This window comes from Barnesiella sp. An22 (genome assembly GCF_002159975.1).
Lineage (GTDB): Bacteria > Bacteroidota > Bacteroidia > Bacteroidales > Barnesiellaceae > Barnesiella > Barnesiella merdigallinarum.
Genome location: NZ_NFJR01000007.1, coordinates 57,026 through 114,696, shown reverse-complemented (window position 1 = coordinate 114,696; position 57,671 = coordinate 57,026). Strand labels below are relative to the sequence as shown.

The 57,671-nt window shown below is 52.9% G+C and carries 49 protein-coding genes and 2 tRNA genes (2 of these 51 running past the window's edge); 27 read left to right on the top strand and 24 right to left on the bottom strand.

All coding sequences use genetic code 11. The features are described from left to right. The 3 genes in view from B5F38_RS08855 to B5F38_RS08845 are tightly spaced (at most 2 nt apart) and all read left to right on the top strand, a layout consistent with a single transcriptional unit that may run on beyond the window. Positions 1–288 carry the 3' portion of a hypothetical protein gene (locus B5F38_RS08855; protein ID WP_087408930.1) on the top strand. 63 nt of this gene lie to the left of the window's left edge, so 288 of the gene's 351 nt are visible here — the last part of the coding sequence; the start codon falls outside the window, past its left edge; the stop codon is at positions 286–288. Between the two features lie 2 nt (positions 289–290). Beyond that, on the top strand, positions 291–1,181 hold the full coding sequence (locus B5F38_RS08850; RefSeq protein ID WP_087408929.1) for a hypothetical protein: 891 nt from the start codon (positions 291–293) through the stop codon (positions 1,179–1,181). Continuing rightward, complete coding sequence (locus B5F38_RS08845) at positions 1,171–1,668, top strand: hypothetical protein (protein WP_087408928.1); 498 nt, start codon at positions 1,171–1,173, stop codon at positions 1,666–1,668. Before B5F38_RS08850 ends, B5F38_RS08845 begins: the two co-directional genes overlap by 11 nt. A 239-nt stretch (positions 1,669–1,907) precedes the next feature. Here the strand turns inward: B5F38_RS08845 and B5F38_RS08840 are convergent. Then, a tRNA-Phe gene (locus tag B5F38_RS08840) sits at positions 1,908–1,980 on the bottom strand. 164 nt (positions 1,981–2,144) lie between these two features. On the opposite strand from B5F38_RS08840, the gene B5F38_RS08835 reads away from it, so the two are divergent. The 3 genes from B5F38_RS08835 (at position 2,145) to rpmA (ending at position 3,066) form a co-directional block, all read left to right on the top strand. After that, positions 2,145–2,218 (top strand) — tRNA-Pro (locus B5F38_RS08835). Between the two features lie 227 nt (positions 2,219–2,445). Next, positions 2,446–2,781, top strand: coding sequence for a 50S ribosomal protein L21 (gene rplU / locus B5F38_RS08830; RefSeq protein ID WP_087408927.1), 336 nt, complete (start codon positions 2,446–2,448; stop codon positions 2,779–2,781). Between the two features lie 21 nt (positions 2,782–2,802). Further along, on the top strand, positions 2,803–3,066 hold the full coding sequence (rpmA, locus tag B5F38_RS08825; RefSeq protein WP_025278985.1) for a 50S ribosomal protein L27: 264 nt from the start codon (positions 2,803–2,805) through the stop codon (positions 3,064–3,066). A 293-nt stretch (positions 3,067–3,359) separates the two neighbouring features. On the opposite strand, the gene B5F38_RS08820 is transcribed toward rpmA, so the two are convergent. Continuing rightward, positions 3,360–3,527: a 4Fe-4S binding protein gene (locus tag B5F38_RS08820; protein WP_087408926.1), complete on the bottom strand. Its 168-nt coding sequence runs from the start codon at positions 3,525–3,527 to the stop codon at positions 3,360–3,362. Between the two features lie 227 nt (positions 3,528–3,754). On the opposite strand from B5F38_RS08820, the gene B5F38_RS08815 reads away from it, so the two are divergent. Further along, a complete protein-coding gene (locus tag B5F38_RS08815) occupies positions 3,755–4,459 on the top strand; it encodes a porin family protein (RefSeq protein ID WP_241147837.1) in 705 nt (234 codons plus the stop codon). On the opposite strand, the gene B5F38_RS08810 is transcribed toward B5F38_RS08815, so the two are convergent. Genes B5F38_RS08810 through B5F38_RS08800 form a run of 3 tightly spaced genes read right to left on the bottom strand, consistent with a single transcriptional unit; the run spans position 4,447 to position 9,096 of the window. Beyond that, positions 4,447–7,425, bottom strand: coding sequence for a glycoside hydrolase family 3 N-terminal domain-containing protein (locus B5F38_RS08810; RefSeq protein WP_087408924.1), 2,979 nt, complete (start codon positions 7,423–7,425; stop codon positions 4,447–4,449). The genes B5F38_RS08815 and B5F38_RS08810 overlap by 13 nt on opposite strands. A 6-nt stretch (positions 7,426–7,431) precedes the next feature. Then, a complete protein-coding gene (locus tag B5F38_RS08805; RefSeq protein WP_087408923.1) occupies positions 7,432–8,202 on the bottom strand; it encodes a 5'-nucleotidase in 771 nt (256 codons plus the stop codon). Positions 8,203–8,217: 15 nt separating this feature from the next. Then, positions 8,218–9,096, bottom strand: a complete 879-nt coding sequence (locus tag B5F38_RS08800; protein ID WP_087408922.1) for a bifunctional UDP-sugar hydrolase/5'-nucleotidase — start codon at positions 9,094–9,096, stop codon at positions 8,218–8,220. A 268-nt stretch (positions 9,097–9,364) separates the two neighbouring features. On the opposite strand from B5F38_RS08800, the gene rplS reads away from it, so the two are divergent. From rplS to B5F38_RS08735, 12 genes are all read left to right on the top strand, one after another. Next, a complete protein-coding gene (gene rplS / locus B5F38_RS08795) occupies positions 9,365–9,712 on the top strand; it encodes a 50S ribosomal protein L19 (protein ID WP_025278994.1) in 348 nt (115 codons plus the stop codon). A gap of 188 nt (positions 9,713–9,900) precedes the next feature. Then, positions 9,901–12,771, top strand: a complete 2,871-nt coding sequence (locus tag B5F38_RS08790) for a leucine-rich repeat domain-containing protein (RefSeq protein ID WP_143240947.1) — start codon at positions 9,901–9,903, stop codon at positions 12,769–12,771. Between the two features lie 430 nt (positions 12,772–13,201). Further along, positions 13,202–14,716 (top strand): 2,3-bisphosphoglycerate-independent phosphoglycerate mutase, encoded by a 1,515-nt coding sequence (gene gpmI / locus B5F38_RS08785; RefSeq protein ID WP_087408920.1) that lies wholly within the window; start codon positions 13,202–13,204, stop codon positions 14,714–14,716. Positions 14,717–14,813: 97 nt separating this feature from the next. After that, complete coding sequence (locus tag B5F38_RS08780) at positions 14,814–15,395, top strand: DUF3109 family protein (RefSeq protein ID WP_087408919.1); 582 nt, start codon at positions 14,814–14,816, stop codon at positions 15,393–15,395. Next, positions 15,385–16,725: an MATE family efflux transporter gene (locus B5F38_RS08775; protein ID WP_087408918.1), complete on the top strand. Its 1,341-nt coding sequence runs from the start codon at positions 15,385–15,387 to the stop codon at positions 16,723–16,725. The genes B5F38_RS08780 and B5F38_RS08775 overlap by 11 nt, the downstream gene beginning before the upstream one ends. Before the next feature lie 177 nt (positions 16,726–16,902). Next, positions 16,903–17,802, top strand: a complete 900-nt coding sequence (locus tag B5F38_RS08770; RefSeq protein WP_087408917.1) for a DUF5106 domain-containing protein — start codon at positions 16,903–16,905, stop codon at positions 17,800–17,802. 572 nt (positions 17,803–18,374) lie between these two features. Next, positions 18,375–18,977, top strand: a complete 603-nt coding sequence (locus tag B5F38_RS08760; RefSeq protein WP_087408915.1) for a bifunctional nuclease family protein — start codon at positions 18,375–18,377, stop codon at positions 18,975–18,977. A gap of 85 nt (positions 18,978–19,062) precedes the next feature. Beyond that, positions 19,063–20,319, top strand: coding sequence for a nucleoside permease (locus B5F38_RS08755; RefSeq protein WP_087408914.1), 1,257 nt, complete (start codon positions 19,063–19,065; stop codon positions 20,317–20,319). A 15-nt stretch (positions 20,320–20,334) separates the two neighbouring features. Then, positions 20,335–21,048 carry a 16S rRNA (uracil(1498)-N(3))-methyltransferase gene (locus B5F38_RS08750; RefSeq protein WP_087408913.1) on the top strand — a complete coding sequence of 238 codons (714 nt, stop codon included), beginning with the start codon at positions 20,335–20,337 and terminating at the stop codon, positions 21,046–21,048. After that, positions 21,048–21,869, top strand: coding sequence for a 3-deoxy-8-phosphooctulonate synthase (kdsA, locus tag B5F38_RS08745; RefSeq protein ID WP_087408912.1), 822 nt, complete (start codon positions 21,048–21,050; stop codon positions 21,867–21,869). The genes B5F38_RS08750 and kdsA overlap by 1 nt, the downstream gene beginning before the upstream one ends. Before the next feature lie 121 nt (positions 21,870–21,990). Beyond that, the gene (locus tag B5F38_RS08740; protein WP_087408911.1) at positions 21,991–22,803 is read left to right on the top strand and encodes an MBL fold metallo-hydrolase; all 813 of its coding nucleotides are present in this window, start codon (positions 21,991–21,993) and stop codon (positions 22,801–22,803) included. Positions 22,804–23,036: 233 nt separating this feature from the next. After that, complete coding sequence (locus B5F38_RS08735; protein WP_158096861.1) at positions 23,037–24,632, top strand: tetratricopeptide repeat protein; 1,596 nt, start codon at positions 23,037–23,039, stop codon at positions 24,630–24,632. 358 nt (positions 24,633–24,990) lie between these two features. Here B5F38_RS08735 and B5F38_RS08730 read toward each other — a convergent pair whose 3' ends face one another. From B5F38_RS08730 to B5F38_RS08705, 6 genes are all read right to left on the bottom strand, one after another. After that, positions 24,991–25,935 (bottom strand): M23 family metallopeptidase, encoded by a 945-nt coding sequence (locus B5F38_RS08730; RefSeq protein WP_087408909.1) that lies wholly within the window; start codon positions 25,933–25,935, stop codon positions 24,991–24,993. Between the two features lie 260 nt (positions 25,936–26,195). Beyond that, positions 26,196–28,292 (bottom strand): ATP-dependent DNA helicase RecG, encoded by a 2,097-nt coding sequence (recG, locus tag B5F38_RS08725; protein WP_087408908.1) that lies wholly within the window; start codon positions 28,290–28,292, stop codon positions 26,196–26,198. Then, complete coding sequence (locus tag B5F38_RS08720) at positions 28,289–28,957, bottom strand: 2-C-methyl-D-erythritol 4-phosphate cytidylyltransferase (RefSeq protein ID WP_087408907.1); 669 nt, start codon at positions 28,955–28,957, stop codon at positions 28,289–28,291. Before B5F38_RS08720 ends, recG begins: the two co-directional genes overlap by 4 nt. Before the next feature lie 276 nt (positions 28,958–29,233). Beyond that, positions 29,234–34,006, bottom strand: a complete 4,773-nt coding sequence (locus B5F38_RS08715) for a choice-of-anchor D domain-containing protein (RefSeq protein ID WP_087408906.1) — start codon at positions 34,004–34,006, stop codon at positions 29,234–29,236. Positions 34,007–34,684: 678 nt separating this feature from the next. Further along, positions 34,685–35,434, bottom strand: a complete 750-nt coding sequence (locus B5F38_RS08710; RefSeq protein WP_087408905.1) for a UDP-2,3-diacylglucosamine diphosphatase — start codon at positions 35,432–35,434, stop codon at positions 34,685–34,687. 12 nt (positions 35,435–35,446) lie between these two features. After that, the gene (locus B5F38_RS08705) at positions 35,447–35,767 is read right to left on the bottom strand and encodes an iron-sulfur cluster assembly protein (protein ID WP_087408904.1); all 321 of its coding nucleotides are present in this window, start codon (positions 35,765–35,767) and stop codon (positions 35,447–35,449) included. 218 nt (positions 35,768–35,985) lie between these two features. Here B5F38_RS08705 and B5F38_RS08700 point away from each other — a divergent pair, with 218 nt between their 5' ends. The 3 genes from B5F38_RS08700 (at position 35,986) to B5F38_RS08690 (ending at position 40,425) form a co-directional block, all read left to right on the top strand. Then, positions 35,986–36,597: a porin family protein gene (locus tag B5F38_RS08700; RefSeq protein WP_087408903.1), complete on the top strand. Its 612-nt coding sequence runs from the start codon at positions 35,986–35,988 to the stop codon at positions 36,595–36,597. Positions 36,598–36,832: 235 nt separating this feature from the next. Then, the gene (priA, locus tag B5F38_RS08695) at positions 36,833–39,298 is read left to right on the top strand and encodes a primosomal protein N' (protein WP_087408902.1); all 2,466 of its coding nucleotides are present in this window, start codon (positions 36,833–36,835) and stop codon (positions 39,296–39,298) included. Positions 39,299–39,333: 35 nt separating this feature from the next. Continuing rightward, positions 39,334–40,425 (top strand): SGNH/GDSL hydrolase family protein, encoded by a 1,092-nt coding sequence (locus B5F38_RS08690; RefSeq protein ID WP_087408901.1) that lies wholly within the window; start codon positions 39,334–39,336, stop codon positions 40,423–40,425. Positions 40,426–40,509: 84 nt separating this feature from the next. Here B5F38_RS08690 and B5F38_RS08685 read toward each other — a convergent pair whose 3' ends face one another. From B5F38_RS08685 to pyrB, 7 genes are all read right to left on the bottom strand, one after another. Beyond that, a complete protein-coding gene (locus B5F38_RS08685; protein WP_087408900.1) occupies positions 40,510–41,223 on the bottom strand; it encodes an SGNH/GDSL hydrolase family protein in 714 nt (237 codons plus the stop codon). A 77-nt stretch (positions 41,224–41,300) separates the two neighbouring features. Beyond that, positions 41,301–42,011, bottom strand: a complete 711-nt coding sequence (locus B5F38_RS08680; RefSeq protein WP_087408899.1) for an SGNH/GDSL hydrolase family protein — start codon at positions 42,009–42,011, stop codon at positions 41,301–41,303. A 72-nt stretch (positions 42,012–42,083) separates the two neighbouring features. Next, entirely contained in the window at positions 42,084–43,364 is a 1,281-nt protein-coding gene (gene glyA / locus B5F38_RS08675) for a serine hydroxymethyltransferase (RefSeq protein WP_087408898.1), read from the bottom strand. A 23-nt stretch (positions 43,365–43,387) separates the two neighbouring features. Then, positions 43,388–44,077 carry a porin family protein gene (locus B5F38_RS08670; RefSeq protein ID WP_087408897.1) on the bottom strand — a complete coding sequence of 230 codons (690 nt, stop codon included), beginning with the start codon at positions 44,075–44,077 and terminating at the stop codon, positions 43,388–43,390. A 14-nt stretch (positions 44,078–44,091) separates the two neighbouring features. After that, on the bottom strand, positions 44,092–44,661 hold the full coding sequence (locus tag B5F38_RS08665) for a flavin reductase family protein (RefSeq protein WP_087408896.1): 570 nt from the start codon (positions 44,659–44,661) through the stop codon (positions 44,092–44,094). A gap of 13 nt (positions 44,662–44,674) precedes the next feature. Further along, positions 44,675–45,136, bottom strand: coding sequence for an aspartate carbamoyltransferase regulatory subunit (pyrI, locus tag B5F38_RS08660; protein WP_087408895.1), 462 nt, complete (start codon positions 45,134–45,136; stop codon positions 44,675–44,677). A gap of 21 nt (positions 45,137–45,157) precedes the next feature. After that, on the bottom strand, positions 45,158–46,072 hold the full coding sequence (gene pyrB / locus B5F38_RS08655; protein ID WP_087408894.1) for an aspartate carbamoyltransferase: 915 nt from the start codon (positions 46,070–46,072) through the stop codon (positions 45,158–45,160). 417 nt (positions 46,073–46,489) lie between these two features. Between pyrB and B5F38_RS08650 the strand changes: the two genes are divergently transcribed. Beyond that, complete coding sequence (locus B5F38_RS08650) at positions 46,490–48,799, top strand: transglycosylase domain-containing protein (protein ID WP_087408893.1); 2,310 nt, start codon at positions 46,490–46,492, stop codon at positions 48,797–48,799. Between the two features lie 73 nt (positions 48,800–48,872). On the opposite strand, the gene B5F38_RS08645 is transcribed toward B5F38_RS08650, so the two are convergent. Further along, entirely contained in the window at positions 48,873–49,604 is a 732-nt protein-coding gene (locus tag B5F38_RS08645; protein ID WP_087408892.1) for a CpsB/CapC family capsule biosynthesis tyrosine phosphatase, read from the bottom strand. Positions 49,605–49,739: 135 nt separating this feature from the next. Between B5F38_RS08645 and B5F38_RS08640 the strand changes: the two genes are divergently transcribed. The 4 genes from B5F38_RS08640 (at position 49,740) to B5F38_RS08625 (ending at position 53,166) form a co-directional block, all read left to right on the top strand. Next, positions 49,740–51,596 carry a biotin/lipoyl-containing protein gene (locus B5F38_RS08640; protein ID WP_087408891.1) on the top strand — a complete coding sequence of 619 codons (1,857 nt, stop codon included), beginning with the start codon at positions 49,740–49,742 and terminating at the stop codon, positions 51,594–51,596. A 174-nt stretch (positions 51,597–51,770) separates the two neighbouring features. After that, on the top strand, positions 51,771–52,022 hold the full coding sequence (locus B5F38_RS08635; protein WP_087408890.1) for a type B 50S ribosomal protein L31: 252 nt from the start codon (positions 51,771–51,773) through the stop codon (positions 52,020–52,022). Between the two features lie 206 nt (positions 52,023–52,228). Next, positions 52,229–52,609 (top strand): diacylglycerol kinase family protein, encoded by a 381-nt coding sequence (locus tag B5F38_RS08630; RefSeq protein WP_087408889.1) that lies wholly within the window; start codon positions 52,229–52,231, stop codon positions 52,607–52,609. Then, positions 52,609–53,166: a phosphatase PAP2 family protein gene (locus tag B5F38_RS08625; RefSeq protein ID WP_087408888.1), complete on the top strand. Its 558-nt coding sequence runs from the start codon at positions 52,609–52,611 to the stop codon at positions 53,164–53,166. Before B5F38_RS08630 ends, B5F38_RS08625 begins: the two co-directional genes overlap by 1 nt. 147 nt (positions 53,167–53,313) lie before the next feature. On the opposite strand, the gene nqrF is transcribed toward B5F38_RS08625, so the two are convergent. The 5 genes in view from nqrF to B5F38_RS08600 are tightly spaced (at most 34 nt apart) and all read right to left on the bottom strand, a layout consistent with a single transcriptional unit that may run on beyond the window. After that, positions 53,314–54,582: an NADH:ubiquinone reductase (Na(+)-transporting) subunit F gene (nqrF, locus tag B5F38_RS08620; RefSeq protein ID WP_087408887.1), complete on the bottom strand. Its 1,269-nt coding sequence runs from the start codon at positions 54,580–54,582 to the stop codon at positions 53,314–53,316. A 34-nt stretch (positions 54,583–54,616) separates the two neighbouring features. Next, on the bottom strand, positions 54,617–55,231 hold the full coding sequence (gene nqrE / locus B5F38_RS08615) for an NADH:ubiquinone reductase (Na(+)-transporting) subunit E (RefSeq protein ID WP_087408886.1): 615 nt from the start codon (positions 55,229–55,231) through the stop codon (positions 54,617–54,619). A 25-nt stretch (positions 55,232–55,256) separates the two neighbouring features. Then, complete coding sequence (locus B5F38_RS08610; RefSeq protein ID WP_025279031.1) at positions 55,257–55,877, bottom strand: NADH:ubiquinone reductase (Na(+)-transporting) subunit D; 621 nt, start codon at positions 55,875–55,877, stop codon at positions 55,257–55,259. A 3-nt stretch (positions 55,878–55,880) separates the two neighbouring features. Further along, the gene (gene nqrC, locus B5F38_RS08605; protein WP_087408885.1) at positions 55,881–56,591 is read right to left on the bottom strand and encodes an NADH:ubiquinone reductase (Na(+)-transporting) subunit C; all 711 of its coding nucleotides are present in this window, start codon (positions 56,589–56,591) and stop codon (positions 55,881–55,883) included. A gap of 10 nt (positions 56,592–56,601) precedes the next feature. Continuing rightward, on the bottom strand, positions 56,602–57,671 hold the 3' portion of the coding sequence (locus tag B5F38_RS08600) for an NADH:ubiquinone reductase (Na(+)-transporting) subunit B (RefSeq protein WP_087408884.1). It continues 151 nt past the right edge of the window; only the last 1,070 of its 1,221 coding nucleotides appear in the window; its start codon lies off the right edge, out of view — the gene reads right to left on this strand; the stop codon is at positions 56,602–56,604.

Genomic DNA, 57,671 nt, shown 5'->3' with positions numbered 1-57,671 from the left:
GCAGAAGCTAGAGAAGAAAGAATAGCTAATTTTATCAGTAGCTATAATAGTAAATATCATAGAAATATAAGTATATCAAGTCAAGGGATACGAAAACTTGGGGATGTTGATAAATGGGGAGTAGAACTTAGAGTCTACTTTAATAATAAAAATAATTTATCAGCATATTGGCAAGATAGAATGTATAAAAATAAGGTATATAGAGCTGATGAGTTTAAATATAGAATTGATGACAATAGTCTTGTGAATTTTTTGTTTGAACACGGATATATATTAGGTCATAATTAAGTATGAATATTGAGATGTCATATCTTTTAGGAATGATATGTGGTAACGGTGAAATTCAGAGAAATATGAATGATACCATTATCTCTATTACCATTCCTCATAAAAAGTTAGTAACAGAAGATTTTCATGATATAAAATTATATGTTAAAGCTAGTATTGCTGACATACGTAATATCATAGAACCATTAATTGGTAATAGCCTGAAGTTTATTCAATATCAACACTGTACAATAATTTCTTTTTCTAAGCCTAACAATGAATACTTAATAAGGGAAATTATACGTTATATTGGAAATGCAAATACTCATAATGAAATAAAGTTAGATAATGAAGTCTTAAATTTCTCTATTGATGAGAAAAAGTATTTCTTAAGAGGGTTTGCTGATGTAACTGGTTATATAAGAAGAAGTAATTGCTATTTTAATAAATATGAGCATAGAGTTTATTTAGAAATACCTAATAACTGGCAACTGGTTATTGATATCTGTAATTTATTAAAATCTATTGATATACCTGTTCAAAATATAGATTGGGCTCATCCTAATATGAGAGATGGATATTGTAAAAAATATAATGAAGGGAATTTTTCTTTTTGGAAAAAAGAGCATCAAATAAAAATATGGGCTAATGAGTTTTTACCAATTGGTTTTGGTGTATTACACAAACAACAGGCTTTGGAAATGTACTCAAATGAACTTATTGCTGGGTATAATAACGCTGGTAAAATTCCATCAGATATTACGCATAGATATTATTGGGATAGTAAAAAGAAATATTCTAAAAAGAAAATCCAGCATCCATGTGAGGGAGATGAGTTTATACCTGAAATAATAAGGGGAAAACATTTTAACTCATGGATTGAGATTGCAAGTGAATTAGGTTATGTTGAATAGAAAGAATGTCCGTTATGAAATAGAATTATATGAACCAATGAGGAATTGGTTGCATTATTATTTACAGGATAAATATAAGGGATGTAATGTTATTACATTGGATTCACATGCAGAAAGACTTGATAGAGTTCTTGCAAAGTATGGTATATGTATAGATCTTGCTATAGGTGTTGATATACAAATAGATGTTTTAGGCATAGTGCAAAAACAAAATGAAACAAAAATATTTTTTATTGAAGCTAAAAAAACGGCTCTTACTTTAAGAGATCTAGGTCAGTTATGGGCCTATTGTAAACTAATAGATCCGGAAGAAGCATTTTTGTTTACATCTATGAATTTGGGCAGTCTAGATAAATTATTGAATATCTTTCTTAGAGAAGATCTTTTAGATTTTGGAAAAGGAAAAGTTGTAAAGAAGATGAAAGTTGGTATTTGGAATATTTCATCAAAAGCTCCAGATATGTTTAGTTTAATTCCTAAATTATAATAATATAACATTAGATTTGTATGTGTGCTCTAACGCTATTTGATTAAATGAAACTAATTAGTACCATTCAGTAAATACTATAAAATTATCCAACTAATTCATATACAAAGTTTTTATCTCCACCTTTTGCTCTACCTCGAACGGTAATATTTTGCCGTTTTTTGCGTGCCGGGGGAAAACAAAAAATCCTGATTTCCAAGTGAAATCAGGATTTTACTTTCTTTTGCTTTTCTTCAAAGTGGTGCCACCAGGAATCGAACCGGGGACACAAGGATTTTCAGTCCTTTGCTCTACCATCTGAGCTATGGCACCTTGGTTTTGCGTGTGCAAAGATAGAACTATTTTTTATTATCCTCCTAATTTTTTGCCATAAAAATGAAAATGATGGAGATTTTGATAAGAAAAACGCGAAAATTTAGGGAATCATTTTTGCTTTTCTCAAACTTTATGTATCTTTGTCCCCGCAAAACAAAGTGCGGGGTGTAGCACAGTTGGTTAGCGCGCCACGTTCGGGACGTGGAGGTCGGACGTTCGAGTCGTCTCACCCCGACTTGCAATCGCAATCGCTTGAAATCGAAGCGGTTGCGATTGTTGTTTTAAAGCTCGACCGGCGGGGAGGGGGCGGCTGTTGCATTTCTTTTCGGAGAAAATGGGCCGAATGCTTGTGAGAGCCAAATATTTGTTGTACTTTTGTGGGCTGATTCTGATATGGGCTCAAAAAGAGGTGCCACGGTTGGCCCCGCCCGGCAGAGATAAACGTAAAAATAAAAAGTAAAAATGTACGTTATTGTTGAGATTCAAGGACAACAATTCAAAGTAGAAAACGGAAAGAAGTTGTTTGTCCACTATTTGGGAGCAGAGCATGGCGCCGTTCTCGAGTTTGACAGAGTATTGCTCGTTGACAAAGACGGAGCAGTAACCGTAGGCACTCCCACCGTAGAAGGTGCGAAGGTCGTATGTGAGGTTGTTTCGAACGACGGATACGGTAAGAAAGGCCTCGTAAAAGGTGAAAGAATTCTTGTTTTCAAGAAGAAAAGAAGAAAAGGTTATCGTCGCTTGAACGGTCACCGTCAGTATTTCACCGAAGTGTTAGTTAAAGAAATTGTTGCTTAACCCTATTAAACTTCTAAGAAAATGGCACATAAGAAAGGTGTTGGTAGTTCTAAGAACGGTCGTGAATCGGAAAGCAAACGATTGGGTATCAAAATTTTCGGCGGTCAATATGCCAAGGCCGGAAATATTCTGGTACGTCAAAGAGGTACAGTACATCACCCGGGTGAGAACGTAGGTATGGGTAAAGACCACACGTTGTTCGCTTTGGTAAACGGTACGGTAGTATTCCGCAAACGTCAAGAGAACCGTTCGTATGTATCGGTTGTACCGGCAGACAATAACTAATAAAGAGTTATAACCTATGTATAGAAAGCGTGACCGCTCGCAAGAGCAGTCACGTTTTTTATTTTTGTACGGGAGGGAATGCAGAGCGCGGGTTTCGTGGATGGAGTGTGGTATGGCAGTGGTGCTGTGCGTGTCGGTGATGTGCCTATGCCGGCGGTGGTGGCTGCTCTCGTATGTGGGGGGGGATGGGGAATGCAATAGTTGCTCCCTCTCCGATGCCGGCGGTGGATAAAACGAAAGGGCCCGCATCGGTGTGATGCAGACCCTTTTTTAATCTTTCACGTGTGTGCTTCTTATGCTTCGTGGATAGCGTCGTTAGGACAAACCTCGGCGCAAGTTCCGCAGCTCAAGCATTTTTCGGGATCAATTTTGTAGATATCGCCTTCCGAGATAGCTTCTACCGGGCACTCGCTAATGCAAGAACCGCAAGCAACACAGTTGTCATTAATTACGTAAGCCATTGTTTTTTAGTTTTTAGTTTGAAATAATTAGATCTAATTGCACCACAAATGTAGTACTTTTATTGCGATTGCAAAAAAAATGAGGAGAGATTTTCTGGCGTAAATAGAATTCTTGCGAAACAATAACCCCGTTGTTTTTCCGTTTGATAATTAGTTACCCGATGATGGAACGATGGTTACATAGAGGCTCTGTGGGGCGGCCGATATTTCGTGGGCGAAAGTCGGTCGTGCGTTGGTGCGTGGGGGTGGTAGCGCTCTTGTCGCTGGCTGGCGGCACGGTGTGGGCCCAACCTCGCAAGGTGCAGAATTTGCCTTATGCCGACTACAAGCTGCTGCATCTGGGCTTCTCCATCGGTACGCATGTGCAGGATATGACTTTTGTGCATTCGGGCTTCGTGACCGAGGGGGGAGAGAGTTGGTATATGGATATTCCCGATTTTTCGCCGGGTTTCAACGTGAACCTCATGGCCGACCTCTATCTGTGCCAATACCTCAACCTGCGGGTGTCGCCGGGCATATTCTTTGGCAACAAGGTGGTGAAATACCGCGAGTCGAACTCGCAGGCGACTCAGACTCAGGACTTGAAGTCGAACTATATCGTGCTGCCCGTCGAGCTGAAATTCAGTGCCGAACGGTGCAACAACTACCGGCCCTACCTGATTGGCGGGGTGATGGCTACGGCAGACGTGTCGAAGAAGCGGAACGACTTCCTCAAGCTGAACACCTTCGACGGCTACTTGACCATCGGTATCGGGTGTGACCTCTATCTTCCCTATTTCAAACTGATTCCCGAGCTGAAGTTCTGCTTCGGGCTGACTGATGTTATCAACCGGAAACGCAACGACCTGCGCGATCCGGCCGACATCAAGTATACTCAATCGCTGAAGAAGGCGACCTCAAACATGGTGGTCTTGTCGTTTTATTTCGAATAATCCTCGATAGAGTTGTAGATAACCGAGAAGAGTTCGGGCCGTATGTTGAGCTCGGACAGGGCGTTGTGCGACCGCGAGGGATAGACTCGGTTGCAGAGGAATATGTAGATGAGCTGTTGCTCGGGATCTATCCAGAAGCAGGTGCCGGTAAAGCCCAGGTGGCCGACGGTGGCAGGCGATGCCTCGAGTGCGGTGGGGCTTTTGTCGGGCTCTTTCGTGTCGGGTTTGTCAAATCCCAGTCCGCGGCGGCTGGTGGCGCTCTTTTCGGTCATGAAGCGGTGCACGGTCTCGGGCGACAATATCTGCTCGCCGCCGTAGCTGCCGTGGTTGAGCCACATCTGGCACAGCTTGGCCAGGTCGTTGGCCGAGGAGAAGAGTCCGGCATTGCCCTGCACACCGCCGAAGAAGGCGGCCGTCTCGTCGTGCACATAGCCGTCGAGCTGCTGGTGGCGGTAGAAGAGGTCGTTTTCGGTGGGGGCAATCCGCTCGATGGGGAATCGGGTGGCCGGGCAGTATCCTGTGGTGCCCATGCCCAGCGGTCCGTAAATATGCTTTTGCAGGTAGCGGTCCATGGCTATCCCGGTGGCACTCTCGACCGTCTCTTTCAACAGGATGAAGTTGAGGCAACTGTACAGATAGCGTTTCGTGGGACGTAGCTTGGTGTCGATGATGCGGGCGATGAGGGTGTCGGGGAGCGATGCGGAGCCGTAGAGGTCGTGTGCTATCTGGATGGGATATTGGGCCGACTGTCGGGTCGAGAGCAGGTCGGAACGCAACCGGGCGTTGCGGTTGCCGAAGGTGCAGCCGTCGATGGGTATCGAGTAGGTGGCATCTTTCCGGCGGTTGAACAGGGGCGGGGTGAAGCTCTGTGGGTCGATGAGTATTGCCGAGACTTGCAGCGAGGGGCGCATGCCGGTCTCGTGAAACAGGGCCTGGCGCAGGGTAATATCCTTTTTGTCGCTGTTTCGCAGCGGTGCAAAGTAGTGGCTCATGGGTCGCTCCAGCATAATGCGTCCGTCGTCATAGGCTTTCATCACGGCAGGCAGAGTGCCGGTGGCTTTCGATACCGAGGCCAGGTCGTAGAGGTCGTCGGTGGCGACGGGGTGGGCGTGAGTCTCGTAGTCGAAATAGCCGTAGGCCTTGTTCCAGACCACCTCGCCTTGACGGGCTACGACCAGTTGGCAGCCGGGGAAGGCCTCGTGAGCGATGCCCTCGGCAATAATCGAATCGACCTTCGACAGCACCCGGCTGTCCAGGCCTACCGACTCGGGCAGGGTGTAGCCCAGGCGGCACTTCTCGGTGCGCAGGCCATCGCCTTCGTCGAACGAGCCCTCGAGCTTGACGGGCAGTTTGCCCCGGATAGCACAGCCGCCGAAGAGGGCCTGTGCGGCATACTCCTGAGCCAGCGGCGTATCTTCATAGGCCAGCAGCAGGGCCCGGTTGTGGGCCAGCTCGTGGCTCAACCGGTTCATCTGGTAGGGCGAGAGGAAGCAGACGGCAATGGCTTTTCCGGTCTGGCAGAGGCGGCCGATGCGGGCTCGGTATTGCGTCTTGTCACTGTGGATGGCTACAATCACCCGGTCGTAGTGGCGCAGGGTGTCGAGCAGGACGGTCAGGTCGGTAGAGTCGTCGAACTGTCCCGGCTGTGGTGCATACAGTTTCGTGGTGGTTTGGAATACCGATTTTGTATCGCTACCCACCGATACGACCGCAATTCTCGATTTGTCCAGATGCGTGATGGGGAGGGTGTGGTGCCGGTTGTGCAGCAGGGTGAGCGCTTCGGCATTGAGCCGGCGGTTCAGCGCCTCGTATCGGGGAGCGTTCAAGTCGGCCGTCAGCCCCTCTAGGTCGACCGACTTTTGCCGGGCCAGCCCCAACGCATATTTGTAGCGCAGTACCTTTTTGCATTTCTCGTCGATGAGGCTTTGCGGGATTTTCCCCTGGTCGATGGCTTCGCGTATGGCTTTGAGTTGGGCCTCGGGCCGCAGCGGGTTGAGCACGATGTCGTTGCCGGCCTGGATGGCCAGCAAGGCGGTGTTGCCGAAGGTCGATGCCCCTTTCATCTTGAGGGCATCGGTGAAGACAAGCCCCTCGAATTGTAGCGAATCGCCCAGCAGGTCGTGGGTGATGGTCCGCGAGAGCGAGGCCGGTCGACCCGAATCGTCGAGTGCGGGAATATTCAGATGACCCACCATCAGCCCCGACAGGCCGCTGTCGATATACCGCTTGAAGGGGGCAATCTCGACCTGCATCAGCCGCTCGCGGCTGTGCGGTACGAGAGGTAGGGTCTTGTGCGAATCTTCCGAGGTGTCGCCGTGACCCGGGAAGTGTTTGGCTACGGCCATCACCCCCTCGGCCTCGAGTCCGCGGGCATAGGCGATGGCTTTGGTCGAGACGTTGTCGAGCCCTTGCCCGAACGACCGTTTGCCGATGACCGGGTTGCGGGGGTTGCTGTTGACGTCGAGCACCGGGGCAAAGTTGACCTGAATGCCCATGCGGCGGCACTGGCGGCCCACGGCGCGTCCATATTCATAGAGCAGGGAGTCGTTCTGGATAGCCCCCAGCATCATGTTCACCGGGAATCGGGGCGTGTCGGAGAGGCGCATGGCCAACCCCCACTCACCGTCGAGAGTGATGAGCAGCGGCACCCGGGCCAGCGATTGGCAGTAGTTGGTGAGTGTGGCCTGGTCGGTGGCGGTGCCGGCATCGAAGAGGAGGCCGCCAATTTTCAACTCCTGCACGAGCCGTTTCAACGACTGGCGGTTTTGCGGCGTATCGCTGTTGCGCACGGTGATGACGAACAGTTGGGCGATGCGCTCGTCGGGGGTGAGGGTGTTGAATACCGAGTCGGTCCATTGCTCCATTTTTTGCGGGTCGGCCTTTTGCAACAGATGAGGTTCGACCGCTTGGACAGGCAGGAGCCAGAGAACCAGGAGTATCGCCGTGCAGACAACAGAGTGTTTCATATCGCGTTATTGAGGTTTAGCCGGGGTGATGCGCGCTTCGTCCAGCGCCGAAATGGCGCGTTTGGCCTGAGTCGCTTTTTCGATGTAGTTGATGACCACGTCGCGCAGGAAGGCGGCGCTGTTTTTCCGCTCGGTAGCCTTCAGACACGGGGTCATGTGGTCGCCGCCGTTGGCTACGTAGTCGATGGTGGCTATCGAGTAGATGCGGTTGTCGTCGAGGGGGGCGCCGTCGATGGTGAGGTTGGCGGCTTTGTCGTCGGCTATGGTCATGCGCACCTCGTGGCTTACGGCCTCGCCGCCTCGCGAGGCGATGATGTCGAAGAGGTCGCGCAGGTCGCTCCCCTTCAGTTTAATGAGGCACAGCGTGTTGTCGAAGGGGAATATCGAGTAGATTTCGCCGAGGGTGATTTCGCCCTGCATCAACGGGTTGCGGATGCCGCCGATGTTGGTGATGGCCAGGTCGACCGGTTGCCCGAATACCGACGGAGCCTCGCTCTTGATGATGTCGGCCGAGAGGTTGGTCAGCAGCGAGCCGGGCCGTTTGGGCTCCATGTATTGGCTCGAGGTGCCTATGACGATGCGCATCACGCTGTCGACGCTCGTTTTGTATTTGCTCACGATAGCCTCCATTTGGGGCTCGGGAGTCTGGTTCCAGTGGGCATCGACGGGAATCAGTCGAGAGGTGATGTCAAATTCGGGTCGCGAAGCCGTGCAGGCCGAGAGAAGCCACAAGGCGGCCGCGAGTATGCAGCAGGTATGTTTGTAAGTCGTTTTCATGAGTGTGCAGCTTGATTATTTGTTTTTGGAATCTATGGTAATGCAGCCCAGGTAGGCTCCGCTCATGCCGGTTTGGGCAATGACCACGTCGCGCCCTTGGCTGTTCTTCACACGGTAGCGCAGTGTGGAGTCGGGGGTGGCGTCGATTTTCTCGGGGTTAATCTCGGTATGCGAGTGGCCGCCGATGATGATGTCGATGTCGGTGCTGGCCGCAGCCACCTGCGGGTCGGTCGTGTCGCTCTTCTCTTGAGCCGTATATCCCAGGTGCGAGAGCACCACCACGAGGTCGGCCCCCTTCTCACGGAGCAATCGGGCCGTGCGGTTGGCCGCTTCGATGGGGTCGTGGAATACCACCCCTTGGCACGACTCGGCCGGGATGAGGTTCTCGGGGTTGACGTTCAGCGCCAGGAATCCCACCTTGTAGCCGCCGATTTCGCGGATGACCCAAGGCTTCACCAGACCGGACAGCGGGGTAGTCGACAGGTCGTAGTTGGTCGAGATGAAATCGGCCGTCGAGCCCTTGATCAGTTGGGCCAACTTCTCCATGCCGGCGTCGAACTCGTGGTTGCCCAGCGTGCGCACGTCGTAGCCCATGGCATTCATCGCCTCAAACTCGGCATCGCCTTTGAACAAATTGAAGTAGGGAGTACCCTGAATGGCGTCGCCCGCATCGACCAGCAGCACGTTGGGCTCGGCGTTGCGTATGCTGTCGATGACCGCCATGCGGCGCACCACGCCGCCCAAGTCGCCATACGTCTTGTGCGAAGGGGCAAAAGGTTCTATCTGGCTGTGGGTATCGTTGGTGTGGAGAATGACGATACGCCCTTGCTGAGCCTCGGCACAGAAGGCCATCGAGAGGCAAATAGCCGCGATTCCAATAATTTTCTTTACCATAAATTGCGTGTATATTCTTGAATAATTTGTTGTTTCGATTGGACGAAATTACAAATTTAGAGAGGATATATCAAACGGGGAGTATGAAATTTATCGGTCTCGATTGTTTTTATCTTCAGCAGAAGCCTGTTGTCGAGTAAAAAAAGCGGGTATCTCTTGGCTATGTGCCGAAAAAGTTGTTACTTTGCACCGCTTTTCGTAATCTCTGGCAGGAAAAGTGGCCTGTTATATTACGTTTCAGTATGAACATTTTAAATAGCTATTAAAAATGGATTTAGTTAAGATTGCAGAAGAAGCATTCGCATGCGGTAAAGAGCACCCCGATTTTCGCAGTGGTGACACGATTACCGTATCGTACCGTATCAAAGAGGGAAACAAGGAGCGTATCCAGCAATTCCGCGGCGACGTTATCCGCATCTCGGGTCACGGTAACAAAAAGCGTTTCACGGTTCGTAAGATGTCGGGCAACGTGGGAGTAGAGAGAATCTTCCCCATCGAGTCGCCGTTCATCGAAGAGATCGTAATCAACCGTCGTGGTAAAGTGCGTCGCGCCAAATTGTATTATCTGCGTGCACTCACCGGTAAAAAAGCCCGTATCAAAGAGAAGAGAGTTTAATCTCTTTTTGGAGGCATATAAAAACCGCATCGAGCAATCGGTGCGGTTTTTATGTTTTAAAGTTACGAGGTGGGGAGGATGGCATAATGATAATATTACGAAATCCCCATAAATAGGGGCTTGTAGAGTTGTTAATTAAAGAAAAACGATTATCTTTGTATATAGATTCATTAACTGGAGGAATAGCTATGAAAAAGGTAGTGACACTGTTGCTTTTGTGGTTGAGTGTGTTCCCTGTCTTTGCCGAAGAGTATAAGACGGTTACATGCTATGAGGCGGGAGGTCTTGATAAAATCCTTTCTGAGGAAGAGCTCAAGACGATAACCCACTTGAAGCTGGTCGGGAATATCAATCATCTCGATTTGTATTATGTGGGGCAAGCGAATGTTGTTCAGTATTTGGATATTGAAGATGCGAAAGTTGGCATAATCAATGGTTGTTTTTGTAAAAACAGTTCGTTGAAGGAGATTCGTTTGCCGGAAACTTGTTATTCAATAGTCAATTCATTTAAAGAGTCGGCCATTCAGAAAATAAATCTGGATTGGGTGACGGCCGAGATATATTCCAGTTTTGTGTCGTGTCCTCAGCTAAAAGAAATAGGGAAAATTGCGGCCAAGACGACTTATGACTCTTTCAAGAATTGTGCGATTGAAACGTTGGAGATATCGGATAATGTGACGGTAATAGGTGCATATTCTTTCGTGGATTGTCCTTCGCTTTGTAGTTTGCAGTTCCCTGAGCAGGTAACGGAAATCGGGGAAAACTCTTTTACGAATTGTGCGTCGCTCCGTCGCGTGCAATTGCCCGATCGCTTGACAAAAATAGGGGAGAAATCGTTTTCCGGATGTGAGTCGCTGGACGAGATTTCCATGATGTCGAATGTCGTTCCTACGTTGGGAACCGAAGGAAACTGGGTGTCGTGCTTTGATAATGCTACGAGGGTTGCTTGCCGTTTATATGTGCCGATAGGATGCCGGGAGAAATACTCGGAGGCTTGGCGATTTGAACGTGTGGTAGAAATCGATAATTTGAGCTCTGGAGATACGTTGCGATGGGACATTGAATATACCGACCTTCATGTGGAAACACCGGGAACGTTGTCTTCGAAGTTGACCTCCGAGAGCCTGATTCAAGCAAAAGGCTTTCGGATAACCGGGACATTGAACAAGGATGATCTTACGGTTTTGAACAATTTGTCGAATACGGCTTCTCTTCATGTCCTCGATTTACGAGGGTGCCGTATGGAGGGCGATTCTATTCCAGCGTCTGCTTTTTACGGGTCTCAGATCAGTGAAATCTATTTGCCGGAGAGTATTACGAAGATAGGTAGTCGTGCGTTTGCCGCATCGGTATTGAAATGGTTGGATATTCCAGCTGATAATCATATTGACTATATTGGTGATAGAGCATTCAGTTCGTGCTCGCAACTTTGTTCCGTATTGTCTTTCCCGCAGGTGACGGCGATAGGCAACGAAGTATTTAATTATTGCCTGGCGTTGACCGAGGTGTCACTTCCCAAGGTGACGCGTGTGGGTGCGGGTAGCTTTTATAATTGCTGGAGGCTGAAAAAAGTGAAACTGGGTAATATAGAACCGGTCGATAATCAATTGGTTATTTCGGCTGCAATCGAGTCGGTCGGTGAGGGTGCTTTTGGCGGATGTAAGCAGCTCAAGTCGGTCGATATGTCGGCCTCTTCGTTGCAAAGCCTTCCCCGCAAACTCTTTTTCGACTGCGCCTATTTGGAACAGGTCTCTTTGCCCCAGTCGTTAACGCAAATGGGCGATTCGGTATTTGCTTGTACCCGATTGGCGTCGATAAATGTGCCGAGCGGGGTGACTCAAATTCCCGAGGGGTGCTTTGCCGGGTGTAGTAATTTGTCGCAGGTAAGACTCTCGCCGCAAACGGTTTCTGTTGGTGACTATGCATTCACTTCGTGTAGCTTTGCTTCTTTGTCACTTCCTGCTGCTGTGCAGAATCTGGGTGAGGGGTGTATACGCAATTGTGCCGAGTTGACCGACTTTCAATTCCCTGAAGAGATGACCGAAGTGAGTCGGGCATTTTTCGATGGTTGCCTTTCGTTGCGGCATGTGACTCTGTCGCCGGTTACGACCCGACTGTCGGCCGGGGCTTTTAGAGGTGTTGGCATAGAGTCCATAGAGCTCCCGGAAAGGTTGGAGTCGATAGGCGATTCCTGCTTTTTGGATTGCAGCCGGTTGACCGCTATCGTTCTTCCCGAAACGGTTTCGGAGATAGGAAAAGCGGCTTTTGGCGGTAGTGCTTTGAGCAGTATAGTGATTCCGGCGTCGATTGATACCATTCGGAGCAGTACATTCTCGGGATGTACGCATTTGTCTCAAGTTTCTTTACCCAAGGGTCTTAAACGGATAGATGATTCGGCTTTTGTTTCCTGTTCGTCGCTGCAGTATATTACTCTATCCGATTCAGTGGAACTGGGCGATTATGTATTTGCAGGAGCGGGCTTGAAGCTCTTTACGGTGCCAAGTGTGAATGAAAATGTACCGCGAGGTCTTTTGTCGGGCTGTGATAATCTTGAAGTGGTTTATCTCTTGAGTAGTGTGAAGAAGGTGGGATATTCGTTCTTGGAAGATTGTGTGAACCTCAAGAAGGTTTATTTGCAAGCCCCTGTACCTCCCGAAACAGAGGTATATGAAGATTATCGCTATGGCCGCTTTGGATATGAACTATATGCCACATATGCACCTTTTACCAATGTGCCTAAGAGTTGTATGTTGTATGTGCCGCAAGAAAATTATTACGACTATTGGAACAATGGAGGATTGTGGAAGGAGTCGTTTACCATGGAGGGTATGGATTTCTCGGGAATAGAACAGGCTGAAAACGGCTTCAGGATAATTACGGAGGATGGCAATGGACTTACTATTTGCTTGGATCGTGCCATGCCCGTAGTCGTGTATGACCTTCAAGGCCGGTTGGTTGCCCAGATGAGCGGCGTGGCTGGCGATAACAGATTACCGCTCGATAGAGGTGTCTACATTGTTTGTTGTGGTACGAATCGAGTAAAGGTATTGTGCCGATAATGTGAAACGGTAGTGACTTGGGTCAATCCGTTTCAATCCGATACGGGGGCTCTGCCGATGGTGTGCAGGGCCCCTGCTTTTTGTGCGATTGTCTCGAGGCTGAGCCTGCTCAAGGATGGTGAGTTTCAGGCAGGGTGTGCGATGTAGCTTCGGGCAAAGCGCAGAAAACAGGCTCTGTCCCTTAACGAATTGAAATAAATTTTGCGATGCCCGCGGTTTGCACTATCTTTGCACCGTCTATGCAAGGGGCCGGGTTGGCAGCATGGCCGGTGAGGCTGTGGCGGTGTAAGCCGGTGAGGTGCAGGACAATTTGACAGCCCCGGGTCGACAGCCTCGGGCCGAGCGGCGGGTGTGAGCCTGCCGGAGCTGTTTCGGCACTGTTTTTGCCGATGAGAGAATAGAAGATAAATAACTCTAAATAATAGAAGAGATGAGCAAAAAAGCACTTTTGATGATTCTCGATGGTTGGGGCATCGGCAATCATTCACACGCAGATGTAATCTACAATACCCCCACTCCTTATTGGGACTATCTGTTGAAAACCTATCCTCACTCGCAACTGCAGGCCAGTGGCGAAAATGTGGGTTTGCCCGACGGTCAGATGGGTAACTCGGAGGTAGGTCACCTCAATATCGGTGCCGGCCGCATCGTTTACCAAGACCTGGTAAAGATTAACAAGGCTTGTGCCGACAACTCTATCCTGCAGAACAAAGAGATTATCTCGGCCTTCTCGTATGCTCGCGACAACGGCAAGAACATGCACTTCATGGGCTTGACTTCGAACGGTGGCGTACACAGTTCGCTCGACCACTTGTTCAAACTGTGCGACATCGCCAAAGAGTATGGCTTGGAGAATACCTTCATCCACTGCTTCATGGACGGTCGTGATACCGACCCCCACAGCGGCAAGGGCTTCATCCAGGAACTGGAGGCTCACTGCGCCACGTCGGCCGGTAAGGTGGCTTCGATCGTGGGCCGCTACTACGCCATGGACCGTGACAAACGCTGGGAGCGTATCAAAGAGGCTTATGACCTGTTGGTAAACGGTATCGGCCGCAAGTCGGACAACATGGTACAGGCCATGCAGGAGTCGTACGATGCCGATGTAACCGACGAATTTATCAAACCTATCGTCAACTCGACCTGCGACGGTCGCATCAAAGAGGGCGATGTGGTTATCTTCTTCAACTATCGTAACGACCGTGCCAAAGAGCTCACCATCGTGCTCACGCAGCAAGACATGCCCGAGGCCGGCATGCACACCATTCCCGGTTTGCAATACTACTGCATGACTCCCTACGATGCTTCGTTCAAGGGCGTGCACATCCTCTTCGACAAGGAAAACGTGCACAACACGCTGGGCGAATATCTGTCGAAACAGCACAAGAGCCAGCTGCACATTGCCGAGACCGAGAAGTATGCCCACGTAACCTTCTTCTTCAACGGTGGTCGCGAGGCTCCGTTCGAGGGTGAGGACCGTATTCTGGTTCCGTCGCCCAAGGTAGCTACCTACGACCTGAAGCCCGAGATGAGCGCCTACGAAGTGAAGGATAAGCTGGTAGCCGCCATCAACGAAAACAAATACGACTTTATCGTTGTGAACTACGCCAACGGCGATATGGTAGGCCACACGGGCATCTACTCGGCTATCGAGAAAGCCGTGGTTGCTATCGACGCTTGCGTGCGCGATACGGTCGAGGCTGCCAAGGCCAACGGCTACGAGGTAATCATCATTGCCGACCATGGTAATGCCGACAATGCCGAGAACCCCGATGGTACGCCCAACACGGCACACTCGCTCAATCCCGTGCCGTTTGTCTATGTGACCGAGAACAAAGAGGCTCGTGTCGAGAACGGTATTCTGGCCGATGTGGCTCCCTCGATTTGCCACATCATGGGCTTGCCCCAGCCGGCCGAGATGACGGGTCACGACCTGTTGAAATAATAGAAATCAATGTTTGGAATATGCCGGAGTGCCAGTTGTGCACCCCGGCTTTTCTGCCTTATACTAACCGATGAAAACAACCGTAACCGAGGAGATTATGCTACAAGTAGGCCAAGCTCTGGTGAGCCTCGACGTCATAGAACGATTTTTTATTTGTAACCTCGAGAAGTGTCTGGGTGCTTGTTGCGTCGAAGGCGATGCCGGTGCCCCCATCACCGAGGAGGAGCGTTGTAAACTCAAGGAGATTCTCGATGTCGTGTGGGACGATTTGCTGCCCGAGGCCCGGCGGGTTATCGAGCAGCAGGGGGTAGCCTATGTCGATGAGGAGGGCGACCTGGTCACCTCGATTGTCAACGGCAAGGATTGTGTCTTTACCTGTTACGACAAGAACGGCATGTGCCAGTGTGCCATCGAGAAGGCCTATCGGGCCGGGAAAATCGATTTCTACAAACCCATCTCGTGCCACCTCTATCCCATACGGTTGAAGGAGTACCCCGACTTCTCGGCCGTGAATTACCACCGTTGGAAAATCTGCAAGGCCGGCGAGGTGCTGGGCCGCAGCGAGAAGGTGCGGGTATATGAATTTCTGAAAGAGCCGCTGATTCGTCGGTTTGGCGAGTCGTGGTATAATGAACTGTGTGAGGCTGCCGAAGCCTATTTGCAGCAGTATGGCGAGTAATCCGGTAAAATACAGCTATAAACAGATATGGCACATTGCCTATCCTATCCTCATCAGCCTGGTGATGGAGCAGCTCATCGGCATGACCGATACCGCTTTCATGGGCCGGGTAGGCGAGGTGGAACTGGGCGCGTCGGCCATTGCCGGGGTCTACTACATGACCTTCTTTATGATAGCCTTCGGCTTTAGTCTGGGGGCCCAGATTATCATGGGGCGTCGCAACGGCGAGGGCAACTACACCCGTATAGGACCCATTTTTTACAAGGGGACCCTCTTTCTGCTGGGAGTGGCGCTGGTGCTGTTTGTCTGTTCCTATTTCGTTTCGCCCATTCTGCTGGCCCCGTTCATCAAGTCGCCACACGTCTACGAGGCGGCCATGAGCTATATCCACTGGAGGGTCTACGGTTTCTTCTTTGCCTTTGTGGCCGTGATGTTCCGAGCCTTCTTTGTGGGGACTACACAGACCAAGACCTTGACTCTCAACTCGGTGGTGATGGTGCTGTCGAATGTGGTCTTCAACTATATCCTCGTGTTCGGCAAGCTGGGATTCCCGGCTATGGGCATTGCGGGTGCCGCCATCGGGTCGTCGCTGGCCGAGCTGGTTTCGCTCATCTTCTTTATCGTCTATACCCGCATGCGGGTCGATGTCCGCAAGTATGGCTTGGATGGTTTCAGTCTGCGTCGAGGCGACTCGTTGCGTCACATCCTGAATACCTCGGTATGGACCATGATTCAGAATTTCGTGTCGATGTCGACCTGGTTTCTCTTCTTCATTGCGGTCGAGCATCTGGGCGAACGGTCGTTGGCGATTACCAACATCATCCGCAACGTGTCGGCGCTGCCCTTTATGATAGTCATCACCTTTGCCTCGACCTGCAGCACGCTCATCAGCAACCTGATAGGGGCGGGCGATGCCCGGTATGTGCGGGGTACGATGGGGCAGTGCATACGCATGGCCTATCTCTTTGAGTTGCCGCTCATCCTGTTTTTCGTCTTTTTCCCCACCCTTATCCTGCGTATCTATACCGATATGCCCGACCTTATATCGGCCTCGGTTCCCTCTCTTTTCGTACTCTGCTCGGCCTATCTGTTTATTGTTCCGGGCAATGTCTGTTTTCAGGCCGTCTCGGGCACGGGCAATACCCGCATGGCCTTTCTGCTGGAACTGGTCACGCTGCTCATCTATATCGTCTATGTGGTGGTGATGATTTTTTACCTGCGGGTCGATGTAGCCGTATGCTGGACCACCGAGCACGTGTATGCCATCGGCATTCTGCTGTTTTCGGCCGCCTACATGAAGTGGGGTAAGTGGATTGATAAAAAGATATGAGAATAAGGCTGTTCCCTCTCCAAGACAATCCTTTTGTGTGCAGTCGCCTTTTTTTCTTACGGAAATAAAAATGATAGAATGGTTGAAGGTTTAGATAATTTTAGTATCTTTGTTGCATAGATGTAATGTAAGGGGATGTGGTTGATGGAGTTTAAAATTGATAATTGAGATTTTTTTATGGTAAGAAAAGTGCTGATAGTGTGTGCGTTTGTTTGCACCTTCTTTTTGTCGAAGGCGCAGGATACGACTGTGGCACCTTACCAGTTGCCCGATATTCCCGACAGTCTCACTACTCCCGATGTAAGGAGTGAATATCTGATAGAACATTATTGGGATAATTTTGCAGTAGAGGATAGGGCCTATTTAGAGGCACCGTTGGTGGTCGAGCAGGCATTTGTCGATTTTACTTCAATCATGCGCATCACTTCGCGAGAAAGTACGATGAAAGCGATTGCAATTTTGCTGAAGCGGGCTTCGAGCGATGGTGACATCTTGTTGATGTATGCCGACATAGCTGACAAGTATCTGTACAGCGGTGGGGGAACCTTTGTGAGTGACGAGGCCTATTTGCCTTTTGCCGAGGCTGTGGCCGAGTCGAAGAAGGTCGACGAGTTGCGAAAGTTGCGTTATATCTATCAATACGATGTGCTGACGAAAAATCAGGTAGGTATGACGGTTACCGACTTTGAGTACAAGTTGCCCGGTAAAGATAAGAAGTACCGCATCAAAAAGTTGAAGTCGCCTTATATTCTGCTATACATCAACGACCCCGAGTGTGAAGATTGCTCGTTGGCTACCTTGCGGCTGAGTGTGTCGCAGGCCTTGCTGCAAGAGATACGCGAGGGGCGGCTTACGATATTGTCGCTTTATCCCGATGGCGAGACCGAAGAGTGGCTGGCCGGTGTGGCCGACTATCCCAAAGAGTGGGTGGTCGCTTCGATGGAGAATGGCGAACGCTGTTTCGATTTGCGAGTTATGCCGGCACTCTATTTGCTGGATAAAGATAAAAAAATAATTTTGCGCAATACTTCGCTCGAAGAGGTGGAACAGACCCTGAAAGCGACGAAAGAGAAATAAAGAAATAGACTTTGTGGTTTTGATTCATTTTATTGTAGGACGATGTGAATCGTCATATTTTGAGATCCCCTCTGTGCGTGAGCATAGTTTTTGACCCAATAACACCTGAAAAGGAAGAATCGGCCACAAAGTCTTTTTTTATTTTTCTGTTCGAGGGTGCATATTTCTTGCCTCGTAAAATCCAATGGTACGATATTTTCTTTATCTTTGAATGAGATAGGAGTCGGTTCGGGGTAAAAAGTATCTGAAACCAGTTTCAATATTTTATTCTCCCCCTCACCTTTCACTATCTTTTCAGAAGATAGGAGTCGGTTCGGCAGAGCCAAATATTGAAAACTACGTTTCCTGTTTGTCTCTGCTCTCACCTTTCACTATCTTTTCAGAAGATAGGAGTCGGTTCGGCAGAGCCAAATATTGAAAACTACGTTTCCTATTTGTCTCTGCTCTCACCTTTCACTATCTTTTCAGAAGATAGGAGTCGGTTCGGCAGAGCCAAATATTGAAAACTACGTTTCCTGTTTGTCTCTGCTCTCACCTTTCACTATCTTTGTTTCTTATAAAACCAGTGAGCTGTGGAAAATCGTATCAAGTTAAAGGTATTGGGATTGACATATAGTCAAGTGAAGAAGGGAGCATACGCTCTGGTCCTTGCCGAGGAGGAGGGACCCCGTCGCATTCCCGTAGTAATAGGTGTATCCGAGGCCCAGTCGATAGCCATTTCACTCGAGGGCATCATTCCGCCTCGACCCATCACCCACGATCTGTTTGTAAGTTTTGCCCATGGTTTCGGCATACGGTTGAAAGAAGTTTGCATTTATAAATTGGAGAACGGAGTCTTCTACTCCGAGATGGTTTTCGACGATGGTACCCGCGAGATGCGGGTCGACGCTCGTACGTCCGACGCTATAGCCATTGCCTTGCGTACACGCTCCGATATTTTTGTCATGCCCGAGATTATCGAGGAGGCCGGTTTCGTTTATGAAGAGGAGGAGGCCGATGAGCATTCTCCCGAGCGTAGTCGCGAAAAGGAGGTCGTAAAAAAAGAGGAGCGGGACTTGTCGGCCTGTTCGCGTAAGGAGTTGAAGGAACGGCTCGAAAAGGCTATTGCCTCGGAGGCTTACGAAGAGGCAGCCCGTATACAGGAGGAACTGAATAAAAGAGACAATCGCTTGTAAAAACAGCGATATTTTGGTAGCTTTGCCTGCTAATCTAAGCCATGCAAGGGTATAGGATAAGGATCGTAATACAAAACACAATTATATGAAAAGTATCAAACTGCGACTCATAGTAATGAACTTTCTCCAATTTTTTATTTGGGGATCTTGGCTCTGTACATTGGGGCTCTATATGACTACGCCTACCGAAGAGGGGGGGCTTGCTTTCGACGGAGCTCTTGTAGGCAGCGTGTTTGCCTTGTCGGGTATCGCTTCGCTCATCATGCCGGCTCTTATCGGTATCGTCTCCGACAAGTGGATCAATGCCGAGCGCTTGATGGGCGGCTTGCACTTTGTGGGAGCCATCGCCCTTTTCAGTGCGGCATTCATTTCGGACTATGACTTTTTCAAGATAGCGATGCTGGTCAACATGCTTGCCTATATGCCTACGCTGTCGCTCTCCTATACGGTGGCCTACAACGCCATCGACAAGGCCGGCCTGGACCGTGTCAAAGACTATCCGCCGGTGCGGGTGTGGGGTACGGTCGGCTTTATCGTAGCCATGTGGATCGACAACTTCACCGGCTTCAGCGCCAACAACGGACAGTTGCTCATGGCCGGGGTTGCTTCGGTGGTGATGGGTTTCTACTGCTTTACTCTGCCCGCCTGTCCGCCGGCCAAGGCGATGAAGAACAACGGCCTCCTGTCGATGCTGGGGTTGGATGCTCTGGTGCTTTTCAAGAACTACCGCACGGCTGTGTTCCTGCTCTTCTCGTTCCTGCTGGGTGCCGCCTTGCAGGTGACCAACATGTACGGTGTGCCTTTCCTCGATAGCTTCAAAGCCACTTCGCCCGACTCTTGGGCCGTGAAATATTCGGTTATCCTTTCGTCGCTTTCGCAGGTATCCGAGACGCTGTTTATCTTGGCCATTCCCTTCTTCATGAGCCGATACGGCATCAAGCGGGTAATGATTATCAGCTTCACCGCCTGGGTGCTTCGGTTCGGGTTCTTTGCCATTGGCGGCCCCGAAGGCTTCTCGGTGCTCTTCCTCATCTTGTCGATGATTGTCTACGGCATGGCTTTCGACTTCTTCAATGTGTCGGGCTCGCTCTTTATTGCCGATGAGGCTTCCGAGTCGATCAAGGCTAGTGCACAGGGTATCTTTATGATGATGACCAACGGCTTGGGTTCTATCGTGGGCGGTTACGGTGCCGGATGGGTAATCAAGGCCCACACCACGGCTGGTGTGACCGACTGGACGGCCTGCTGGACCATCTTTGCCGCTTATGCTTTTGTAATCGGTGTGCTGTTTGCGCTCACCTTCCACTACAAACATCAACGCACGGCTCAGGCCAACGCTTAATCGACAGTTGATGCCATGCAGATATTCTATGCTCCCGATATAGAGACCGTGCACGAGTTGCCCGAAGGCGAGAGCCAGCATTGTGTGCGGGTGTTGCGCATGAAGGAGGGCGACGAGATTGGCATTATCGACGGGCGGGGTACCCGCTATCGGGCCGAGATTGTGTTGGCTCACCCCAAGCGATGCGGCGTGCGGCTGCTCGAGAGGGAGGCTGCTCCCAACCCTTGGACCGCCCGGGTGCATGTGGCCATTGCCCCCACCAAGAACCTCGACCGCATCGAATGGTTTGCCGAGAAAACCACCGAGATAGGCATCGATGCCATCACGTTGTTGCGTTGCCGTTTCTCGGAGCGGAAGGAGTTGAAGACCGAGCGCCTGAACAAGATTCTGGTTTCGGCCATGAAACAGTCGCTCAAGGCGGTGCTGCCGCAACTCTCCGAGATGACTCCCTTTGCCGAGTTTGTGGCCCGGCCGTTCGACGGCCAGAAGTTCATAGCCCACTGTTACGACGAGGGCGACCGCAAGGAGCTGACCGAGCTCTATCGGCCCGGTGAGAATGCCCTGATACTGATTGGCCCCGAAGGCGATTTCAGCCCCGAGGAGGTGGAGCAGGCCATCGCCTGCGGCTTCCGCCCCGTGATGCTGGGCCCGAGCCGCCTGCGCACCGAAACAGCCGGTCTGGTGGCTTGTCACACGATACAACTGATGAACCAATTAAACCCGAAATAATGAAACTCGAAAAACTGAAACATACCGACAGCGGCAACTTCTTCCTGCTGGCCGGCCCCTGTGTAATCGAGGGGGAGTCCATGGCCATGGAGATTGCCGAAAAGATTGTGCAGATAACCGATGCGTTGCAGATTCCCTATGTATTCAAGGGTTCGTATCGCAAGGCCAACCGCTCGCGTCTCGACTCCTTTACCGGTATCGGCGACGAGAAGGCTCTGAAGATTTTGCGCCGGGTGGGCGAAACCTACCAGATACCGGTGGTGACCGATATACACACGGCCGACGAGGCGCGCATGGCGGCTCAGTATGTCGATGTGTTGCAGATTCCCGCCTTCCTGTGCCGGCAGACCGACCTGCTGGTGGCCGCTGCTCAGACGGGTCGCGTGGTGAATATCAAGAAGGGGCAGTTCCTCTCGCCCGAGGCGATGAAGTTTGCCGCTCAAAAGGTGGTCGATGCCGGTAACGACCGGGTGATGATTACCGAGCGGGGTACCACCTTCGGCTATCAAGACCTGATTGTCGACTATCGCGGTATCCCGGTGATGCAGAAGTTCGGTTTCCCTGTGGTGCTCGACGCCACTCACTCGCTGCAAAAGCCCAATCAGGATTCGGGTGTGACCGGCGGCGTGCCCGAACTCATCGAGACGATAGCCCGTGCCGGGGTGGCCGTAGGGGTCGATGGCCTCTTCATGGAGACACACCCCAATCCCCGCGAGGCCAAGTCGGACGGCGCCAACATGTTGCCGCTCGACCGGCTCGAAGGACTGCTCACCCGGTTGGTGCGCATCAGACAGACCATTAATGCGTTTGACAAAAAATAGAGAAAAATAAAATCCGATTTCGGGAGGGGAGCGACGGTAACCGTCGACCTCTCCCTTTTTTCAAATATGCCGTATGAAACCGTCGTATACGGACGGTATCGTCGGTCCTGAAAATAGTGTTATGAGTCACAATACCCTTACCATGCTGGGCACGGGCAATGCCATCGTTACCCGTTGCTACAATACTTGTTTTGTGTTGAGTACCGAAACCTCGCGATGTCTGGTCGATGCCGGGGGAGGAAACGGGGTGCTTTCGCAGCTCGAGAAGGCGGGCATCGACCTGAGCTCCCTGCACGATATGTTTGTCACCCACGCCCACACCGACCACATACTGGGTGCCGTGTGGGTAGTGCGCATGATTATCAACCGCATGAAGAGCGGCCGGTACGAAGGAGCCTTCACCGTGTATGGCCACGACAAGGTGCTGACGGTACTCGACTGGATATGCCGTATGACCCTCTCGGCCAAAGACCGGGCCTATCTGGGTAATGGGGTACTCTTCCACGAGGTGAAGGACAAGGAGCGTTTCGAGGTGGGCGACATGCAGTTTCAGTGTTTCGACATCCTGTCGACCAAGGAGAAACAGTTTGGTTTCCAGGTAGCACTGCCCGGCGGGCAGCGGTTGGTATGCCTGGGCGACGAGCCCTACAACGAGGCCAACCGGTCGTATGTCGAGGGGGCCGACTGGATGCTGTGCGAGGCCTTCTGCCTCTATCGCGACCGCGACATCTTCAAGCCCTATGAGAAGCACCACAGCACGGCGCTCGAGGCAGGGAGCCTGGCCGAGCAGCTGCGGGTAAAGAACCTGTTGCTCTACCATACCGAAGACCGCAACCTGGCCACCCGCAAGGAGCTCTACCGGGCCGAGGCGTTGCTGCACTTTACCGGGCGGGTTTTCGTGCCCGACGATTTGGAGACGGTCGAGCTGTCGTAGCCACCGTACACAACCGCGTGTAAATGGCTATGCGACCGTTTGTTCATTCGGAGAAATGTTTGTATTTTTGCCCTGAAAAAGAGTTGCCGACAATGGGGTCGGCCGTTCGTCCCCGAAGGGTGAAACGAGGCCGGTGCCTGTCGAATATAGGCGGGCCGATTCTCCCGATGTGGAATTTGCCGGCAGGGCAGCTCGGAATAGTATAAATGCAAAAACAGAAAAGGGGGTTCACGATGGGTGTACGACGTAACTGTATATGGGGAGTTGTTTTATTGGGTCTGTCGGTCGTTTCGGCTCCGGCTTCGGCTGCCGACGACGATCTGGTGAAAGCCATGATGGAGGTTTATGCCGAAGAGCTGGCCGCCAATCCTCAAGACTACCGGACCTATTACAGCCGCTCCATGGCCTATTTCGGACAGGGCGAAATGGAGAAGGCTTTGTCGGATATAAACAATGCCATCAAATATTTTCCCCGCCGGGAGAAAGACGACTTGGCCCAGGCCTATCTGCTGCGGGCCAAGATTCTGACGGTGAAGGGGGAGAACAAGCCGGCCCTGACCGACCTGAACAGTGCCTTGCGTCTGGTTCCCAACCATCGGCTGGCCTTGAAAGACCGAGGCGACCTGCTTTGCAAGATGGGCCAATACGACTTGGCCAAAATCGATTACAGCCAGTTGTTGCGGATGGATACCCGCAGCCAGAGTGCCTACATGGGGCTGGCCCGGGTCGAAGCACACGTCGGGCAACCGGTGCGGGCCAAAGACCTTCTGGCTCAGGCGGTGAATCTTTCGCCCAAAGATCCCATGGTCTACCTGGAGCGTAGCGAAATCTACAAAGAGATGGGGCTGTTGCCCGAGGCGGTCGACGATCTGGTCTACGCCGTATCGCTCGACGACGGACGTTCGGGTGCCGTGCAGCAGTTGGTGGCTTACAGCAACGAGGCTTACAGCGAGGTGATTGCCGGGCTGAACCGGAACATCGAGCGATTCCCCCGTCAGGGCATGCTCTACTATGTGCGAGGTTCTATCTATAAAGACCATTACGACTTCAACTTGTCGTTGCGCGACTGGAATACGATTCTCTCCGAGAACTTCTTCAACTTCCACAGCATCTACTACAACCGGGCCTATTGCTTGTCGCGTCTGGGACGCTTCGACGATGCCCGCAACGATATTAAGCGGGCCCTCGAGAAAGATGGCCAGAATGCCGAATACTATCGGCTGCAGGCCGAAATCGAACGCGGTGCCGGCGATTTGGTGGCTGCCGACCAGGCTATCCGGCAGGCTGCCGTATACGATCCGTCGAATGTGCAGGTGTGTATCGAGCGGGGTATGATTGCTTACGACGAGGGGAATTACATCGATGCTATCGGTTACTACAACGAGGCTATCGCCGTAGCTCCTACGATGCCCTATCTCTATCTGCTGCGGGCCTACGTGCAGGAGTATGGATTTGAAAACCGGGCCGAAGCCGAGGCCGACTATCGCAAGGTGCTGAGCCTCGACGACCAGTCGACCTACTATGGCGACAACCTCAAGGGTATTGCCTTTGCCCGCCTGCATCAACCCCAGGAGATGGCTCGCTGGGAGAGTCGGCTGCTGCAGTCGGGTACGGTGCGCAATATCGACTATTTCTATTTGGCCTGCATGTATGCCATGACCGATGCCGACAAGGCAATCGGCTATCTCGAGAAGGCCTTGCAAAGCGGTTTCGGCGATTACAACCGGATAGCCATAGACCGCTATTCGTCGGTTTCGCTGTTGCCTGTCCGGCATCTGACCCCGTATAGCGAACTGCTGCAACGCTATCACTCTCTGTTTGGAAAATAGGTATAGCCTCTTTTCCCTTCCCCAATCACATCCTGAGGCTGTTTGTCCCTGAGGCTGTTTGCTCCATGGCCGGGACCTTCTGTCTTCTGTGTCGCCGGGTTCCGAATCGAGTCGTTCGGTCACACTCCTGTGTGCCGAGGTAGGTAGCCCTCTTCTTCTCCCGGGGAAGGGGCGACTCGTTCTCTGCCGGGGGGATGCCGTCTGCTTTTTGTCGGCAGGCAGCTCTTTGGGATGGACTGTACAGAGCGGAGAGGAATAAAAAAAAGCACCAACGCACGTTGATGCTTTTTATAGAATGAAGCAGTTTGTTTTAATGGAAATGATTCAATTTTTTGTTGTTGTTCTAATTTTGGGGTTATTATCTTATTCTCAGAACCTTCCCTTCACGCAGGATAGCGTTTCGTTTGATTCCGTTCAGTTTGCATAATTGGTTGATGGAGACACCGTATTTGCTGGCTATTCTCGACAGCGAGTCGCCTTTGCGTACGCGGTACGACACATATTTGGCACCGTTGTTGGTCCCTTTGTTTCTGCTGTTTTTGTATTTCCCGTATCCCAGACTGCTGGCCAACTCTTTGGGGTTGAAGGTGTAGGTATCGGTGTGGGGTACCTGGTTTACAAAGTCGAATATCTTGTTGGGGTTGATGTCCATACCCAGGTAGCGAGTCTCGAAGTGGAGGTGCGGACCGGTAGAGCGGCCGGTGTTTCCACCCAGGGCGATGGGGTCGCCCACTTTGACGATTTGGTCGGGCTCCACCAGGAATTTGGAGAGGTGACCGTAGATGGTCTCGAGACCGTTGTTGTGGCGGATGATGACGTAGTAGCCATAGCCGCGGCGCTCGTAGCGGGTGAGCCGTACCTTGCCCGAGAAGGCGGCACGCACCGTATCGCCGATATGGAGCGAGAGGTCTACGCCCCGGTGCATGCGACGGCGACGCCAGCCGTAGTTCGAGGTGATGTGGCTGATGATGGGCATGCAATATTCCGATACGTCGATGGTTTCGGTTTCGGGCAGTTTTTCGATAGGAACTTTATAGGGGTTTACCCACGTCTGATCCCAGTTGTCGCCATATACATCCGACCCGGGGAACTCCTCTTCCTCCTCTTCGAGCATCTCGAGCAGGGCAATCGAGTCGACCAGATTGATGGACTTGTGAATGTTCTGCTGACCGGCGATGAGGTCTTGATGCAGTTTGGAGTGTTGTTGAGTAGAGAGATTCCTATTGTGTTGGGCATTGAGTGTGCCTAACGAGAATGCAAGCAGCAGTGGGAGGATACAATGTTTTATTTTTCCGAAATACATTTTAATTTGTTTCTGGCCCGAGCCAAGTCCTAAAAAAATAGAGAGTCAAAAAAAGACTTCCAGTAATCTAAACTATGATATGGGTGTGCTTTTTTCAAACGCACTCTTCAAAGATAATGATTTTTGGGGAGAAGTGTTCTGGGTGGTTAACAAAATTTAGTCTCCCTCTATGGGGTGATGGTAGATTTTACGTATTATCTATTTGATTTATAATAAATTATGAATAATATGTTTTACAACATAAAACCCCTTATTTTACATTAGCTAATCAATCCCCAGTTTTTTTGTCTTTCGAAGATCCGGCTCAACTCTTTTCGTACGATATAATTTTCAGGATGTTCCAGTCGTTCGTCGCTGTCGAGCAGCGCGTTGGCTTCGTCGCGAGCCGCCTGCAAGATTTGGCCGTCTTTGGCCAGGTTGGCAATTTGCAGGTTGAAGGCGATGCCGCTCTGTTGGGTTCCCTCCATATCGCCGGGCCCGCGCATCTGCATGTCGGCTTCGGCAATGCGGAATCCGTCGTTGGTCTCGGTCATCAGTTCGAGCCGTTTGCGGGTATCCTGGTTTATTTTGTACGAGGTCATCAGTATGCAGTACGACTGCTCGGCTCCGCGGCCTACACGGCCTCGTAACTGGTGCAGCTGGGCCAGTCCGAACCGCTCGGCATTCTCGATAATCATGACCGAGGCGTTGGGTACATTCACCCCCACTTCGATGACGGTTGTGGCTACCATGATTTGCGCCTCGCCCGAGACGAACCGCTGCATCTGCTCCTCCTTCTCGGCTGCCTTCATCTTGCCGTGAACCATGCACACCCGGTACTCGGGGAACACCTCGCGTATGTGGTCGTAGCCCTCCTCGAGGTTTTTCAGGTCGCTCTTCTCGCTCTCCTGGATGAGGGGGTAGACGATATAGGCCTGCCGACCTATCTGCAACTGCTTGCGCAGGGCGGCATAGAGTTGGCCTCGCTTGCTGTCGTATTGGAGCAGGGTCTGTATGGGTTTGCGGCCGGGGGGCAGCTGGTCGATGACCGATACGTCGAGGTCGCCGTAGACCGTCATGGCCAGGGTGCGGGGGATAGGGGTGGCCGTCATCACCAGAATGTGGGGCGGCGTGGTGTTTTTGTGCCAGAGGCGGGAGCGCTGTTCTACGCCGAACCGGTGCTGCTCGTCGATGACGACAAAGCCCAGGTTGGCGAAGTGGACCGTATCTTCGAGCAGGGCATGGGTGCCGATGAGCAGGTTGACCTCGCCGGTGAGCAGCCCCTCGAGAATGGGGGCCCTCCGCTTCTTGGTGACCGACCCGGTGAGCAGCTCGATGCGCACCCCCAGAGGCTCGACCATCGTTCTCAACCCCTCGTAGTGCTGGGTGGCCAGTATCTCGGTGGGGGCCATCAGGCAAGCCTGGTAGCCGTTGTCGACGGCGATAAGCATGCTCATGAGGGCCACCAGGGTTTTGCCGCTGCCCACGTCGCCTTGCAGCAGCCGGTTCATCTGCCGGCCGCTGCCCATGTCGGCCCGTATCTCTTTGATGACCCGCTTTTGGGCTTGGGTGAGCTCAAAGGGAAGTATGTGGTGGTAGAAGTTGTTGAAGCAGTCGCCGATGTGGTCGAACCGGAATCCGCCCAGTTTCTGGTTGCGCAGCCGGGTGTATCGCAGGATGTGGAGCTGCAGATAGAAGAGCTCTTCGAATTTGAGCCGCATCTCGGCCCGGCGCAGGTGGCCGACCGATATGGGGAAATGGATGTTGCGCAGGGCATCGGTAATCCCCATCAGTTGCATGTGGGCGATGACGGGGGCGGGCAAGGTTTCGGGCAGTGGGGCCTGTATGCTGGTTAGCAGGGTGTAGACCATCTTTTGCAGCGCCTTGGAGTTGAGAAAGGCGTTCTTCATTTTCTCGGTCGTGTTGTAGTAGCCTTGCAGACCGGTGGTGTTGTCGATGCGGTCGTCGATGGGGTCGAGCTCGGGGTGGGCAATGTTGAATTTCCCGTTGAAAAGGGTAGGCCGTCCGAACAGGGTATACTCCGTGCCCGGCTTGTATCGCTCGGTGATGTAGCGGATGCCCTTGAACCATACCAGCTCGATTACCCCTGTGCCATCGGAAAACAGGGCGGTGAGACGCCGGCGGGCACCCTCGCCGTGGGTATTGTACGAGACGATGCGTCCCCGCAGTTGGATGTAGGGCATGGAGCCGTCGATCTCGCTTATCTTGTAGGTCTTGCTGCGGTCGATGTATTTGTAGGGGTAGTAGTGGAGCAGATCGAGATAGGTATGTATCTCCAGCTCCTTGTTGAGGAGGTCGGCCCGTTTGGGCCCGACTCCGGGCAGGTATTTTATATCGAGTTTGGCGAGGTCGGTCATCGGGCGAGCAGAATTTCGGCCAAAGCCAGGTCTATGGGTAGGGTTATCTTCAGATTCTCGCGGTTGCCCTCGACCAGGCGGGGAGCGTATCCAGCCGCCTCGTAGACCGAGGCATCGTCGGTGAAGGTCTCGCGATAGGGTTGGTCATAGGCCTCTTTGATTTCGTGGCAGCGGAAGGTCTGCGGGGTTTGTACGGCCACGAAGCGGCTGCGGTCCACCGCCAGGCTCGAACCGTCGGGGCCCAGTTGCCGCAGCGAGTCGGTGAGCGGTAGGGTAGGTATGGCACCGCCATACTCTTGTGCCGTAGCGAAGCAACGCTCGATAACGGTGTGGGCGACCAGCGGGCGCACTCCGTCGTGAATGGCCACGAGCCCCTCGTCGGGGAGCAGGGCCAACCCGTTGCGCACCGAGTGGAAGCGGGTTTCTCCACCCGAGGCGATGCGGTGGGGAATGTCGATATGGAACTCTTGACATAGCGCCTTCCAATATGCCTGCTGCGAGGCGGGGAGTACGACCACCAACTCTATCGTGGGGTCGAAGCGGTAGAAGTTGTCGAGCGTATGGGCCAATATGGGTTTCCCGGCCAGACGCAAAAACTGTTTGGGCAGCTCGCTGCCCATGCGAGTACCTTTGCCGCCGGCTACTATGATGGCATATCGTTTCATCGATGACACTGCTGGATGGTTCATGTTTACAAATATAGGGCTTTATTTTGGCTTGACGAAATAAAAAAAAGAGGCTGTCTCAAAATAGAAAATAGAGATAGGGTTACTTACAATCTATAAGCTACAACATAAAAATCTCCTGCTTTTAGTCCTATAATTGCAATAAACAAGGGCTAAAGCAGGAGATTTTTTACTTCTAGGTTTTAATCTATAAGATTTTTACTTTTGCAATTCTATTTTGAGACAGCCTCTTTATGGTTTGAGTGATAAGTCGTATCAGAGTCTTACCTTGGCACGCTTCACGCTGCCGGCCGTTTGAACCTCGACGATGTAAACGCCCTTGAGGTTGGCGGCATTGATTATGGCCGATTCGGTGGCAGGACTTTCGGTGATGCAGAGGCTACCGCTCATCGAGTATACCTTAACCAGCTCGATGGGACTGCCAGCCTCGATGCGGATATTGCCCGAGCGGTCGGTAAATATCTTGGTGGCAGCTTCGGCCGTGTGGTCGATACCGGTGATGATGGTCAGCTCGAAGTTCTGTTCGATGTCGTCGCCTTCATTTACGGTAACCGTTACTCCGTCTACGGCGGTGTATTGGTCTTTCGTCACACTCATTTCATACTCTTTGCCCGGTTGCAGTACGGAGATGCTGTAAGCACCGCTGGCATCGGTCGTGGCCGAGTAGATGACTTCGCCCGATTGCATGGTGACCGTAGCACCTTCGATAGGTTCGTCACTGTCGGCACGGGTAACGATACCGTGAACAACAGGAGCCTCGGCAGCCAGACCCAGTTTGATGGTCATAATGCTCTCTTTGTAGCCCGGTACGTATGAGCCATTTGTCCAGGCATCCATGTAGTCGGCCGATGTGTTACCGTCGAACGAGTAGGCCTTCATCGATCTGAGGTTGCCCTCCGACAGGAAGAACTGGGCATTGTCACGAGGAGCATAAGCCGTAGAGTCGACCGAAACAATGAGGCTAATGTTGCCACCATTGTAGGTAATGGGCGTTTCGGGACGCATCTCGAAGTAGAGAGGAGCCTCTTGAGTACCGCCGATTTCGAATCTCAGGTCTGCACCGATGTGAGAGAGGCCTTCGATGTCGGCAGCCGACATGGCTTCGGTGGTCAGTTCGGTCTTGTCGGTGTTGCCGAACCAGACGTTGATTCTATACCCTTGTACGGTAGAGTTGACGGCCAGATAGGGCAGGTTGATCGATTCGATTACATCGCCTTCGGTCAGACCGTCGAGCAAATCGGGCGTATAGAGCGTCTCGAAGAGGAGGTGCTTGTAGTACGTCGTCGATGTGGGGGAGTTCAAGTCGCCAATCATGATGGCCGAAATCAAGGTCTCTTCGGCTACATCTACCGTAATGGTATCGGTCGAAGTTACGGCGCCGTTGAGGGTCAACAGAGCGTAGATGTGGGCTTCGCCAACGGTATGAGGAGTCCACGAGCAAGTGTAGCTCTTGGTGTCGCCCAGCGTCATGTCTTCCACCTCGTAGTGGCCAATGGTTTCGTCGCCATTCATCAGGTCGATCGAGTAGCTGTCGGCCGTTTCATCTTCGATACCCAGGCAAGCGATTTCGATGGTAAAGTCTTGCGAGTAGTTGACCATACCCTTGGTCGAGCCTGTGAAATTCTTGATGTCGAGTCGGTGATCTTGATAAACTACTTGCGGGCCATAAACCAGATCGAGGTAGGTTCTCGTGCTGGCAAATGCCAGGTAGTAGTCACCCTCTGTAAAGTCGTCGGGCATGTAGACGGCCATGGGTTCCCAGTCGTTCCAATACGAAGCGTATACGTAAATCGATTTCAACGGATTCCAGTTCTTACCGTCGGCCGAGTAGTAGATCTCTGTTCCGTAGCCCGTTGAGCTTGCGGCTTTGAGCGAGAATGCGATGGAGTCGCCGGCTGCCAGGTGGAGCAGCGGGGTCACGAGTGTATCGGGTTCGGTGCTCGTAACGGCTGCACAAGCCTTCCCTTCGTAGGGCGAGCTGGTGCTCTTGCTCCATTGACCTTGTTTTACATCCCACAGGATGGGCGGGAATACATCGCCTTCGAACGACTCGAGCAAAGTGGTTGCGGCCAGCATGGTTCCCGATACGGCAAATTTCGTGTTGCCTATACCGTCGTGTTCTACGGTAATGCTGTCGGCGTAGTGTCCCGGGGTTGCATCGAAGGTGATCTGAATCGTATCGGAGCCGCTGCTGGGAATGACGATAGGCAATTCGGCCTGTACCGTGAATGCCGAGTTCTCAGGGGCCGTGAAGCTCGAGATGGTGAGGGCGCCGTTGTTGCTGCTGTTCTTGATGACGTAGTCGAGAGTCATGGCTTTGTTGGTCATGCCAAAGACCAGTTCAGGCAAAGAGGCTGAGCCCTTGTTGGGTCTGATGGTCAGGTTGTTTCCTGTTTGCATTACAACGAAGTGCGTGTTCTCTACACCGTTGGCGATTACATTGAACATGAGTTTGCTGATCTCGTCGTCGCATTCGATGAGCATGTAGCCGCTGATGGTCTTCTCTTCGTTGGTAGCAATGGCCGGGCCGGGTATTACGTTGTCCTCGTAGAGTGTATACTCGTCACCGTTCTGGATATAGGTCTTGTACGAAACACCTTCGACGGGAGCGTTGTTCTCATCGACCAGTTGGGTGGTGAAGTTGTAGCTTCCGGCTTCGATAGCCTGGGTACCGATATTCTTGAACGTAAACTGTATGGTATTGTCGGTAGCCTTTTCTTCACCGGCATACAGCGACATCCAACTGCTCGGACGGTTGAGCGAGTTTTTCTGCAGTTGTATACCTTTGGTAATCTCTTGGTGTGCGAATGCCATGAAATTGTCGAGATAAGAGTTGCTCATCAGGAAAGCGATACGCGAACCTTCGGGCACATCTTCGAGTATAATAGGTGTCCAATTGGTCGTGCTGGCTCCCAACTCGATTTCGGTCTTGTTGCCGGATGCGTCAACCAGGAAGGCTTCGAATATGGATGAGGCCGAATATACCTTCTTGAAGTCGAAAGTGACTTTACCCGAGACTACGGGCGAGTAGATGGTGTCGAGCGATGAGGTGTCGCCCCAGTAGTCTACGGCGGCAGTCAGTACGTTCGACCCGTCTTCACCGACTCCGGTCTTGATCGAGTAGGTGGTTTCGTTACCATCGGCTACCACTACCCATTCGGCCGGCAGGTTGGTCGAGTTGTCGAAGGTCTCGTAGTACGAGGTTGCCGGATAGGTCTCGGCCTGGAGGGAGATGGTGTCGTTGCCGCCGTTGGTCGTGATATAGAGGTTGTCGCTGAACGGACCTACTTCACTGTTCGAGAAGCTGACCGTGAAGGTCTTTTGTTCGTTGAACGGAATGCTGGCCGTCTCGGGAGTAACCGAGAAGGAGGAGTTTGCATCGGCCATCGCGAGGTTGACCTCCAATACGTTGGTACCTACGTTGGAGAGGGTAAATTCTTGCGAAGCTGTTTCGCCGGCTTTTACAAAGCCCAGATTTATCGACTCGGTCGTATTGCCCAGGCACGGGGTGTTGGGCAACAGCTCGATTTTGATATCGTCGATGGTGTTGTAGCTTACATATTCTTGAATAGCTTCGATGATGACGAAGAACTCTTTTCCGGCATAGTCGGCAGGGATATTGACCTCCATCTTGTACATGGCATCCATCATAATCTCGCTGCCGCCACATTTTGTCGCATGGAGTATGGGCTCGACCAGAGTCGTTACGGTATTGTCGCCGTTGATGACGATATTCCCTGCGTCGTCGTAGCTGTAGATGTCGCCGACGGTGTTGACATATACCTTGAACCCTTCGTTGGGTTTGTTGGTTCCGCCCTGGCGGCGCATGTAGAACGATATTTTACCACTCCTGTCGGCTGCAAATTTCAATTTGGGGCTTATCAGCAGAGCTGTAGCTGTGGCTTGTACATCGTTGGCTTGCAGCGATTTGCTCCCGCGTACGTATGCCGTGGTCGTACAGATGTTCCAGTTGGTGGGGGTTCCGCTGGTGGTGTATCCCTGTTTCAAGGTCCAGGGGGTTATGCCCATGTTGGGCAGAGTGCTGTCAAGGCTTTCGAAATCTTCGAAGAGGGGAGCCTGGTCGGTAATCTCGATAAACGAGTAGCCAGTACCGGAGAGGGATATCGTCTGTTCGTCGGTATTGCTTTGAATGGTCAAGGTCCCGGAAACCTCGTCGGCCGAACTCGGTGTGAACTTGATTTGGTAGCTCTTCTCTCCTCCCAAGCTTTCGATGGTGTCGGGGTATGAGGGAGGCGCAACCATCTCGAATGCGGGGTTGGAGAAATTGAAGGACGAGATATAAAGGTCGCCGCCACCTGTATTGCGGATAGTGAGTGTGGCGATTGAACTTGTCCCGGTTGCCGTAAGCGGGAATTCGAGCGACGAACTTACCGCAATGGAAGGCGAGCTGGATAGTTTCTCGATGCGCACGTTGTCGATGGCTGCCGAACCTTCGCCGGTCATGTCGTCGTTATGCCACATGAACACTATTTTGTAGGTACCGGGGGTGAGTTTCTGTAAACTGGTCCGGCTCTCCCAGGTGTATTGGTTCACAAGGTAGCTCTCGCTGGTGAGCGAGATGCAACCTTCGGGGAGAGATACCTGATAGGGGGCGCTGCTGGCGGTGAACACGGCGTCGCCCGGAGCCAGTAAGGCGTCGGCATAGTCATACATACCCCAATCGGATCTTTCGCCCAGCACGTTGCAATCGAAAGAAATCGAGTAGGAAGCCTCTTCGGTGATTTCGATCGTGCGATAGGCAAATACTGTCGAGGGGGCATCGGTGTTATAACCACTGGTCGCACCGCCGTCGTTCGAGATGTACAGCCCCTTTTCGCCACTTTGTTTATCGGCTGTACCTATGTGCCATTGGTTGGAGAGGTCGCCATTGACGAGTGTCCACTGTGCGTTTTCTGTATCGTCCTCAAAACCGCAGAAATACGGATAGGTCTGTGCATGAGTGATTGGTATGAATCCTAATAGACTCATTACCAAACCAATGCAGGTGAGTAGATAAGATTTTTTCATAATTAAAACTTATTAGTGAAGATTTATATAAAAAGTGATGTCTTATTTTGTATTTTGCAAATATAGAAAAATAATTGAAAAAATGATATGTAAAAGCTGATTTTTTCGTCGAAATGTAGCTTTTTATCTATTTTGTGCAATAAATATCTATTTCAGGTTTTTTTAGATTCTCCTTCGGCAGGGAAGCGGTAGCACGGAAGGCGGGTCGTTGAGAACGGCAGATTACGACAGGGGCAGACCGTAGCCCGACGGTCTCTATACAGGCAGCGGGTCGATGACTCCTGTATAATATATTATTGTAGATCGAGCGGTTTCTGCCGTCGTGCTATCGCAGGGTGGGCGGCGCGATAGGTTTGGGTGTAGACTAAATGGTTGGTTGACAGAATGGTATGAAAAATAAAAAAAGAGCTTTTTCTCAAAAGCTCTTCCTTTATAGGTTTTCAATAGGTATTAATTTTTTTAAGGTAAAAAAGATTGTTTTAGGTTATTGACACAAAGGACAACTTTTTTTTGCAGATACGCAAACAAAAAAATATGTTTTATAATATGGTTTTTTAATTACTTTTGAGGTTTTTCGGGTTGTAAATTGTTGTTAAATAATTGATTGGGATTAAATTCTTTACTTCTCTTTGAATGTGTAAAAAATATTAAAATAGATATTTTGACATCATTTTTGCCTCATTCTTCGATGTAATCATACAAATTTAAACCCGTTTCATCGAATACTGCATAGGATGGATTTTTAATCCAGTCGCCCAAGATGACGATGCGGCTTTGCTGGGGCAGAGCTAAGTCGAGCAGGATGTGCCGGTGGCCGAAGATAAAGCAGTCGATGGGGTGCTCTTTGCGGTACTCTTTGGCAAAGCACACCAAGTGTTCGTTCTTCTCGCCCCGATACTCGGCATAGTCGTCGCCGGCCTTGCGGCTGTGGGCCGACCAACGCAGGGCAAAAGCTACGGTCCACCGTGGGTGTATGGCGGCGTAGAGGCGTTGGCAGAACCGATTGCGGAAGATGCTGCGCAGCAGCCGGAACGAACGGTCGCGATGCCCCACGTTGTCGCCGTGCGAGAGGAAAAAACGCTTTCCGCCAATCTCGGTGATGAGGGTACCGTCGTGTATGGTGATGCCCAACTCGTGGGGCAGGTAGTCGAAAATCCAGATGTCGTGGTTGCCGATGAACCAGTGTATGTCGACACCACTGTCGCTCAGCTCGGCCAGCTTGCCGAAGAAGCGGGTGAAGCCGCGAGGCACTACGTAGCGGTACTCGTACCAGTAGTCGAGTATGTCGCCCAGCAGGTAGAGGGTACTGGCATCGGCCTTGATGCTGTCGAGCCATCGCACGATGCGACGTTCGTATTCCAAGGGATTCTCGATGTATCGGGCTCCCAGGTGAAAATCAGAAGCAAAATAGGTTTTAGTCCCGGGCATAGGCAATACGGTTTACAGAAGTCCGAGCTCGAGTTTGGCCTCTTCGCTCATCATGTCCTTGTCCCATTCGGGTTCGAATACGAGTTGAATGTCGACGCTCTTTACATTTTCGATACTCTCGAGTTTCATGCGCACATCCTCGATGATGAAGTCGGCCGCCGGGCAGTTGGGGGCGGTGAGTGTCATCGCTATCTTCACGGCGCCGTCGTTTACCTCGATGTCATAGACGAGCCCCAGGTCGTATATGTTGACCGGAATCTCGGGATCGTAGACGGTTTTCAGCATCTTTACGATCTCTTCTTCGATGGTCGGTTTGTTGTCTGTGATATCCATAAGTCGAAGTCTTGTTTTTTTCGATTGTCGAAGATACGCTATTTTTTTTGATAGCCGATAAGAGTCTGTAAATTTTTGTATTTCTTGTCGATTTCTCGTTCGATTTTGTGATTTTAATATATTTTATCTTATCTTTGTGCAAAGAGGTGTCGCGAAATGGGTTATAGAAATAGTCTGTTCTGCGACTAAAAATTAGAAATACAAATAAAAAGAGATTTATGAAAAAGACAGTTTTTTGTGTAGCTCTCATTGCTGCCTTGTTTTTGGCGATTCCGGCCAATGCACAGTTTAAGTTTGGACCCAAGCTTGGTGTGAACATCTCGTCTCTCTCTCTGGGTGGAAACTTGTCTGAGAATTTGAAATCGAACAATATCACGAGTTTTACGGGTGGTATCATGGCCGAGTTTATGGTGCCCGTTATCGGGGTGGGCCTCGATGCTAGTGTGATGTACTCTCGCAAAGGATCTACCTTGAAAGAGGTTACTTCCAACCTGACAGAGACGCATCACACCGATTATATAGAGATACCTATCAACCTGAAGTATAAATTCTCGTTGCCGGTGGTAGGGTCGTTTATGTCGCCCTTTGTCTATGCCGGTCCCAGTTTTGCCTTCCGGGTAGGCGACAACTTGGCCGATCAGTACAAGAACAAGAGCTTCGAGACGGCCATCAACGTAGGTCTCGGTCTCGAGTTCTTCAGCCATTTGCAGATTGCAGCCCAGTATGGTTGGGGCTTGGGCAAGACCATGGAGCTCGATGACAATCTGATCAATGCAACCTTGAACGGTAAGAGCCGGGCATGGACCGTAACGGCAGCCTACCTCTTCTAAACGAAACAATATTTGATGCTGTATAAGCGGGGCTGGGAGCGTGACTCCCGGTCCCGCTCTTTTTTTGCCGTTTTCCCGCTTGTCTCGACACTCATTTTATGCTATCTTTGCTCATGGGAAGAGAGGCGTCGCGGCAGGAGGCTCGGGCACGTTTGGGCCTTGTGCATACGCCTTTCGCTACCTGCATACAGATTATACTGTTCGGGGGCAGCCCGAAAAAGAACCGCTTTAGATTATGAACACATTTGCCGACGTCGTCTTACCGCTACCGCTGTATAAATATTTTACCTATCGGGTGCCTGCCGATTGGCAGACTTCGTTGCAGCCGGGCAGTCGGGTGGTGGTGCCTTTTGGCCGCAAGAAGTACTACACGGCTATTGTGGCACGGCTGCACGATGTCATGCCCCAGGGTTACGAGGTGAAAGAGATTCTTTCGATTCTCGACGACCGTCCGGTATTGCGACGGCCGCAGTTGCGGTTCTGGGAGTGGATTGCCGACTATTACCTCTGCTCGGTGGGCGATGTCTACAAGGCGGCTCTGCCCTCGGGGTTGAAGCTCGAGAGCGAGACGGTCGTGACGCTGAATGCCGAGTTCGAAGAGCCCGACGACGACCGGCTGAAGGAGCGCGAGTGGATGCTGCTGGCGGCTCTGGGAAAGAGGTCGCGCATGACCGTGCAGGAGCTCGAGAAGGAGAGCGGCATGCACAACATATTGCCCGTGTTGCGGCGTCTGCTGGAGCGCGAAGCGGTGTTCGTTTCGGAGCAAATCAAGGCACACTACCGTCCCAAGACCGAGACCTACATACGCCTCGCCTTTGCCCCGGGCGACGAGGCGGCTCTGCGCAGTGCCTTCGAGCGGGTGAAGCAGGCCAAGAAGCAGGAGGTAATGCTCCTCTCGTTTCTCGATTTGTCGCTCTTCATGCAGAAGGGCAAACTGCGCGAGGTTTCGCGCAAGGCGTTGCTCGACCGTTCGGGTGTCTCGTCGGCCGTGCTGGGGGCAATGGTCGAGAAGGGAATTTTCGAAGTCTATAAAAAAGAGATAAGCCGTTTCGATACGGCCACATTCACCGAGGGCGAGATAGCCCCGCTGAGCGAGTTGCAGCAGACGGCCTGCAACCAGATAGTCGAGTCGTTCAGGGAGCACGACGTCACGTTGCTGCACGGGGTCACCTCGAGCGGGAAGACCGAGATTTATGCCCACCTCATTCAACGGGTGCTGGCCGAGGGGCGGCAGGTGCTCTATCTGGTGCCCGAGATAGCTCTCACTACCCAGTTGACCAACCGGCTGCGCAAGATGTTCGGCGACAAGCTGGTGATCTATCACTCCAAGTTCTCGGACAACGAGCGGGTGGAGATATGGAATACTCTGCTCGACAGTCGCGAGCCCCGGCTTGTGCTGGGGGTGCGCTCGTCTATTTTTCTTCCCTTTGCCGACCTGGGGCTGGTGATTGTCGATGAGGAGCACGAGACCTCGTACAAGCAGTACGACCCGGCTCCCCGCTACCATGCCCGCAACGCCGCCATCGTGCTGGCTTCGATGCACGGTGCCAAAACCCTGCTGGGTACGGCTACTCCGGCCATCGAGACCTATTTCAATGCCCGGCAGGGCAAGTATGGGCTGGTGGAGCTGAAGAAGCGCTTCAACGATGTGGAGCTGCCCGAGATTATCCCGGTCGACGTCAAGGAGATGCGCAAGAAAAACCGCATGCAGGGGAACTTCACGCCCGAGCTGCTCAACCGCATGCAGCACGCCTTGCAGGCCGGCGAGCAGGTCATTCTGTTTCAGAACCGCCGGGGGTTTGCCCCCATGGTAGAGTGCAAGCAGTGTGCCTGGGTGCCCAAGTGCGAACATTGCGACGTGAGCCTCACCTATCACAAACGGTACAACCAGCTTACCTGCCACTATTGCGGCTATACCTACGAGATACCCAAGGTGTGCCCCGCCTGCGGACAGCCTACCATCGGGGTGATGGGTTTCGGTACCGAGCGCATCGAAGAGGATGTGGCCCGGCTTTTTCCCGAGGTACCGGTGTCGCGCATGGACCTGGACACCACCCGTTCGCGCAACGCCTACGAGCAGATTATCGACGACTTCTCGAAAGGGAAGAACAAGATTCTCATCGGCACGCAGATGATTACCAAGGGGCTGGACTTCGACCGGGTGAGCGTGGTGGGCATCTTGAGTGCTGACCAGATGATGAATTTCCCCGACTTCCGGGCCCACGAGCGGGCTTTCCAGATGATGGAGCAGGTGTCGGGCCGGGCCGGGCGTAAGAACAAGAAGGGGGTGGTGGTGCTGCAGACCTCCGACCCCTCGTCGCCTCTGATTCAGCAGGTCATTGCCCACGACTACGAGGGCATGTACAACCGGCAGTTGGCCGAACGCAAGGCTTTCTCCTATCCCCCTTATACCCGGTTGATATACATCTACCTGAAGCATCGCGACGAGACCCTCTTGCAGGAGCTTGCCGTGCGCTATACCACGGCGTTGCGCGAGGTTTTCGGCAGCCGGGTGCTGGGCCCCGACAATCCGCCGGTCGCCCGCATCCAGTCGCTCTATATCCGCAAGGTGGTGTTGAAGATGGAACTGGCGGCCTCGATGTCGCGGGTGAAGGAGATTTTGCGGCAGGTCTATGAAAACATGCTGGTCGACGACCGTTTCAAGTCGCTGCTGCTCTACTACGATGTAGACCCTCTTTGATGGAAATCTATGTGAAACATCAATTATAATCAACCATGAAACGTGGAATTTTATTCATTGCATTGTGCTGTTTGATGCCGGCTCTGGTATGGTCGGCCAACGAGAATTTGAAGTATGTCGATGCCTCGGGCCTCACCCTGGTGGGGAAGGCGATGCCTACTCCTGCGAACGTCTATCACCGGGTCGATGTGGAGAAGTATGGCAACATGCCCAAGCGGGTGAAAACCCTCTTTACCTATCCGGCCGGTCTGGCGGTCAGTTTCAAAACCAACAGCTCTACCGTGGTGGCCCGCTGGACTACTGCAGGGAAGCGGGTGATGGGCAACATGACTCCCATTGCCCAACGGGGGCTCGACCTCTATATGTACGACGACGAGGGTTGGATGCCGGTAGGTGAGGGCGTTCCCACGGCCGGAAAAACCCAACACGAGAGTCGTCTGGTCAAGGCCTTGAAGCCGGGCGAACATCGTTTCCTCCTGTATCTCCCCCTCTTCGACGAGATTACCTCGCTCGAAATCGGGGTCGATTCGGCTGCGGTCATCACGGCCGAGCCGTCGCCTTTCCGCCACACGGTACTCATCTACGGGTCGAGCATTCTGCACGGGGCTTCGGCCAGCCGTGCCGGGTTGGCCTATCCGGCCCGCATGGCCCGCAACACGGGTATCAACTTTGTCAATTTCGGGTTGAGCGGTAGCGGCAAGATGGAACCTGCTGTGGCCGACATGTTGAAGGACGTCGAGGCCGATGCCTTCGTGCTCGACTGCATGCCCAACCCCTCGCCCGAGGAGATTACCGAGCGCACCCACTATCTGGTGAAGACGATAAGCGAGCATCACCCCGGGGTACCTATTATTATGATTGAGACCTTCATGCGCGAGGACGGGTATAGCGACCAGCAGATGCACGAGCGTTGTGTCCGTCAGAGCGAGGCCTTTATCGCGCAGTACGAACAGCTGAAGAAGGAAGGGGTAAAAGACCTTTACCTCATTCGCGACAACCATGCTATCGGTACCGACCACGAAGGGACCATCGATGGCACGCATCCCAACGACCTGGGCTTCGACCGACTGGTGCAGCAGTACCAGCCCCAGATTATGAAGATATTGAAACGATACGGCATCCGGTGATACCTTGCCGGTTTCGGGATAATGACAAAGGCTCGGGGACAATTCCCCGAGCCTTTGCTGTGTGTGAGTATGGGTTGCGTCCTGTTATCGACGCGACAAAGCCTTTTCGATACCCTCGACTACCAGCGGTTCCATGATCTTGTAGCCGTCGATGGTGGGGTGCACGCCGTCTCGTCCGTAGGCGTCGTTCAGTCCCTTCTGGTCGTCGACGAGCGGTGTGTAGAAGTCGACATAGACAATCCGGTTAGCCTCGGCATAGGCTTTTATCTGTCGGTTCAGTTCGATAATCGTGTCGGCTGGTTTCACGTCGGGAGCCCAGCCGTAGCGGTTGGCGGGGAGCACCGAGCAGAGCACCACCTCGATGTCATTGGCCTGGGCCAACTGTACCATCGATTCGATGTTGTCCATAATCATCTCGACACTCGAGGGGCCCGTGTTGCCGGCAATGTCGTTGGTACCGGCCAGAATAACTACCGCCTTGGGCGAGAGGTCGATGACATCCTGACGGAAGCGCAGCAGCATCTGCGGCGAAGTCTGTCCGCTGATTCCCCGGCCCAGGTAGTTGTGGCTGGTGAAGAACTCGGGGTCCATCGAAGCCCAGTTTTGCGTGATGGAGTTACCCATGAATACCACCCAGCTCTTTTGGGCGTCGGAGGGGTCGTTGCGACGGGCCTCGAGGTTGGTCTGGTTGTCGCTGCGGTAGCGGTTGAGGTTGGGCCAGTCCTGGGCGGCGCACTCGGTGGCACAGGTGCCGGCCAGCAGCAGGGCCGACAGGAAAAGTTTAGCACTTGTTTTCATAAGACTTTTGTGAATTAAGTTGCACCACTACTCGGGTAGAAGCGCAACAGGGTAAATAATAAAGAATGTGTAACGGTTTAATGTGCCAAGGCCTGTTGGATAGACTTGACTACCAGCGGTTCGATGAGCTTGTACCCTTCGAGCGAGGGGTGAGCCGTGTCGATGCGGTAGGCCTCGTTCAGCCCTTTCTGGTCGTCGACGAGTACCGAGTAGTAGTCGGCAAAGGGGATGTGGTGGGCATCGGCGTAGGCCTTGATTTGTCGGTTCAGCTCGATAAGCAGGTCGGCCGGCTTCAGCTCGGGTATCCAGTAGAAGTGGTTCGAGGGGAGCACCGAGCAGAGCACCACCTCGATGCCGTTGGCCCGGGCCAACTCAACCATCGACTTGATGTTGTCCATAATCATCTCGATGCTCGAGGGGCCGGTGTTGCCGGCAATATCGTTGGCGCCGCCCAGAATGACGACCGCTTTCGGTTTGAGATCGATGACATCCTGACGGAAACGCAGCAGCATCTGCGGGGTGGTTTGGCCGTTGATACCTCGCCCCACAAAGTGGTTGTCGGTAAAGAAGTCGGGGTCTTTTTCGGTCCAGCCCTGGGTACCCGAGTCGCCCATGAAGACCACCCATGCCGTCTGGGCATCGTTGGGGTCGCTTTGTCGAGCCTCCATGAGGGCATGGTTGGCTTCGCGGTAGCAGTTGAGGTTGGGCCAGTCCTGGGCTGCACACTCCGGGGCGAAGGCTCCGGCCAGCAACAGGGCCGATACAAGAAGTTTAGCACTTGTTTTCATGGTGATGTAAATGAAAAGTACACTCCCGCAAGTGGGGAGTGTACCGAATGTGAATGAATAAAAGTCAATCGATTAGTAGGCGAAGATGGGATAGTCCTTCATCATGCCGTTTACCTTCTCGCGAACGGCTTTGATGACCGTTTCGCTTTCGGGGTTGGAGAGCACGGTGTCGATGAGTTCGACAATCTCGAGCATCATATCCTCTTTGGCACCGCGGGTAGTGATGGCCGGTGTACCTACACGGATACCCGAGGTCTGGAACGGCGAGCGGCTGTCAAACGGAACCATGTTCTTGTTGACCGTGATGTCGGCCTGAACCAGAGCCTTCTCGGCCACCTTGCCCGTCAGTTCGGGGAACTTGGTGCGCAGGTCGATGAGCATGCAGTGGTTGTCGGTACCGTTCGAGATAATCTTGTATCCCTTGTCCATGAAGGCTTGAGCCATGACGGCGGCATTCTTCTTCACCTGAGTCTGATAGTCGACATACTCGGGTTGCAGGGCCTCGCCGAAGGCTACGGCTTTGGCGGCAATCACGTGTTCGAGCGGGCCGCCCTGTACGCCGGGGAATACAGCCGAGTCGAGCAGAGCCGACATCTTCTTGATTTCGCCTTTGGGCGTCTTTTTGCCCCAGGGGTTGTCGAAGTCTTTGCCCATAAGGATGATACCGCCGCGGGGACCGCGCAGGGTCTTGTGAGTGGTCGAGGTGACGATGTGGGCATACTTGAGCGGATTCTCGAGCAGACCGGCGGCGATGAGGCCGGCGGGGTGAGCCATATCGACCATGAAGATGGCGCCGATTTCGTCGGCAATCTTACGCATGCGGGCGTAGTCCCATTCGCGCGAGTAGGCCGATGCACCGCCGATAATCAGTTTCGGACGCTCGCGCAGAGCCACCTCTTCCATCATATCGTAGTCGACATAACCGGTATCTTCTTTCACGCTGTATTCGAGCGGGTGGAACATCAGGCCCGAGAAGTTCACGGGGCTTCCGTGCGACAGGTGACCGCCGTGCGAGAGGTTCAGCCCCAGGAACTTGTCGCCCGGGTTGAGCACGGCCATGAATACGGCCATGTTGGCTTGGGCTCCCGAGTGCGGTTGCACGTTGGCCCACTCGGCGTTGAACAGCTTTTTGAGCCGGTCGATAGCCACTTGCTCGCTCTGGTCTACCACCTCGCAACCGCCGTAATAACGCTTGCCGGGATACCCTTCGGCGTATTTGTTGGTCAGGCACGAGCCCATGGCTTGCATCACTTGTTCGCTGACAAAGTTTTCAGAGGCAATCAATTCGATACCTTTACGTTGTCGTTGATTCTCTTTTTCGATAATGTCGAAAATGATGTTGTCTCTTTTCATGTTGGTTTTGTGTTAGTGTATTTTTACCATAAATATCCTATTGAAATGCTCAACTCGTTGACGGCCCGCGAGAGCTTTACCTGCCCCACCTGCGAGTCGTCGAGGTCGATTTTGAACGATTGGTCTTTCGAGTTTCCTATGCAGTAGGCATACCGAAAGTCGATGTACAGGTGGCCGATGGTGGTACTCAGTCCGCCCACGGCGTAGAACGAGAAGCTGTTGGGCTTGTCGTCGTAGACCAGATTGCGCGATGTCGTGCCGTTGACATCGATCTGGCTGGTTTCGTTGCAGATGTACGAGACGCGCGGTCCGGCAAAGAGGTTCATCAGGAAGGGCCCGTGCTTGGTGATGTTGTAGCCGTACAGCACGGGAACATCGATGGCATAGGCCGAGGTGTTGATTTTGCTCAATCCGTAGTCGGGGTTGTACAGCCGGGTGTGCGACTGGTGCATGCCCACCTCGAGTTGGATATAGTTGCGTTTGAAGTTGTACCGCCCGATAAAGGAGCCTGTGAGTCCCAGACTCGATTCGGAGTCCGATTCGTCTATCTGGGTGCCGTCGAGGCTCATGTGACGTATGTCGACCAGGGGAGCGTTCACTCCCAGCCGTACGCCCCAGTTGAACCGTTTGCTCACGTTCAGCTCCTTCACCTGCGCTTGTGCGGCAAAGGTGAGCGAGAGTGCGATACAGATAGCAGTGGCCAGTCTCTTCATGCGCGTGTATTTGTCTATTTGTTTTTCTTTTGTACCGACCAGCCGAACTTGCCTATCTCGCGACCCATCTCGTAGTAGTGCCCGTGCGAGTAGACCAGCAGGTTGGCCTTCTGCATGTCGAAGGCGCCGGTCGAGGGGTCGATGTAGCGGTCGTCGGCCAGCAGGTTGACGACGTCGGCGATGAACATGTCGTGCGAGCCCAGGCGTACGATTTCGCGGGCCTTGCATTCGATACAGAGGGGCGACTCGTCTACGTAGGGGGCCTGCACGATTTGTGCCTGGCGGGGGGTGAGCCCGGTCTTCTCGAACTTGTTGTAGTCTTTGCCCGAGGTGACGCCGCACCAGTCGGTCGCATGGGCCATCTCGACAGTAGTGAGGTTGATGACAAACTCCATGTTCTTGCGCAGAATCTCGTAGGAGTAGCGCTCGGGACGTATCGACACATAGCACATGGGCGGGTTGGTACATATCGTGCCCACCCAGCTGACGGTAAGCAGGTTGTACTCTTCGGGCGTGCTGCCGCAACTCACCAGTGCGGCGGGCAGCGGGTAGATGGTGGTCCCGGGTTTCCAGGTCTGTTTCATGGGCCGGTGCGAGTTAGCAGATTTCTATTTCGTCTTTCGATACCGAGCGTTCGCAGTAGTGGCATTTGACCTGAATGTTCACCTTGTCGACCACGTGGAAGATCGTCTCCATGGGTTCGTTGTTGGTGATGCACTTGGGGTTGCTGCAACGGATGATGCCGTGCACCACGTCGGGGAGCGATACCTTGCGCTTCTCGGTCACCTGGTAGTCGTGTATGATGTTGATTTGCGCTTCGGGAGCTACCAGGGCTATCTTGTTCAGGTCCTCTTCCTTGAAGAAGCGGTCGGCCACCTTGATGATGCCCTTTTTACCTATCTTCTTGCTGGCGAGGTTGTTGCCTATGGTTATGCTGTTGGGGCAGTTTTCGAGGCCCAGGATAGAGACCACTTTGAAAAGTTGGTTCGAGGGAATGTGGTCGATCACCGTTCCGTTTTCGAGGGCAGCTACTTTTAATTCTTTCTTTTCGACGTTCATGATTTTCGAAATGGTGGGGGGTTAAACTTCAATTCCTAATACTTTGCAGATGATGGCTTGCCGGGCATACAGACCGTTTTGGGCCTGTTGGAAGTAGTATGCCTTGGGGTTGCTGTCGACGTCGTATGAGATTTCGTTGACACGGGGCAGCGGGTGCAGAACCCGCAGGTTGTCTTTGCTGTGCTCGAGCATGCTGTTGTGCAAAGTGTAGACGTTCTTTACCTTCTCGTACTCCATGAGGTCGGTAAACCGTTCGCGCTGTACGCGGGTCATGTAGAGAATGTCGGCCTGGTTGATGACATCCTCGGAAAATTCGGAGTGCTCGAAGTAGGGGATGTGGTGCTGCTCGCAGAATATCTTGTACTCGATGGGCATCTTCAACTCGTCGGGAGCGACGAAGTGGAAGGTGGGGTTGAAGTGCGACATGGCCATGAGCAGCGAGTGTACCGTGCGCCCGTATTTCAAATCGCCTACCATCGTGATGTTCAGGTTTGAGAGGGTACCTTGTGTCTTGTAAATCGAGTAGAGGTCGAGCATCGTCTGCGAGGGGTGTTGGTTGGCACCGTCGCCGGCGTTGATGACGGGCACCGATGCAATCTCCGAGGCGTAACGGGCGGCCCCTTCGAGGTGGTGCCGCATGATGATCAGGTCGACATAGTTGCTCACCATCATGATGGTGTCTTTCAGCGTCTCGCCCTTCGACGAGCTGGTGGTGCTGGCGTCGGAGAAGCCGATGATTCTTCCGCCCAGTCGGTTGACGGCAGTCTCGAAACTGAGGCGGGTGCGGGTCGATGGCTCGAAGAAGAGCGTGGCCACGACTTTGCCTTCCAGAATCTTTTGGTTGGGATTAGCCTCGAATCGACTTGCAGTTTGGAGCAGGTCCAGAATTTCTTCTTTTGAAAAATCGGTAATAGATACTAAACTCTCAGGTTTCATCGTCGGTATGATTTGTTTATAGGTTACACTATGGTTGTCCATAAAAAAAGCCAACACGACAATGAATGTCACGCTGGCTTGCTGTTCGTTCTATGTTGGAGAGAATATAATCCCCGGCGTTTGTAAAAATGCCTTTGTTGTAATGGATTATATGTCTGTTCCCGCCAATTCATTTCGATAAGCAAAGATAGTAAAAAAAGGGCGAAAGCCAAACTGTTTAGCCATAAAAAATATTCTTTATAAATCTGCAATATGTCGTTGAATGAAATATATTTGCTACCTTTGCTTTAGTAATTGGCTTTAAAGGGATTTGCAGGTGTGAGTCTCGGGCCGCAAAATCGTAGATATATAGGAAAGACAATGAAAGTGGATAGGATTAAAAGCGCTTTTAGCGACACCTCTCGTGTAATTAAATATATGTGGATTACCTTCGGTGCCCTGGTGCTCCTTGCCGTGGTCGCTTTTGCCATGATTGCCTGGGGATGGATCGGCTACATGCCGCCCATCGAGGATATGGAGAACCCCAAGGATAAGTTCGCTTCGGAAATCTATTCGTCCGACATGCAGGTGATAGGTCGTTTCTACCAGAGCAAGAGTAACCGGGTGTATGTGCACTACGACGAAATCTCGCCCTACCTGGTCGAAGCCCTTATCGCTACTGAAGACATCCGCTTCAAGGACCACTCGGGTATCGACGTGAAGGCGCTCTTCCGGGCCTTCATCAAGCGTGGACTCTTTTTCCAGAAGAGTGCCGGCGGTGGAAGTACCATCACCCAACAGTTGGCCAAGCTGCTCTATTCGCCCAGTGCCGACAACATCGTGGAGCGCCTCTTCCAGAAACCGCAGGAGTGGGTCATCGCCGTACAGCTCGAACGCTTCTATACCAAGGAGGAGATTGTGAACATGTATCTCAACCACTTCGACTTCCTCAACAATGCGGTGGGTATCCAGTCGGCTGCTTACATTTACTTCCACACCACCCCCGACAAGCTGAAAATCGAGGAGGCAGCCACGCTGGTGGGCATGTGTAAAAACCCTTCGTACTACAATCCGCGCCGCTATAACGAGCGCACGCGCGGGCGCCGCAACACGGTGTTGGACCAGATGTACAAAGCCAAATACATTACCAAGGCCGAGCGTGACTCGCTGCAGGCTTTGCCGCTGGAGCTGCACTACACGCGGGTCGACCACAAGGAGGGATTGGCGCCCTACTTCAGAGAGCAGTTGCGCTTGATGATGACGGCCAAGAAACCCGACCGGGCCGACTACCGCGGCTGGGAGGCTCAGAAATTTGTCGACGACTCCATAGCCTGGGCCACCAACCCGCTCTATGGCTGGTGCGAGAAGAACCGCAAGGCCGATGGCTCGAAATACAATATCTATACCGACGGTCTCAAAATCTACACGACCATCGACTCGCGCATGCAGCGCTATGCCGAGGAGGCTGTCGAGGAGCATCTGGGCCACTACCTGCAACCCCGCTTTTTTGCCGAGAAAAAGGGACGCAGCTACGCACCCTTCTCGCGCAGCATCACGAAGGAGGAGCGCGAGGGCATTCTCGAGCGGGCCATGAAACAGTCCGACCGCTACCGGGCCATGAAGCAGGCCGGGGCGAGCGACGAGCGCATCCGGCAGGCCTTCGTTACGCCGGTCGAGATGCAGGTCTTCTCGTACGACGGCATGATCGATACGATTATGTCGCCCATGGATTCGATACGGTATCAGAAGTCGTTCCTCCGCACGGGCTTCATGTCGATGGATCCCCATACAGGCCATGTGAAAGCCTATGTGGGTGGACCCGATTTCGAGCATTTCCAATACAACATGGTGTCGGTAGGCCGCCGGCAAATCGGGTCGACGGTGAAACCGTTCCTCTATACGCTGGCCATGGAAGAGGGCTTCACCCCCTGCGACATGTTCCTGAACGAACAGCCCACGCTCATCACCGAAGACGGCAAGGCGTGGTCGCCCCGCAACTCGTCGAAGGCGAGGGTGGGCGAGATGGTGACCCTCCGCTGGGGGTTGGCCAACTCGAACAACTGGATTTCGGCCCGGTTGATGGACAAGCTGTCGCCCTCGTCGCTGGCCCGGCTGATGCACTCGTTCGGTATCAAGAATAAAATCGACGAGGTGGTATCGCTCTGTCTGGGTCCGGTCGACGTTTCGGTCGAGGAGATGGTGACCGCCTATACCGCTTTTTCGAACAAAGGAGTGCGGGTAGACCCCCTCTATGTCACCCGCATAGAAGATAATCTGGGCAATGTGATTGCCGAGTTCAACCCCACGATGACCGAGGTCTTCAGCGAACAGGCCTACTACCGCATTCTGCCCATGTTGCGCGACGTCATCGACCACGGTACCGGCGGCCGCGTGCGTTACCGCTACGGCATCACGGCTCCGATGGGTGGCAAGACGGGTACGACCAACAACAACTCCGACGGTTGGTTCATGGGCTTTACCCCCGACCTGGTTTCGGGCGTGTGGGTAGGTGGCGAGGACCGCTCGATTCACTTCGACGGCATGGCCGACGGTCAGGGTGCCAGCATGGCCCTGCCTATCTACGGCCTCTACATGCAGAAGGTCTATGCCGACCCCACGCTGGGCTATTCACAGCAGAGCAACTTTGAGATTCCGGCCGAGTATGCCGACCCCTGCAGTGGCGGTTCCTACGTCGAGGAGCCCGCCCAGGAGGCTCCGATGGAGAGTATCGAGGGAATATTCGATTAAAGATAACTACAATAGATGCAACAAGAGAGGCGAGTGCGTGACTTGCCTCTCTTGTCGTATAGGGGGAGTATGTTTACAAGGTGTTGTTACGGGGGGTAATGTTGCGCATGTGGCGCACAAACTCCTTGCTGGCGAGGTAGCGGCCTATGTGCTGGGCGTGGTTGCTGTTGTGCATGTCGCTGCCCAGGTAATCGACCATCTGTTTCGAGACCAGCCACTCGGCCACCTCTTTCGTCCGCTTGTTGTAGTAGCCGGCCAGCGAGAGCAGGTTGACCTGAAATTCGCATCCCTGGTCGTGCAGCTCCTGATAGATTTTCTTGTCGTCGTAGTAATAGGCATACCGCTCGGGGTGGGCCAGTATGGGCGAGAAGCCCTTGAGCTGCAGGTCGAAGACCAGCTCCTTGATGTTCCAGAAAGGTTGCAGAAACGAGTTCTCGATGAGCAGGTGGTTGCCCGGCATGGGCATCACCTCGTTGCGTTGCAGTATGGCCAGGAAATTGTCGTCCATGCGATACTCGGCCGAGTAGCACAACTGTATGCCCAGCTCGCCAAACTCGGGTTCGCGGCACAGCCGGTCGTAGGCATCGCCCACGGTTTGCGGGGTATTCTCGAAGGTAGCTTCGGTCACGTGAGGGGTAGCGATTACCTTTTCGATGCCCCATTCGCGCATCTGGCGCAGCAGGGGCAGCGAGTGCTCGGTGTCGGGCGAACCGTCGTCGATACCCGGCAGTATATGGCAGTGAACCTCTGTTGTATAGGGGAATAGAGGCTTTTCGGCAGACTTTTTATGGAAGAAATTGAACATACGCGAATGCCTTGAAAATTCGTTCGAGATACAAAAGTACGCTTTTTCTTTTGATTATAAGTTAAAGAATATTATATTTGTATGCTTGAAATCATGTAATGTGGAAAAAAGTAACACCTATTAAATCAGATTGCTATGTCAAGAAAATTGAAAATTCGAGATCTTACCCTTCGTGATGGGCAACAATCCTTGTTCGCAACTCGTCTTACCCAGGAGCAGATAAACCGGGTATTGCCTTATTATAAGGATGCCGGCTTCTTTGCCATGGAGGTATGGGGTGGTGCAGTACCCGACTCGGTGATGCGCTATCTGAACGAGAGCCCTTGGACCCGCCTCAAAACCATTAGCGATGCTATTGGCGGCGCTTCGTATTTAACTGCTCTCTCTCGGGGACGCAATTTGTTTGGATATGCCCCTTATCCCGATTCGGTACTCGACGGTTTTTATCGCGAGGCCGTAGCCAACGGGTTGGGAATTATGCGTATATTCGATGCTCTCAACGACCTGAACAACGTGAAGTCGTCGGTCGAAAAGATAAATGCCGTGGGCGCTATCTCCGATGGTGCCGTATGCTACACGGTAGACCCGCACTATACCATCACCTTTATGGACCGGGTGAAAGCCCTCTTCGGCAAGAAGTTGCCCAAACCCATCTTTACCGACGACTATTTCGTAGAGAAGGCTGTCGGCTTCGAGAAACTGGGTGCCAAGATGGTAACCTTGAAAGATATGGCCGGTCTGGTAAATCCGTCGCGTATCGCCTCGCTGATGCCTAAGTTGAAAAAGGCACTGAAGGTACCCGTCGACTTCCACACCCACTGTACGCCGGGTTACGGTCTGGCTTCGTCGCTCATGGCCGTGATACACGGGGTAGACATTCTCGATACCAACATCTGGTATTTCGGTGGCGGTTCGGCTGCTCCGGCCATCGAGTTGCTCTACATCTTCTGCCAGAAACTGGGCGTGGAGATGGAGGTCAACATGAGCGCCGTGAGCAAGATTCGTGCCGAGTTGCTGGGTATCCGCCGCGAGCTCGCCGCCTACGACCTGAAGAAAGACTCCTTCCCCATTGCCTTCGACCCGCTCATCGACAAGCTGCCCGACAACATTGATAAACTTTTCGATACGGCTATCGATGCGGCCAAACGCAACGACGAGCCCGCATTGCTCGACGCTTGCCACGCCATCGAAAACTACTTCGGTTTCCCCAAACCCAACGAACTGGTGAAAGAGGCCGAGGTTCCCGGCGGTATGTACTCCAACATGGTGGCTCAGCTCAAACAGCTCAAGGCCGAGCACGTACTCGACGACGCCATGAAGCTGATTCCGAAGGTACGTTCCGATGCCGGTCTGGTGCCTCTGGTTACGCCTACCAGCCAAATCGTAGGTAGCCAGGCTGTAAGCTGCGCCCTCGACCGTCTGAAAGGCAACCCCGAATACACGACGGTTTCGAACCAGTTCAAGGCCTTGGTAAAAGGCGAGTACGGTAAGACGCCGGTACCCGTCGATCCCAAGTTCCGCGAGAAGATTACCGGCAGCCCCATCGAGACGCCCTACGATACCAATTCGTACAAGGCTCCCGAGAATCCCGTGCTGCCCGAGTTCGGTGGTGTGAAGCTGGCCGAGAACGAACAGGAATACCTGTTGCTCGAGCTCTTCCCCAACGTGGCTACCACCTTCTTGAAAGGCGTGCGTGCCGCCGAATACGAGGCCAAGAAACCGGCTGTCGAAGAGAAGAAGGAAGAGGTTCAGGAGGCTGCTCCCGTTGAGCCCATCACCGGCCCCACCATCGACGCTCCCATGGGTGGCAAGGTAGTCGAAATCAAAGTGAAAGTAGGCGACCAGGTGAAGAAGGACGACGTGGTGCTCGTATACGAGGCCATGAAGATGGAGAACGATATTCTCTCGACCCTCAACGGTAAGGTAAAACGCATTCTCGTAAAAGAGAACGACGTGGTAGGTACCAACGACCCGCTCATCGAATTTGAATAATCGACGAATAAATCAGGTCCCGGCCGGTGCCAAAAGCGCCGGCCGGACTTTTTTTGTGAAAAAGTGAAGTAAATATTTTTCTAAGTCGAAACTTATCCCTACATTTGCAAGCCATTACGAAAAAATCACGCTACCAACGTGAACATTTGATAATATTAAAAAGACGATATAACAATGAAAAAAGGAATCCATCCTGATAACTACCGTCCCGTAGTTTTCAAAGACATGTCGAACGACGAAATTTTTATCACCCGTTCAACGGTTGCAGCCAAAGAAACAATCGAAATTGATGGCGTTACCTATCCTCTGGTAAAGCTGGAAATCACCAGTTCGTCGCACCCCTTCTTCACCGGTAAACAGAAACTCGTGGATACCGCAGGTCGTGTGGACAAGTTCATGAGCCGTTACGGCAATCGCAAGAAATAATTGACAGTTCAATTATAGGATTAAACAGTACCCCGGTCGTCAGGCCGGGGTATTTTGTTTTCAGGCGGAACCTTTCGAGGGTGCCGCCTTCCTTGTTCCGAGTGGGAGAGGGAAGAGTACGGTCATATGGATGAATACTTCAGACGCCCGGTATATTGCGATTCGCGGGCAAAAGACGTATCTTTGTCCCTCAAAGAGAAAAGCCCATGGAAAAGAAAAAATTCAGTCTTGCCGCTCGAGCCCGCAGCTTCAAGTATGCCGGGCGCGGCATCGTCCGGTTGATAAGCCGCGAGCACAATGCCTGGATACACTGTTTTGTAGCCGTGTGTGTGGTGGTGGTCGGTGCGTTGGTGAGGCTGTCGGCTCTCGAGTGGGCGGCCGTGGTGCTCTGCATCGGTGTCGTGCTGGCGGCCGAGGGCATCAACTCGGCCATCGAAGCTCTGTGCGACCGGGTGTCGCCCGATTACGACGAGGCCATCAAGCATGCCAAGGACCTGGCAGCCGGGGCCGTGCTCATCGTGGCCATCATGTCGGTCGTGGTGGGGTTGTTGATATTTGTTCCCAAATTTATAACCCTGTGGTCGTGATGAAACGTATTATTCTCTCTGTGGTCTTGGCATTGCTGGTGGTTGGCCAGTCGGTGCGGGCCGAAGGGTTGAGCCGGAGCCGCCAGGCGGTGAAGGTCTCGAGCGATGTATTGCTGGTAGCCATGCCGGTAGCCACGGCTTCGGCCATGCTGGCCATGAAAGACTGGACCGGTTTCAAGCAGGCTGCCTTTACCGGGCTGACTACCCTGGGTGCCACCTATCTGCTCAAGTTTGCCGTCCACAAGGAGCGGCCCGACCACAGCAACAACCTCTCGTTCCCCTCGGGACACACCTCGGTTACCTTTGCCAATGCGGCCTTCGTGCAGCGTCGCTACGGTTGGGCGTGGGGTGCTCCGGCCTATGCCGTGGCTGCCTATGTGGGCTGGGCCCGTACCTATGCCCGCCGGCACGACTGGTGGGATGTGGCCGCCGGAGCCCTTATCGGTGCCGGCAGTGCCTATATCTATACCCGTCCCTTTGCGCGTGACAAGCAGTTGGTCATCTCGCCCGTCTCCGACGGTACCTCTTTCGGGGTCTACGCCTCGCTCACTTTCTAATCTCTTTTGCCCTCTCGTCTGTTTTCTTTCCCGACGGGTACCGACACCTGCCGGGCTTCCCGATGTGGCCGTACGGGCCCAAAAAAGCCCGCCGCAAAGGCTCGGGAGCTTTGCGGCGGGTGATATGGAACGGGTGGCCTTGATGGATTAGCCACCGAAGTTGTCGTACATGAGGTTCTCTTCGGGTACACCCAAATCCCACAGCATCTTCTCGACGGCCTTCGACATGGGGCCGGGGCCGCACATGTAGTATTCGATGTCTTCGGGAGCCTCGTGGTCCTTCAGATAGGTGATGTAGATGACCTGATGAACGAATCCCGGGGTGTACTTCACGCCGGCGGCATCGGCGGCCGGGTCGGGCCGGTCGAGGGCCAGGTGGAACGAGAAGTTGGGGAACTCCTTCTCCAGCTCGAGGAAGTCGTTCAGGTAGAAGACCTCGTTGAGGGCACGGGCACCGTAGAAGTAAGACATCTTGCGGTCGGTCGTGTGGAGGGTCTTGGTCATGTGCATGATTTGCGAACGCAGGGGAGCCATACCGGCACCACCGCCGATCCACATCATCTCGCGTTTCGAGTTGAAGATGGGATGGAAGTCGCCGTAAGGGCCGCTCATGATTACCTTGTCGCCCGGTTTCAGGGTGTAGATATACGACGAGGCGATACCCGGCATCACATCCTGGAAGCCCACTTGAGGTTTCGGTTTGAAGGGCGGCGTGGCGATACGAACCGTCAGCATGATGCGGTCGCCCTCGGCCGGATAGTTGGCCATGGAGTAGGCCCGGATGGTGGGCTCGGTGTTTTTACACTTGAGGCCGAAGAGTCCGAATTTCTCCCACGAGGGCAAATATTCGTCGCCGATGAGGCTCTTGTCTATATCCTTGTCGTAGTCCATCTCGAAGGTAGGAATCTTGATTTGGGCATACGAACCGGGGATAAAGTTCATGTGCTCGCCGGGAGGCAGAGCCACGATAAACTCTTTGATGAAGGTGGCCACGTTTTTGTTCGAGATAACCTCGCACTCCCACTCTTTCACGCCCAGAACCGATTCGGGAACGACGATTTTCATGTCGTTCTTCACCTTCACCTGGCAGCCCAGCCGCCAGTGGTTCATCTGTTGCTTGCGCGAGAAGTGTACCTGCTCGGTGGGCAGAATTTCGCCGCCGCCCTCGAGTACCTGACAGCGGCACTGTCCGCACGATCCGCCTCCGCCGCAGGCCGAGGGGAGGAATATTTTCTCGTTGGCCAGGGTGCTCAGCAGGCTGCCGCCCGTGTCGACCTCGACCTTTTTGTCGTCGTTGATGGTGATGACCGCCTTGCCCGACGGCACCAGGTATTTCTTGGCGATGAGCAGAATCACTACCAGCAGGAGCGATACGCCCAAGAATAAAACAATGCTCGATATGATTGTCGTTGACATGGAACTTATTGCTAATAACATCGTGACTCTCCTTTCAAAGTTTGATTCCTAAAAAGCTCATGAAGGCGATACCCATCAGGCCGGTGATGATGAAGGTGATGCCTATGCCCCGCAGCGGTGCCGGTATGTTGGAGTAGCTGAGCTTCTCGCGAATGGCGGCCAGGCAGACGATGGCCAGCATCCAGCCTATACCCGAACCGATGCCGTAGACGGTAGCGCTCGTTACCGAGGGGAAGTTGCGCTGCTGCATGAAGAGCGAACCACCCAGGATGGCACAGTTCACGGCGATAAGCGGCAGGAAGATACCCAGCGAGGCGTAGAGCGAGGGCGAGTATTTCTCGACGAACATCTCGACGAGCTGCACCATCGAGGCGATGATGGCGATAAACATAATCAGACTCAAGAAACTCAGGTCGAGTTGCGCATATTCGGGGCCCAGCCATTTGAGGGCGCCGGCTTTCAGCACGTAGGTTTCGAGCAGATAGTTGACCGGCAGGGTGATGGCCAGCACGAAGGTGACGGCGATACCCAGACCGAATGCCGTTTTCACGTTCTTCGATACGGCCAGGTAGGAGCACATACCGAGGAAGTAGGCAAATATCATGTTGTCTATGAAGATAGACCTGACGAACAGATTTAGATTTTCCATATATCAAGTAGCTTATCGCGGTTTCTTATTGTTGCAAATCTTTATTGCGGGAGCGGTGTACCCAAATGATGCAGGCCACGGTGATGAGCGCCATGGGCGGGAGTATCATCAGGCCGTTGTTCTGGTAGCCCCAGTCGTAGAGTTGTTGGGGGATAACCTGGTACCCGAAGAGGGTGCCCGAGCCCAGCAGCTCTCTGAAGAAGGCGACGATGACCAGGATGATGCCGTAGCCTACGCCGTTGCCCACACCGTCGAGGAACGACTCCCAGGGCTTATGGCTCAGCGCGAAGGCCTCGAGGCGTCCCATAAGGATACAGTTGGTAATGATGAGCCCCACGAAGACCGAGAGCTGTTTGCTCACCTGGTACATATAGGCTTTGAGCACCTGATCTACGATGATAACCAGTGCCGCAACCACTACCAGCTGTACAATGATGCGGATGCTGTTGGGGATGGTATTGCGCAGCAGCGAGATGATGACGTTGGCGAAAGCGACGACGGCAGTCACCGATACGGCCATGACGAGTGCCGGTTCGAGTTTTGCCGTTACGGCCAGGGCCGAACAGATACCCAATATCTGCACGATCACCGGGTTGTTCTTGGAGAGCGGCCCTAAAAGTATCTCTTTATTCTTTTTTGACAACATGGCTTATATATTCTTTGAATTGAGCGATTCTAAAAATTGGGCATAGGGTTCCACGCAACTTTGCAGCATGCTCTGTACCCCTTTGCTCGTGATGGTTCCACCCGATACGGCATCGACGTAGTCGGCCCCGTTTTGCGGTTTCCGTCCGGCCTTCTCCACGGCGATGGGCATGAAGGCACCGTCGATGAAGAAGTGTTTGCCCTGGAACTGTTTCTGGAACTGCGGTTTCTCGATTTCGGCTCCCAGACCCGGAGTTTCGCTCTGGTGAGCGAAGTAGGCACCGTAGACCGTATTGCCGTCGTTCTCGATCGAGATGTATCCCCAGATGGGGCCCCACAGACCGGCACCCGACAGGGGGATGATGTATTTGGGCGAGCCCGAGTCGTCGGTGCAGATAAAGATGGGCAGCGTGCGCTGGCTTTCGGGCAGCTTCAGCTGGTCGGCGATATTCATCGAGAACGATTCGCCCTTGACCAGTTGGCCGTTGGCATCGACTACAAACGAGTCGTCGATGTATTTGCCGTACAGCTCCTGAGCATTCTCGGGAGTCGACACGATATTGACCGAGTTGAGTATCTGGCTCATCTTGTCGATAGCGATATTCTTCTGCTGGGCCGGTTTGAGGCCAATGGCGGCGAAGGCCAGAATGAAGGCTACGACGATGACCATAACCGCGGTATAGATGAGCGTATATGTATTACCTTGTTTGTTCATAGCTGTAATTCTATTTTGTCAAGTTTTTGGCTCGTTTGAGACGGTGGCGGATATTGGCCTCGACCACGAAGTAGTCGATGAGCGGGGCGAATGCGTTCATAAGCAGCACGGCCAGCATGGCGCCTTCGGGGTATCCGCTGTTGAATACCCGGATGAGGATGGCCAGCACACCCACCAGGAAACCGAAGATGTATTTACCCGTATTGGTACGTGCGCCCGTTACCGGGTCGGTAGCCATGAATACGGCGGCAAAGGCAAAACCGCCCAGGCAAATCTGCTCGAGGGGCGAGAGTTGTGCAGCCGGATAGATGTCGGGGTTGGCGAACCAGTTGCAGATGAGGCTCATCACGATACCGCCGGCGAATACCGAAAGCATCACGCGCCAGCTGGCAATGCCCGTAGCCAGTAGAATGACGGCACCGATGAGGATGGCTAGCGTCGAAGTCTCGCCGATGGAGCCGGGAATGAACCCGAGGAACATGTCGTGCAGCGAGAGCGTGTTACCCAGAATGTCGGTCAGCTGCAGGGCACCGCCGCCCGTGTGGGTAGCAGCCTGCCCCAGCGGGGTAGCTCCCGAGAAGCCCTCGACAACCTGTCCGGCACCCAGGCCGAAGGTATCGCCCGTGCGTACGAACACCTCGTCGCCCGACATCTTGGAGGGGTAGGCAAAGAAGAGGAACGCACGCGTTACCAGTGCGATGTTGAAGATATTCATACCCGTACCGCCGAATACCTCTTTGGCAAAGATGACGGCAAAGGCCGTAGCCACGGCAATCATCCACAGCGGGGTGTCGACCGGCACAATCATGGGGATGAGCATACCCGATACCAGGAAGCCCTCCTGGATTTCGTGGTGACGCAGCTGTGCGGCGGTAAACTCGATGCCCAGACCCACCACATACGATACCACGATTTTGGGCAGCACGGCCAGGAATCCGAAGAGGAAGACCGACCAGAACGACGTCTGTGCCAGCTCGCCTATGGCCAGGTAGTGCTGATAGCCCACATTGTACATACCGAAGAGCAGGGCCGGCAGCAGGGCGACGATAACGACCGTCATCGTCCGTTTCGAGTCTATGC

Bases quoted from the DNA above. Each gene is read 5' to 3' on its own strand.
- B5F38_RS08850 (WP_087408929.1), top strand. From the start codon at position 291: ATGAATATTGAGATGTCATATCTTTTAGGAATGATATGTGGTAACGGT.
- B5F38_RS08845 (WP_087408928.1), top strand. From the start codon at position 1,171: ATGTTGAATAGAAAGAATGTCCGTTATGAAATAGAATTATATGAACCA.
- rplU (WP_087408927.1), top strand. From the start codon at position 2,446: ATGTACGTTATTGTTGAGATTCAAGGACAACAATTCAAAGTAGAAAAC.
- rpmA (WP_025278985.1), top strand. From the start codon at position 2,803: ATGGCACATAAGAAAGGTGTTGGTAGTTCTAAGAACGGTCGTGAATCG.
- B5F38_RS08820 (WP_087408926.1), bottom strand. From the start codon at position 3,527: ATGGCTTACGTAATTAATGACAACTGTGTTGCTTGCGGTTCTTGCATT.
- B5F38_RS08810 (WP_087408924.1), bottom strand. From the start codon at position 7,425: ATGAAACACTCTGTTGTCTGCACGGCGATACTCCTGGTTCTCTGGCTC.
- B5F38_RS08805 (WP_087408923.1), bottom strand. From the start codon at position 8,202: ATGAAAACGACTTACAAACATACCTGCTGCATACTCGCGGCCGCCTTG.
- B5F38_RS08800 (WP_087408922.1), bottom strand. From the start codon at position 9,096: ATGGTAAAGAAAATTATTGGAATCGCGGCTATTTGCCTCTCGATGGCC.
- rplS (WP_025278994.1), top strand. From the start codon at position 9,365: ATGGATTTAGTTAAGATTGCAGAAGAAGCATTCGCATGCGGTAAAGAG.
- B5F38_RS08790 (WP_143240947.1), top strand. From the start codon at position 9,901: ATGAAAAAGGTAGTGACACTGTTGCTTTTGTGGTTGAGTGTGTTCCCT.
- gpmI (WP_087408920.1), top strand. From the start codon at position 13,202: ATGAGCAAAAAAGCACTTTTGATGATTCTCGATGGTTGGGGCATCGGC.
- B5F38_RS08780 (WP_087408919.1), top strand. From the start codon at position 14,814: ATGCTACAAGTAGGCCAAGCTCTGGTGAGCCTCGACGTCATAGAACGA.
- B5F38_RS08775 (WP_087408918.1), top strand. From the start codon at position 15,385: ATGGCGAGTAATCCGGTAAAATACAGCTATAAACAGATATGGCACATT.
- B5F38_RS08770 (WP_087408917.1), top strand. From the start codon at position 16,903: ATGGTAAGAAAAGTGCTGATAGTGTGTGCGTTTGTTTGCACCTTCTTT.
- B5F38_RS08755 (WP_087408914.1), top strand. From the start codon at position 19,063: ATGAAAAGTATCAAACTGCGACTCATAGTAATGAACTTTCTCCAATTT.
- B5F38_RS08750 (WP_087408913.1), top strand. From the start codon at position 20,335: ATGCAGATATTCTATGCTCCCGATATAGAGACCGTGCACGAGTTGCCC.
- kdsA (WP_087408912.1), top strand. From the start codon at position 21,048: ATGAAACTCGAAAAACTGAAACATACCGACAGCGGCAACTTCTTCCTG.
- B5F38_RS08740 (WP_087408911.1), top strand. From the start codon at position 21,991: ATGAGTCACAATACCCTTACCATGCTGGGCACGGGCAATGCCATCGTT.
- B5F38_RS08735 (WP_158096861.1), top strand. From the start codon at position 23,037: ATGGGTGTACGACGTAACTGTATATGGGGAGTTGTTTTATTGGGTCTG.
- B5F38_RS08730 (WP_087408909.1), bottom strand. From the start codon at position 25,935: ATGTATTTCGGAAAAATAAAACATTGTATCCTCCCACTGCTGCTTGCA.
- recG (WP_087408908.1), bottom strand. From the start codon at position 28,292: ATGACCGACCTCGCCAAACTCGATATAAAATACCTGCCCGGAGTCGGG.
- B5F38_RS08720 (WP_087408907.1), bottom strand. From the start codon at position 28,957: ATGAAACGATATGCCATCATAGTAGCCGGCGGCAAAGGTACTCGCATG.
- B5F38_RS08715 (WP_087408906.1), bottom strand. From the start codon at position 34,006: ATGAAAAAATCTTATCTACTCACCTGCATTGGTTTGGTAATGAGTCTA.
- B5F38_RS08710 (WP_087408905.1), bottom strand. From the start codon at position 35,434: ATGCCCGGGACTAAAACCTATTTTGCTTCTGATTTTCACCTGGGAGCC.
- B5F38_RS08705 (WP_087408904.1), bottom strand. From the start codon at position 35,767: ATGGATATCACAGACAACAAACCGACCATCGAAGAAGAGATCGTAAAG.
- B5F38_RS08700 (WP_087408903.1), top strand. From the start codon at position 35,986: ATGAAAAAGACAGTTTTTTGTGTAGCTCTCATTGCTGCCTTGTTTTTG.
- priA (WP_087408902.1), top strand. From the start codon at position 36,833: ATGAACACATTTGCCGACGTCGTCTTACCGCTACCGCTGTATAAATAT.
- B5F38_RS08690 (WP_087408901.1), top strand. From the start codon at position 39,334: ATGAAACGTGGAATTTTATTCATTGCATTGTGCTGTTTGATGCCGGCT.
- B5F38_RS08685 (WP_087408900.1), bottom strand. From the start codon at position 41,223: ATGAAAACAAGTGCTAAACTTTTCCTGTCGGCCCTGCTGCTGGCCGGC.
- B5F38_RS08680 (WP_087408899.1), bottom strand. From the start codon at position 42,011: ATGAAAACAAGTGCTAAACTTCTTGTATCGGCCCTGTTGCTGGCCGGA.
- glyA (WP_087408898.1), bottom strand. From the start codon at position 43,364: ATGAAAAGAGACAACATCATTTTCGACATTATCGAAAAAGAGAATCAA.
- B5F38_RS08670 (WP_087408897.1), bottom strand. From the start codon at position 44,077: ATGAAGAGACTGGCCACTGCTATCTGTATCGCACTCTCGCTCACCTTT.
- B5F38_RS08665 (WP_087408896.1), bottom strand. From the start codon at position 44,661: ATGAAACAGACCTGGAAACCCGGGACCACCATCTACCCGCTGCCCGCC.
- pyrI (WP_087408895.1), bottom strand. From the start codon at position 45,136: ATGAACGTCGAAAAGAAAGAATTAAAAGTAGCTGCCCTCGAAAACGGA.
- pyrB (WP_087408894.1), bottom strand. From the start codon at position 46,072: ATGAAACCTGAGAGTTTAGTATCTATTACCGATTTTTCAAAAGAAGAA.
- B5F38_RS08650 (WP_087408893.1), top strand. From the start codon at position 46,490: ATGTGGATTACCTTCGGTGCCCTGGTGCTCCTTGCCGTGGTCGCTTTT.
- B5F38_RS08645 (WP_087408892.1), bottom strand. From the start codon at position 49,604: ATGTTCAATTTCTTCCATAAAAAGTCTGCCGAAAAGCCTCTATTCCCC.
- B5F38_RS08640 (WP_087408891.1), top strand. From the start codon at position 49,740: ATGTCAAGAAAATTGAAAATTCGAGATCTTACCCTTCGTGATGGGCAA.
- B5F38_RS08635 (WP_087408890.1), top strand. From the start codon at position 51,771: ATGAAAAAAGGAATCCATCCTGATAACTACCGTCCCGTAGTTTTCAAA.
- B5F38_RS08630 (WP_087408889.1), top strand. From the start codon at position 52,229: ATGGAAAAGAAAAAATTCAGTCTTGCCGCTCGAGCCCGCAGCTTCAAG.
- B5F38_RS08625 (WP_087408888.1), top strand. From the start codon at position 52,609: ATGAAACGTATTATTCTCTCTGTGGTCTTGGCATTGCTGGTGGTTGGC.
- nqrF (WP_087408887.1), bottom strand. From the start codon at position 54,582: ATGTCAACGACAATCATATCGAGCATTGTTTTATTCTTGGGCGTATCG.
- nqrE (WP_087408886.1), bottom strand. From the start codon at position 55,231: ATGGAAAATCTAAATCTGTTCGTCAGGTCTATCTTCATAGACAACATG.
- B5F38_RS08610 (WP_025279031.1), bottom strand. From the start codon at position 55,877: ATGTTGTCAAAAAAGAATAAAGAGATACTTTTAGGGCCGCTCTCCAAG.
- nqrC (WP_087408885.1), bottom strand. From the start codon at position 56,591: ATGAACAAACAAGGTAATACATATACGCTCATCTATACCGCGGTTATG.